51 protein-coding genes, 3 tRNA genes and 2 pseudogenes are annotated in these 55,839 nt (G+C 70.7%); 33 read left to right on the top strand and 23 right to left on the bottom strand.

Going from position 1 to position 55,839, the window contains the following annotated elements; all coding sequences use genetic code 11:
* Positions 1-565: pseudogene (locus tag UW392_RS50490) on the top strand (hypothetical protein); the annotation flags it as partial.
* Positions 566-574: 9 nt separating this feature from the next.
* Here the strand turns inward: UW392_RS50490 and UW392_RS50495 are convergent.
* Positions 575-1,171 carry a histidine phosphatase family protein gene (locus tag UW392_RS50495; RefSeq protein ID WP_320782162.1) on the bottom strand — a complete coding sequence of 199 codons (597 nt, stop codon included), beginning with the start codon at positions 1,169-1,171 and terminating at the stop codon, positions 575-577.
* Between the two features lie 201 nt (positions 1,172-1,372).
* On the opposite strand from UW392_RS50495, the gene UW392_RS50500 reads away from it, so the two are divergent.
* From UW392_RS50500 to UW392_RS50530, 7 genes are all read left to right on the top strand, one after another.
* Entirely contained in the window at positions 1,373-2,425 is a 1,053-nt protein-coding gene (locus tag UW392_RS50500) for a phosphatase PAP2 family protein (protein ID WP_320782163.1), read from the top strand.
* Complete coding sequence (locus UW392_RS50505) at positions 2,322-3,557, top strand: hypothetical protein (protein WP_414497541.1); 1,236 nt, start codon at positions 2,322-2,324, stop codon at positions 3,555-3,557. Before UW392_RS50500 ends, UW392_RS50505 begins: the two co-directional genes overlap by 104 nt.
* Entirely contained in the window at positions 3,548-5,143 is a 1,596-nt protein-coding gene (locus UW392_RS50510) for a hypothetical protein (protein ID WP_320782164.1), read from the top strand. Before UW392_RS50505 ends, UW392_RS50510 begins: the two co-directional genes overlap by 10 nt.
* A gap of 26 nt (positions 5,144-5,169) precedes the next feature.
* On the top strand, positions 5,170-6,534 hold the full coding sequence (locus tag UW392_RS50515; protein ID WP_320782317.1) for an AAA family ATPase: 1,365 nt from the start codon (positions 5,170-5,172) through the stop codon (positions 6,532-6,534).
* Between the two features lie 350 nt (positions 6,535-6,884).
* The gene (locus UW392_RS50520) at positions 6,885-7,271 is read left to right on the top strand and encodes a hypothetical protein (protein ID WP_320782165.1); all 387 of its coding nucleotides are present in this window, start codon (positions 6,885-6,887) and stop codon (positions 7,269-7,271) included.
* Positions 7,272-7,400: 129 nt separating this feature from the next.
* Positions 7,401-7,982 carry a bifunctional DNA primase/polymerase gene (locus UW392_RS50525; RefSeq protein ID WP_320782166.1) on the top strand — a complete coding sequence of 194 codons (582 nt, stop codon included), beginning with the start codon at positions 7,401-7,403 and terminating at the stop codon, positions 7,980-7,982.
* Positions 7,973-8,046 (top strand) — tRNA-Lys (locus UW392_RS50530). Before UW392_RS50525 ends, UW392_RS50530 begins: the two co-directional genes overlap by 10 nt.
* A gap of 99 nt (positions 8,047-8,145) precedes the next feature.
* Here the strand turns inward: UW392_RS50530 and UW392_RS50535 are convergent.
* Positions 8,146-9,474, bottom strand: a complete 1,329-nt coding sequence (locus UW392_RS50535) for a M6 family metalloprotease domain-containing protein (protein ID WP_414497542.1) — start codon at positions 9,472-9,474, stop codon at positions 8,146-8,148.
* A 310-nt stretch (positions 9,475-9,784) separates the two neighbouring features.
* On the opposite strand from UW392_RS50535, the gene UW392_RS50540 reads away from it, so the two are divergent.
* Positions 9,785-11,674 carry a putative bifunctional diguanylate cyclase/phosphodiesterase gene (locus UW392_RS50540; protein ID WP_320782167.1) on the top strand — a complete coding sequence of 630 codons (1,890 nt, stop codon included), beginning with the start codon at positions 9,785-9,787 and terminating at the stop codon, positions 11,672-11,674.
* A 13-nt stretch (positions 11,675-11,687) separates the two neighbouring features.
* Here UW392_RS50540 and UW392_RS50545 read toward each other — a convergent pair whose 3' ends face one another.
* From UW392_RS50545 to UW392_RS50555, 3 genes are all read right to left on the bottom strand, one after another.
* Complete coding sequence (locus UW392_RS50545; protein WP_320782168.1) at positions 11,688-12,788, bottom strand: LLM class flavin-dependent oxidoreductase; 1,101 nt, start codon at positions 12,786-12,788, stop codon at positions 11,688-11,690.
* A gap of 73 nt (positions 12,789-12,861) precedes the next feature.
* Positions 12,862-13,062, bottom strand: coding sequence for a DUF397 domain-containing protein (locus tag UW392_RS50550; RefSeq protein ID WP_320782169.1), 201 nt, complete (start codon positions 13,060-13,062; stop codon positions 12,862-12,864).
* An 8-nt stretch (positions 13,063-13,070) separates the two neighbouring features.
* Complete coding sequence (locus tag UW392_RS50555; RefSeq protein WP_320782170.1) at positions 13,071-13,922, bottom strand: helix-turn-helix transcriptional regulator; 852 nt, start codon at positions 13,920-13,922, stop codon at positions 13,071-13,073.
* Between the two features lie 79 nt (positions 13,923-14,001).
* On the opposite strand from UW392_RS50555, the pseudogene UW392_RS50560 reads away from it, so the two are divergent.
* Positions 14,002-14,334 (top strand): annotated as a pseudogene (locus tag UW392_RS50560) (ATP-binding protein); the annotation flags it as partial.
* Positions 14,335-14,581: 247 nt separating this feature from the next.
* Here the strand turns inward: UW392_RS50560 and UW392_RS50565 are convergent.
* The 3 genes from UW392_RS50565 to UW392_RS50575 form a co-directional block, all read right to left on the bottom strand.
* Positions 14,582-15,394: a hypothetical protein gene (locus UW392_RS50565; RefSeq protein ID WP_320782171.1), complete on the bottom strand. Its 813-nt coding sequence runs from the start codon at positions 15,392-15,394 to the stop codon at positions 14,582-14,584.
* Positions 15,395-15,693: 299 nt separating this feature from the next.
* Positions 15,694-16,425, bottom strand: a complete 732-nt coding sequence (locus UW392_RS50570) for a decarboxylase (protein WP_320782172.1) — start codon at positions 16,423-16,425, stop codon at positions 15,694-15,696.
* Positions 16,422-17,222, bottom strand: coding sequence for an aspartate/glutamate racemase family protein (locus tag UW392_RS50575; RefSeq protein ID WP_320782173.1), 801 nt, complete (start codon positions 17,220-17,222; stop codon positions 16,422-16,424). The genes UW392_RS50570 and UW392_RS50575 overlap by 4 nt, the downstream gene beginning before the upstream one ends.
* A 177-nt stretch (positions 17,223-17,399) precedes the next feature.
* Here UW392_RS50575 and UW392_RS50580 point away from each other — a divergent pair, with 177 nt between their 5' ends.
* Positions 17,400-18,383 (top strand): D-2-hydroxyacid dehydrogenase, encoded by a 984-nt coding sequence (locus UW392_RS50580; RefSeq protein WP_320782174.1) that lies wholly within the window; start codon positions 17,400-17,402, stop codon positions 18,381-18,383.
* 45 nt (positions 18,384-18,428) lie between these two features.
* Positions 18,429-19,922 carry an amidase gene (locus tag UW392_RS50585; protein WP_320782175.1) on the top strand — a complete coding sequence of 498 codons (1,494 nt, stop codon included), beginning with the start codon at positions 18,429-18,431 and terminating at the stop codon, positions 19,920-19,922.
* Here the strand turns inward: UW392_RS50585 and UW392_RS50590 are convergent.
* Positions 19,903-20,397, bottom strand: coding sequence for a DUF3830 family protein (locus UW392_RS50590; protein ID WP_320782176.1), 495 nt, complete (start codon positions 20,395-20,397; stop codon positions 19,903-19,905). The genes UW392_RS50585 and UW392_RS50590 overlap by 20 nt on opposite strands.
* 108 nt (positions 20,398-20,505) lie before the next feature.
* On the opposite strand from UW392_RS50590, the gene ehuB reads away from it, so the two are divergent.
* The 6 genes from ehuB to UW392_RS50620 all read left to right on the top strand — a co-directional run bounded on the left by ehuB (position 20,506) and on the right by UW392_RS50620 (position 24,589).
* Positions 20,506-21,435 carry an ectoine/hydroxyectoine ABC transporter substrate-binding protein EhuB gene (gene ehuB, locus UW392_RS50595; RefSeq protein WP_320782177.1) on the top strand — a complete coding sequence of 310 codons (930 nt, stop codon included), beginning with the start codon at positions 20,506-20,508 and terminating at the stop codon, positions 21,433-21,435.
* A complete protein-coding gene (ehuC, locus tag UW392_RS50600) occupies positions 21,432-22,133 on the top strand; it encodes an ectoine/hydroxyectoine ABC transporter permease subunit EhuC (RefSeq protein ID WP_320782178.1) in 702 nt (233 codons plus the stop codon). Before ehuB ends, ehuC begins: the two co-directional genes overlap by 4 nt.
* Complete coding sequence (ehuD, locus tag UW392_RS50605; RefSeq protein WP_320782179.1) at positions 22,130-22,780, top strand: ectoine/hydroxyectoine ABC transporter permease subunit EhuD; 651 nt, start codon at positions 22,130-22,132, stop codon at positions 22,778-22,780. Before ehuC ends, ehuD begins: the two co-directional genes overlap by 4 nt.
* Complete coding sequence (ehuA, locus tag UW392_RS50610; RefSeq protein ID WP_320782180.1) at positions 22,770-23,555, top strand: ectoine/hydroxyectoine ABC transporter ATP-binding protein EhuA; 786 nt, start codon at positions 22,770-22,772, stop codon at positions 23,553-23,555. Before ehuD ends, ehuA begins: the two co-directional genes overlap by 11 nt.
* A gap of 155 nt (positions 23,556-23,710) precedes the next feature.
* Positions 23,711-24,469: an IclR family transcriptional regulator gene (locus UW392_RS50615; RefSeq protein WP_320782181.1), complete on the top strand. Its 759-nt coding sequence runs from the start codon at positions 23,711-23,713 to the stop codon at positions 24,467-24,469.
* Between the two features lie 46 nt (positions 24,470-24,515).
* Positions 24,516-24,589, top strand: a tRNA-Lys gene (locus UW392_RS50620).
* 47 nt (positions 24,590-24,636) lie between these two features.
* Here UW392_RS50620 and UW392_RS50625 read toward each other — a convergent pair.
* From UW392_RS50625 to UW392_RS50635, 3 genes are all read right to left on the bottom strand, one after another.
* Positions 24,637-25,242 carry a lytic polysaccharide monooxygenase gene (locus UW392_RS50625; protein WP_320782182.1) on the bottom strand — a complete coding sequence of 202 codons (606 nt, stop codon included), beginning with the start codon at positions 25,240-25,242 and terminating at the stop codon, positions 24,637-24,639.
* A 72-nt stretch (positions 25,243-25,314) separates the two neighbouring features.
* The gene (locus tag UW392_RS50630) at positions 25,315-26,559 is read right to left on the bottom strand and encodes an SPFH domain-containing protein (RefSeq protein WP_320782183.1); all 1,245 of its coding nucleotides are present in this window, start codon (positions 26,557-26,559) and stop codon (positions 25,315-25,317) included.
* Between the two features lie 81 nt (positions 26,560-26,640).
* Entirely contained in the window at positions 26,641-27,927 is a 1,287-nt protein-coding gene (locus UW392_RS50635) for a peptidoglycan-binding protein (protein WP_320782184.1), read from the bottom strand.
* A gap of 185 nt (positions 27,928-28,112) precedes the next feature.
* Between UW392_RS50635 and UW392_RS50640 the strand changes: the two genes are divergently transcribed.
* The 3 genes from UW392_RS50640 (at position 28,113) to UW392_RS50650 (ending at position 32,502) form a co-directional block, all read left to right on the top strand.
* Positions 28,113-28,186: transfer RNA gene (locus UW392_RS50640), tRNA-Lys, on the top strand.
* Positions 28,187-28,525: 339 nt separating this feature from the next.
* Entirely contained in the window at positions 28,526-30,568 is a 2,043-nt protein-coding gene (locus UW392_RS50645) for a glycosyltransferase family 2 protein (protein ID WP_320782185.1), read from the top strand.
* Positions 30,565-32,502 (top strand): kelch motif-containing protein, encoded by a 1,938-nt coding sequence (locus tag UW392_RS50650; RefSeq protein WP_320782186.1) that lies wholly within the window; start codon positions 30,565-30,567, stop codon positions 32,500-32,502. The genes UW392_RS50645 and UW392_RS50650 overlap by 4 nt, the downstream gene beginning before the upstream one ends.
* A 37-nt stretch (positions 32,503-32,539) precedes the next feature.
* Here UW392_RS50650 and UW392_RS50655 read toward each other — a convergent pair whose 3' ends face one another.
* The 3 genes from UW392_RS50655 to UW392_RS50665 all read right to left on the bottom strand — a co-directional run bounded on the left by UW392_RS50655 (position 32,540) and on the right by UW392_RS50665 (position 35,171).
* Positions 32,540-33,565, bottom strand: coding sequence for a glycoside hydrolase family 6 protein (locus UW392_RS50655; RefSeq protein ID WP_320782187.1), 1,026 nt, complete (start codon positions 33,563-33,565; stop codon positions 32,540-32,542).
* A 307-nt stretch (positions 33,566-33,872) separates the two neighbouring features.
* Positions 33,873-34,544 carry a class F sortase gene (locus tag UW392_RS50660; RefSeq protein WP_320782188.1) on the bottom strand — a complete coding sequence of 224 codons (672 nt, stop codon included), beginning with the start codon at positions 34,542-34,544 and terminating at the stop codon, positions 33,873-33,875.
* Positions 34,545-34,547: 3 nt separating this feature from the next.
* A complete protein-coding gene (locus tag UW392_RS50665; protein ID WP_320782189.1) occupies positions 34,548-35,171 on the bottom strand; it encodes a hypothetical protein in 624 nt (207 codons plus the stop codon).
* A gap of 167 nt (positions 35,172-35,338) precedes the next feature.
* Between UW392_RS50665 and UW392_RS50670 the strand changes: the two genes are divergently transcribed.
* Complete coding sequence (locus UW392_RS50670; RefSeq protein WP_320782190.1) at positions 35,339-36,118, top strand: HAD-IIA family hydrolase; 780 nt, start codon at positions 35,339-35,341, stop codon at positions 36,116-36,118.
* Between the two features lie 89 nt (positions 36,119-36,207).
* Here the strand turns inward: UW392_RS50670 and UW392_RS50675 are convergent, their stop codons facing one another.
* Both UW392_RS50675 and UW392_RS50680 read right to left on the bottom strand, forming a co-directional pair.
* Positions 36,208-36,987, bottom strand: coding sequence for a hypothetical protein (locus UW392_RS50675; RefSeq protein WP_320782191.1), 780 nt, complete (start codon positions 36,985-36,987; stop codon positions 36,208-36,210).
* A 228-nt stretch (positions 36,988-37,215) separates the two neighbouring features.
* Positions 37,216-38,376 carry an ROK family transcriptional regulator gene (locus tag UW392_RS50680; RefSeq protein ID WP_320782319.1) on the bottom strand — a complete coding sequence of 387 codons (1,161 nt, stop codon included), beginning with the start codon at positions 38,374-38,376 and terminating at the stop codon, positions 37,216-37,218.
* 65 nt (positions 38,377-38,441) lie between these two features.
* On the opposite strand from UW392_RS50680, the gene UW392_RS50685 reads away from it, so the two are divergent.
* From UW392_RS50685 to UW392_RS50695, 3 genes are read left to right on the top strand one after another with little or no spacing between them, the layout of a single operon-like run.
* Positions 38,442-39,536 (top strand): Gfo/Idh/MocA family oxidoreductase, encoded by a 1,095-nt coding sequence (locus UW392_RS50685; protein WP_320782192.1) that lies wholly within the window; start codon positions 38,442-38,444, stop codon positions 39,534-39,536.
* On the top strand, positions 39,533-40,057 hold the full coding sequence (locus UW392_RS50690; protein ID WP_320782193.1) for a heme-degrading domain-containing protein: 525 nt from the start codon (positions 39,533-39,535) through the stop codon (positions 40,055-40,057). Before UW392_RS50685 ends, UW392_RS50690 begins: the two co-directional genes overlap by 4 nt.
* 48 nt (positions 40,058-40,105) lie before the next feature.
* Complete coding sequence (locus UW392_RS50695) at positions 40,106-40,987, top strand: LLM class F420-dependent oxidoreductase (protein WP_320782194.1); 882 nt, start codon at positions 40,106-40,108, stop codon at positions 40,985-40,987.
* Between the two features lie 89 nt (positions 40,988-41,076).
* Here UW392_RS50695 and UW392_RS50700 read toward each other — a convergent pair whose 3' ends face one another.
* The 3 genes from UW392_RS50700 to UW392_RS50710 form a co-directional block, all read right to left on the bottom strand.
* Positions 41,077-41,934, bottom strand: coding sequence for a fumarylacetoacetate hydrolase family protein (locus UW392_RS50700; protein ID WP_320782195.1), 858 nt, complete (start codon positions 41,932-41,934; stop codon positions 41,077-41,079).
* A 170-nt stretch (positions 41,935-42,104) separates the two neighbouring features.
* Entirely contained in the window at positions 42,105-42,791 is a 687-nt protein-coding gene (locus UW392_RS50705; protein ID WP_320782196.1) for a YidC/Oxa1 family membrane protein insertase, read from the bottom strand.
* A gap of 75 nt (positions 42,792-42,866) precedes the next feature.
* On the bottom strand, positions 42,867-43,169 hold the full coding sequence (locus UW392_RS50710) for a DUF6412 domain-containing protein (RefSeq protein ID WP_414497544.1): 303 nt from the start codon (positions 43,167-43,169) through the stop codon (positions 42,867-42,869).
* A 223-nt stretch (positions 43,170-43,392) separates the two neighbouring features.
* Here UW392_RS50710 and UW392_RS50715 point away from each other — a divergent pair, with 223 nt between their 5' ends.
* Positions 43,393-44,421 (top strand): SEC-C domain-containing protein, encoded by a 1,029-nt coding sequence (locus tag UW392_RS50715; RefSeq protein WP_320782197.1) that lies wholly within the window; start codon positions 43,393-43,395, stop codon positions 44,419-44,421.
* A gap of 36 nt (positions 44,422-44,457) precedes the next feature.
* Here UW392_RS50715 and UW392_RS50720 read toward each other — a convergent pair whose 3' ends face one another.
* Complete coding sequence (locus UW392_RS50720) at positions 44,458-45,309, bottom strand: helix-turn-helix transcriptional regulator (RefSeq protein WP_320782198.1); 852 nt, start codon at positions 45,307-45,309, stop codon at positions 44,458-44,460.
* A gap of 15 nt (positions 45,310-45,324) precedes the next feature.
* Positions 45,325-46,083 carry a DUF6879 family protein gene (locus tag UW392_RS50725; RefSeq protein WP_320782199.1) on the bottom strand — a complete coding sequence of 253 codons (759 nt, stop codon included), beginning with the start codon at positions 46,081-46,083 and terminating at the stop codon, positions 45,325-45,327.
* Between the two features lie 202 nt (positions 46,084-46,285).
* On the opposite strand from UW392_RS50725, the gene UW392_RS50730 reads away from it, so the two are divergent.
* The 7 genes from UW392_RS50730 (at position 46,286) to UW392_RS50760 (ending at position 54,614) form a co-directional block, all read left to right on the top strand.
* Positions 46,286-46,786 carry a hypothetical protein gene (locus UW392_RS50730; RefSeq protein WP_320782200.1) on the top strand — a complete coding sequence of 167 codons (501 nt, stop codon included), beginning with the start codon at positions 46,286-46,288 and terminating at the stop codon, positions 46,784-46,786.
* A 70-nt stretch (positions 46,787-46,856) separates the two neighbouring features.
* On the top strand, positions 46,857-47,513 hold the full coding sequence (locus UW392_RS50735; RefSeq protein ID WP_320782201.1) for a class I SAM-dependent methyltransferase: 657 nt from the start codon (positions 46,857-46,859) through the stop codon (positions 47,511-47,513).
* 240 nt (positions 47,514-47,753) lie between these two features.
* Positions 47,754-49,310, top strand: coding sequence for an ATP-binding protein (locus tag UW392_RS50740; protein WP_320782202.1), 1,557 nt, complete (start codon positions 47,754-47,756; stop codon positions 49,308-49,310).
* 105 nt (positions 49,311-49,415) lie between these two features.
* Positions 49,416-52,352: a Z1 domain-containing protein gene (locus UW392_RS50745; protein ID WP_320782321.1), complete on the top strand. Its 2,937-nt coding sequence runs from the start codon at positions 49,416-49,418 to the stop codon at positions 52,350-52,352.
* A gap of 9 nt (positions 52,353-52,361) precedes the next feature.
* A complete protein-coding gene (locus UW392_RS50750) occupies positions 52,362-53,327 on the top strand; it encodes a NaeI family type II restriction endonuclease (RefSeq protein ID WP_320782203.1) in 966 nt (321 codons plus the stop codon).
* A gap of 14 nt (positions 53,328-53,341) precedes the next feature.
* Positions 53,342-54,103 carry an NgoMIV family type II restriction endonuclease gene (locus UW392_RS50755; protein ID WP_320782204.1) on the top strand — a complete coding sequence of 254 codons (762 nt, stop codon included), beginning with the start codon at positions 53,342-53,344 and terminating at the stop codon, positions 54,101-54,103.
* Between the two features lie 13 nt (positions 54,104-54,116).
* The gene (locus tag UW392_RS50760) at positions 54,117-54,614 is read left to right on the top strand and encodes a very short patch repair endonuclease (protein WP_320782205.1); all 498 of its coding nucleotides are present in this window, start codon (positions 54,117-54,119) and stop codon (positions 54,612-54,614) included.
* Here UW392_RS50760 and UW392_RS50765 read toward each other — a convergent pair.
* Entirely contained in the window at positions 54,603-55,832 is a 1,230-nt protein-coding gene (locus UW392_RS50765) for a DNA (cytosine-5-)-methyltransferase (RefSeq protein WP_320782206.1), read from the bottom strand. The two genes, UW392_RS50760 and UW392_RS50765, sit on opposite strands and share 12 nt — an antisense overlap.
* Positions 55,833-55,839: the final 7 nt, after the last annotated feature.

The raw sequence follows: 55,839 nt of genomic DNA on the forward strand, positions 1-55,839 counted from the left end.
GGGCCGCCCGCGCGAGGCCGTCCGGGCCGCGCAGGCCGCGCAGCGCGCCGCGCGGCCGCTCGGTTCCGCGCGGCTGATGTCGCTGCTCGCGCTGCGCGAGGCGGGCGGCTGGGCGGGGCTGGCCGACCGCGTCGGCTGCGAACAGGCACTGGCCCGCGCGCAGGCCCTGTTCGAGCGGGGCCCGTGCGACGCCGACCCGGACTGGATGAGCTTCTACGGGGAGGGCGAACTGGAGGGACTGGAGGCGCAGTGCTGGTCCGCGCTGGGCGACTGGCCGCGCGCGGCCCGGCACGCACGCCGCGCGGTGGACCTCCAGGATCCGCACTTCGGCCGGAACATCGCCCTGTACACGGCGGAACTCGCCGACGACCTCGCCCGGGGCGGCCGTCCCGACGCCGCCGCGGCGGCCGGGCTGCGGGTGCTGGACCTGCTGGACGAGGTCGAGTCCACCCGCGTCCTGACGATGCTGGGCGGCACGGCCCGCGTTCTGCTCCCGCACCGCAGGGCGAGCGGGGTGTCGGCGTTCCTGCGGCGCCACGCGGCGCTCAGCCGCGCCCCGGCGTGAGGGGCCGGGTCAGCCCGCCAGGTGGCCGGTGTCGTTCCAGCTCTCGACGGCCGGCTCGCCGTAGGCCCAGCCGAGGACCGACAGGGAGGTCGGGTTGAGGCGGATGCGGGCCGCGAAGTCCAGGGGCAGGCCGAGCCACCGGGCGCCGATCGAGCGGAGGATGTGGCCGTGGGCGAAGACCAGCACGTCGCGGTCGGCCTCCCGGGCCCAGGCGACCACCTCGTCGGCGCGCGCGGTGACGTCCGCGACGCTCTCGCCCTCGGGGACCCCGTCCCGCCAGATCAGCCAGCCCGGCCGAGCCGCCTGTATCTCGGCCGGCTTCAGGCCCTCGTACGCCCCGTAGTCCCACTCCATCAGCGCGTCCCAGGTCTCGGCCCGGTCGCCGAAACCGGCCAGTTCGCACGTCTCACGCGCGCGCAGCAGCGGACTGGTGCGCACCTCGGCTCCGGCGACGCCGTCGAGCGGCGCGCGGTGCAGGCGCTCGCCGAGCAGTTTGGCGCCGCGCCGGCCCTCTTCCAGCAGCGGAATGTCCGTCCTGCCCGTGTGTCTGCCGGACAGCGACCACTCCGTCTGTCCGTGCCGGGCGAGCAGGATGCGCGGTGCCATGAAGGGGGCCTTTCCGGGTGCGTGCCGAGTGCGGTCCCTCCATCATCGCGTACGCCGCGCGGGGGCAACCCGGCGGGCGATCGCGGCGTCTATCAGGGCCGGGGGCGCTCCACCGCGCGAGGACGCGTACGCCGTAGAGTGACACGCCCGGCTCTCCCGGGTACCCGGGACGAACGCGACGCAGAAGGGGAGGCCGATCGGATGCCGCACGCCGACACACCGGGCACCGAGGCGGCCCCACGCCCTCGGCCGCGCTGGTGGACGGAGCTGCCGCTGATCGTCCTCGTCTACGCCTGCTACTCCGCGGGCCGGCTGCTGGTGCGGGGCGACGTCTCCGACGCCGTCGACCACGGCCTGGCCATCCTGCGCATCGAGAAGGCCCTCCACCTCAACGCCGAGCACCCCCTCAACCGTCTCTTCACCCATGAGCCCTGGCTGGGGGTGCCCGCCGACTTCTGGTACGCGTCGCTGCACTACCTGGTCACGCCCCTGGTGCTGGTGTGGCTGTTCCGGTCGCGGAGCGTGCACTACCGGGCGGCCCGGACCTGGCTGATGACGTCCACGTTCATCGGTCTGATCGGCTTCACCCTGCTGCCGACCTGCCCGCCGCGGCTGCTCGCCCCGGGCCACGGCTTCGTGGACACGATGGCCCACTACAGCTCGTACGGCTGGTGGGGCGGGGAGGCCAGCGCGCCGCGCGGGCTGGGCGGGATGACCAACCAGTACGCGGCGATGCCGAGTCTGCACGTCGGCTGGGCGCTGTGGTGCGGCTGGATCCTGTGGCGGCACGGCGGCACGCGCGCGACGAAGGCGGCCGGCGTGATCTACCCGCTGGTGACGACGATCGTGGTGATGGGCACCGCCAACCACTACTTCCTCGACGCGGTCGCGGGCGCGGCCGTGATGGCCGCCGGGCTGCTGCTGACCCCGTACGTGCTGCGGAACGCGGACCGGGCGCGGGCGGCGGTGTCGGTGCGGTTCGCCACGGTCCGGGCCGCGTCCCTCGCGCGGGGCGCCGGTGCCACGGGCGCTTCCGGTGGCGATGGGAGCGCTCCTGCGGTCGGCGGGATCACGCCGGTCGCCGGTGGCAGCGGCCCTGTGGTCAGTGGGAGTACCCCTGTTGTCAGTGGTGGGTGCGAGACTTCCGCGGGTGAGCGATTTCCACGCCAGCGCGACGAGCGGCCCCCGGCGGGAGCCGAACCGGACGCCGCCCCCGCGGACACGGGAGACGGCGCTCCGGCACCGGCTCGCTGAGCTGCGCGGCCCCGACGTCCCCCCGAAGGCCCTGGACGCCCGAGCCCTGGCCGCCCTCGCGGCCAACCCCGGGTGCAGACGGCGGGCGATCCTCGACGGCGCCGGGGTCGACAAGACCGGTCTGGCCGACGCGCTGGGCTCGCCGTCGGTCTTCGGCCAGTCCCAGTTCGCCTTCGTGCGGGGCAACGCCTTCGAGGCCCGGGTCAAGGGCGACGGCGGTGCCGAACTGCTGCGGCTGGTGCACGAGAAGCTCGACCGGCGTGCCGAGCCGCCCGGTGCGGCGCGGGTCCCGGACCTGACCGCGCCCGGCCCGCAGGGGCGCGCGGCCCGTACGGAGCTGGCGCTGCGGGAGGCGTCCGGCGCGGGGACGTGGACACTGCTGGACCACCCGATGCTCGCCCTGGACGTGGCCGGCTCCCCCGCGTTCCTTGAGCCCGACGCGGTGGTGGTGCACCCCGACGGGGACTGGACGGTCGTGGAGATCAAGTCCTTCCCGATGCTGGACGGCGCGGCCGACCCGGCGAAGGTCGGCGCCGCCGCCCGGCAGGCCGCGGTGTACGTGCTGGCGCTGGAGGAGGTCGCCGCGCGGCTGGACCCCGCCCCGCGCGTGCGCCACCGCGTGCTGCTCGTCTGCCCCAAGGACTTCTCCAACCTGCCCACCGCCTCCGCCGTCGACGTGCGCAAGCAGCGCGCGGTGACCGGTCGGCAGCTGGCCCGGCTCACCCGGATCGAGGAGATCGCCGACACCCTGCCCGAGGGCACCTGTTTCGCCCCGGACCGCCCGGCCGAGGAGCTGACCGCGGCGGTCGAGGCGGTGCCCGCGGCGTACGCGCCCGAGTGCCTGTCCGCGTGCGAGCTGGCGTTCCACTGCCGCGCCCGGTCCCGCGCGGCCGGTGCGGTGACCTCGCTCGGCCGCGCGGCCCGCGCGGAGCTGGGCGGGCTCGACACGGTCGACGACGTCCTCGCGGCGGCCCACGGGGAGGCCGGGGACCCGGACGACCCGGCGGTGGCGGCGCTGCGGCGGGCGGCCGTGCTGCGGGCGGAGGCCCTGGAGACCGCGGCGACCCGCGCGGGGATCACCCCGGGGACCGGTCCCGCGGGCGCGGAGGCGAGGGAGGCCGTGTGTCGCTGATCAGTACGCTCGCCCGGCTGGAGGCGGTCCGCAGTGACCGGGCCCAGCCCGCCGCCACCGTCCGCCACCGGCATCTGTCCGACCGGCCGCTGGTGCTCGTTCCGCTGGTCACGGCCGGTGAGGTGGGCGCGCCGCTCGGCGCGCTGGTCGGCACGGACCGGGACGACCCTCGGCTGCTGGTCGTCCCGCAGCCCCGCGACCGCGACCTGCGGTTCGCGTTCCTGGCGGAGCTGGCGGACGTGGTCCTGCCGTACATCGACGCCTGCGCGGAGGCCGTGGAGCCCGCCGAGCGCACGGAGACCGACCCGGAGACCGGCAAGCGGGTCAAGGTGGAGGTCGAGCTGTGCGCGGACGCCGCGCAGCTGATCGTGCCGAGCCGCGCGGGCGTCGACCTGGTCCGGCTGCTGGGCCGCTCGATGCGGTTCCGGCGTACGGCGGAGCAGGACCCGGAGGCGCCGCACCCCGCGCCCCCGCGCGTGCCGCTGCTCGGCCGCTGGCTGACGCACTACGGGGAGCGTGCCCGGGTCCCCGGCTCCGCGCTGCTGCTCGCCATGACCGAGCTGCTGGGCCGGCACTGGGCGACCGGGCAGTCCTCGCTGGAGGACCAGCACCTGGGGGCGCTGCTGGCGTGGATCGACCCTCCGGCGGGCGGATCGGGCGCCGAGGCGGCGCTCCGCGCGGAGCTGGACCGGGACGCGGACGGGCAGCTGCGGCACCCGCCCGCGGGCCCGGCGACCGACCCGGCGTTCGACAACCGGCTGCTGGCCCCGGCGATCGAGCGGTTCGACCGGGCCCGCACCGCGCTCGCCGCCGCCGAGGACGGCCTGGAGGCGGACGAGCGGTTCGGCGCGGTGGGCGCCGCCGCGCGGGAGGTCCGCGACCTGGTGCACAGCCGTACCCGGCCGACCTGGGATGCGGTGTGGCACGGCCTCGACCTGCTGCGGGCGCTGCCCGCCGGGGAGCGGGCCGAGGAGCGGTGGACCCGGGACCGCTGGTCGTTCACGGGGCACCGGGACCGGATCGTCTCCGGCGAGCCCCCGCAGCCGCGCCGCGACGACGCGGTCACCGCGGCGAACAAGCTGGCCACGCGCGAGCGCGAGCAGGCCCGCCTGGAGGCGCAGGAGGCGCTGGACGATCCGCTGGTGATGGCCGGGCGGCGGCTGGCCGGGGAGGCGTTCGCCGGGGAGGTCACGGACGTGGTCATGGCGTACGGCGAGGGCAAGCGGCCCGCGCCGAGGCCGCTGGTCACCGTCCGTACGGACGACCGGCCGCAGTTCGGGGAGCGCGCGAGGGTCCACCGGTCGCTGGGCGGCAGGCCGCAGGCGGCGGAGTTCGTCGAGCAGGTGGACGAGGGCGTGTTCGTGCTGCGGATCGTCGACAAGATGGGCCGGGGCAAGGAGCCGGAGGCGGGGTCCGTGCCGGAGAAGGGCGACCGGGTCTGCTTCACGCTGTTCGAGCACGAGCAGCGGGGCGGGGCGAAGCTGCCCGATCCGGAGCGGACGCCGTGGACCCACGGCGGTCCGCCCGGCGAGGAGGCCGCCGTGCCGGAGGCCGCCGATCCCGTGACCGAGGAGGACGTCCTGTGACCACCGAGGCCGTGAGCGACGGGGCGGTGGCCGGCGAGGCCGTACGGGCGGCCGGTGAGCGGGAGCCGTTCGATCCGGGGGCCGAGGCGGCCCGCGCCACCGACGCGATCCTCGCCGACACGCTGCACGGCGGCGAGCGCGGGGTGGTCGTGGACTCCCCGCCGGGCGCGGGCAAGTCCACCCTGGTGGTGCGGGCGGCGCTGGAGCTGGCGGCGGCGGGCCGGCCGCTGATGGTGGTCGCGCAGACCAACGCGCAGGTCGACGACCTCGTGCTGCGGCTCGCCGAGAAGAACCCCGAGCTGCCGGTGGGGCGGCTGCACAGCAGTGACACCGACCCGTACGACAAGGCGCTGGACGCGCTGGAGAACGTACGGAAGTCGGCGAAGGCCGCGGACCTCGCGGGGCAGGCGGTCGTACTGTCGACCGCCGCGAAGTGGGCGCACGTGAAGGTCGACGAGCCGTGGCGGCACGCGATCGTCGACGAGGCGTACCAGATGCGGTCGGACTCGCTGCTGGCGGTGGCCGGGCTGTTCGAGCGGGCGCTGTTCGTCGGGGACCCCGGGCAGCTGGACCCGTTCTCGATCGTGGGCGGCGAGCAGTGGGCGGGGCTGTCGTACGACCCGTCCGCGTCGGCCGTGACCACGCTGCTCGCGCACAATCCGGGGCTGCCGCAGCACCGGCTGCCGGTCTCGTGGCGGCTGCCGGCGTCGGCGGCGCCGCTGGTCTCGGACGCGTTCTATCCGTTCACGCCGTTCCGCAGCGGTACGGGCCATGGCGACCGGCGGCTCGCCTTCGCCGTGCCGTCGGACGGGTCGGGGCCCGACCGGGTGATCGACGAGGCCGCCGTGTCGGGCTGGGGGCTGCTGGAGCTGCCCGCGCGGCGCACGCCGCGCACCGACCCGGAGGCGGTGCGGGCGGTGGCGGCGGTCGTCCGCCGCCTTCTCGACCGTGAGGGTGCGGCCGTCTCCGAGCGGTCGCCCGATCCGGTGCCGCTGACCGCGGCGCGGGTCGCCGTCGGGACGGCGCACCGGGACCAGGCGGCGGCGGTGCGGGCCGCGCTGGCCGGTCTCGGTGTCACGGGGGTCACCGTGGACACGGCCAATCGGTTGCAGGGACGGGAGTACGACGTGACGGTCGTGCTGCATCCGCTGTCCGGCCGGCCCGACGCGACGGCGTTCCATCTGGAGACCGGGCGTCTGTGTGTGCTGGCGTCGCGGCATCGGCACGCGTGCGTGGTGGTCTGCCGGGCGGGGGTCGGGGATCTGCTGGACGACTATCCGTCCACGGAGCCGGTTCAGCTCGGCACGGCCGTGAAGTTTCCTGACGGGTGGGAGGCGAACCACGCGGTGTTGGCGCATCTTGCGCGGCATCGGGTGGGGTGGCGGCCGTGACGCCGGGGGCGGTGGAGTGCAGGGCGGGTCTTCGCTCGCGGGGCGGGTTCTCGGGCGGGTGCGGGTGCGTCGTGGCTTGTCTTGCGCCGTTCCCCGCGCCCCCTTCAGGGGCAGGGGTGCACCGTCTAGCGCGAGGTGCGGGTGCGTCGTGGCTTGTCGCGCCGTTCCCCGCGCCCCTTTCAGGGGCGGGGCGTGGCAGGGGTTCGAGTGTTGGTGCGTCGTGGCTTGTCGCGCTGTTTCCCGCGCCCTCTTCAGGGGCGTGGGGCGAGGCGGTCTTGCGGGGGGCGGGACAATGGACGGTGGCCCATTCCCCCCGACCGGGTCATGTGCGACGTACGAGGAGGCACGACATGGCGGAGCCAACGCCGCGTCACCACGAACCGCGGCTGCGCCCCGCGCCCCTGCTCTTCGAGCCCGCGGCGGCCGCCGCGGACCCCGAGCACTTCTTCGACCTGGAGTCGATCGACGACCCCCGCACCCTGCTGGACCGGGCCACGGAGCTGACCCAGGCGTTCCGCGCGGCGACCGACCGCGCGGTGGAGTTCCAGGCCATGGCGGCGGCGCAGCTCGCGGACCCGAGGAAGTTCGACCGGCTGACCGCGGCGGACATCGCCGAGCGGGCCGAGTGGACCGAGGACTACGCCAAGAAGATGGTGGAGTTCGGCCGGAGCCTGCTGCGCGGCGGTGAGAGCGGTGAGAACGGTGAGAACGGCCGGGGGCCGGTGGACTTGCTCTGACGCCGGGCTCGAACTGGCGATCGGCATATGCCAAGGGGGTGGGCCAAGATACCGTCCCGCCCCGGCCCGTGTCTCCGGTTCCCACAACCCAGGGAGACGCTCCGCTCACAGCGGGTAGACATGTGCGCCATGAGCAGCACTCCGCACGTCACGCATGTCACGTCGGCCGGCGCGGCCTGGCTGGCCTCCGCCGGCGCCTATCCGCGCAGCACGCTCGCCCTGTGGGAGGAGCGCCCCAAGGCCCCGGTGGTGCTGCCGTGCGGCCACGCCTTCGACGTGGTGAGCGCGCCGGGGATCTTCGGGCGCCGGATGCTGGACCGGATGTGGGGCGAGGGCCCGGGTTCGGGGCCGGTGGCGGAGTACCGGGGCCGCATTCTGCTGTTCACCGCGCCGGGCACCGCCCAGCGGCTGCCGTCGCTGCTGGAGTGGGAGGAGTGGGGCACGCGCGGCCGCGCCGACGGCCGTACGGGCGCCCTCCCGCCGCTGCTCTGCCACGGCACGGGCGACGCGGTGACCGTCCCGGCCCCGGCCGGCACCGACGGCCCGGCCTCCCGCTGGCTGGTCGCGCCGGACACCCGCCAGCCCTGGCTGCCGGGCCCCGAGATCCTGCTGTGGGCGGCGGTCCGGGCGGCGCGGGCGGCCGTGCGGATATCGATTTTTCCTCCCGCTGAACTGGATGCTAATGTCTACGACGTCAGCAGGCGCCGCTAGCTCAGTTGGTTAGAGCAGCTGACTCTTAATCAGCGGGTCCGGGGTTCGAGTCCCTGGCGGCGCACAGACAGTGAAAGGCCCCTCGCGCGAGCGAGGGGCCTTTCACGTGTCCGAACCCGCGTCCGTCGGACGTTCGCCGCGTGCCCGTCGGGCGGGGGCCGGGTCAGCCGGGGGTGATCTTCACCGTCCAGGCGCCCGACACCGTCCGGCCCTCCACCTCCACCCGTACGCCGTCCCCCGGCACCGTGAAGCTCTCGCCGAGTGCGACCGGCGCGTCGGCGAGCGGCGGATAGACCGAGTCGCCCCAGCACGCCTCGGTCCGGGGATGGGCGTCGACCACCTCGACCGGGCCTCCCCCGGACTCCGTCCTGGCGCGCACCCGGTACACCAGCACCCCCGCCCGGCAGGCGGCGACGTCGTTGCCGACCGGGCCGCGCGCCTCGAAGGCGAGGGCCTCACCGGACCCCGTACGGACGACGGCGAGCTTGGTGCCCCGGCCGAGACCGAAGGCCGGCGCGCCCGCCGCGCCCGTCATCGGCACCCCCGGCCCGGCGCCCAGCGGCTCCAGCGTGAGCCGGACCGGACCGGCGCCCCGGACGCAGGCCACCTGGCGCGGCTGGAGCCAGCCCAGCTTCCACTTGTGCCAGCCGAACAGGTCCGGCGCGAGCCCGAACTGGCTGCCCATGAGATCCCAGTCGCCGACGTGGGTGTCCCATTCGCCGGCGCCGTCGACGGGCCGCCGGTACAGGTCGGGCAGGTCGAAGACGTGGCCGGTCTCGTGGGCGAGGACCAGCCGGTCCGGCGGATGGTTCTCGAACACGGTGACGATCCGCCGGAGGTCGGTGCCGTCGGCCCGCAGCGGCGCCCGGAGGTTCACGACCTTGGTGGCGTCGGAGTCCACGCCGGGCGCGTCGGGGTCGGCGACCAGGTAGACGACGTCGTAGCGGGAGAAGTCCACGTGCCGGTCGGCGGCGGCGACGGCGTCGCGCAGGTAGGCGGCCCGGTGCTCGGGGCTCCAGTCGCGGCGTATGGCGTACTCCGTGGACGGCCGGGGCATGGCGGTCCAGTGCCGCAGCGGGTGCGGGCGGAGCGTGAACTTGCCGTAGGAGGCGCGCTGGAAGAAGCGGGTGGTGGCCGGGAAGTGGTCGGCGGCCAGCCGCCGGGGGGTGGCGCGGGGGCGGGAGTCGGGGAAGGAGAGGAAGACCATCACGGCGTCCAGCGCGCGGGACGGCTGGGGATAGGCGGCGTTCCAGGTGTCGAGGCCCTCGGAGTGGTGGGCGTCGGTGCGTTCCAGGGCGCAGGGGGCCGGTGAGAACGGTTCGGCGACCGAGGGGGCGGTGACCAGGGAGGTCGCGGCGAGCGCCGCCATGGTGGTGGCCACGGCGGCGGGCTTGCGCAGTCTGGAGCGGGCCCCGCCGCCCGGCCCGCCGGTGGCGCCGAGCGCCTTGAGTGCTCCACGGGGAAGTCGCCTCAGGGGAAGCGGGCGCGGCACAGGGACCTCCGGGGCGGTTCGTCGGACACCGCACCCAGCTTGTGCATGTTTGTCGTACTACGCCCTGTTCGCCTGCATCGGACGGGTGAGCCGTTCGCAGATTGGCGAAAGAGCCCCCCTCCGCCCCCTCACACAACGTCACAACTGGTCGGAGGTGTTTAGGACCCGGCCAAGTACGAGCAGAAACGATCTGTCAGGAGGGTCCGCGGAAGCCGGTAGCCGCCCCACGGCTGGAAGGGCCGGGAGCCACCCTCTATGATCGGCACACTTTCCTGCACGGACAGAGATCGAGGCACTGCGGGAGCTAGCGGTGAGCGGAACGTCCGAAGGGCCGGCGCCCGCGGCAGACCTCGACAGGTCGGCCGTCACAGAGAGTGACTTCGAGTCGGCGCTCAGTGGTGCGCGCGAGCGCCGCACCGAGCCCCCCACCTACCGTTCGGTCTTTACGGCGGCCCCGCTCGCCATGGCCGTCGTCGACCCCGACGGGACGGTCGTCAGCGCCAACGACACCCTCGGCGAGCTGCTCGGCACCACGCCACAGGCGCTGCTCGGGTGCGCGGCGGCGGACCTGGTGGACCTCGCCGCGGACACCCGGGCCTGGCGGGCCTACCGCGAGGTGCTGAGCGGCCGGCAGTCCCGGCTGCGCTGCACGCGGCGGCTGAAGCGCCCCGACGGGCAACTGCTGTGGGCGCAGGTCACGGTGGCCCCGCTGGCCGGGGACGCCCCCGGGCTGCTGCTGTCCGTCGCGGACATCAGCGCCCGGCACGAGCTCCAGGCGCGGCTGCGCCACCTGCAGATGCACGACCCGGTGACCCGGCTGCCCAACCGGGCGCTGTTCTTCGAGCGGCTCACCACCGCCCTGGAGCCGGAGTCCTACGAGGGCGGCACCGGCCGGATCGGGCTGTGCTACCTCGACCTGGACGGCTTCAAGGCCGTCAACGACACTCTGGGCCACCGCGTCGGCGACCGGCTGCTGGCGGCCGTCGCCGAGCGCCTGACGCACTGCGCCGAGGAGTCCTCCCGCTCCCGGGTCGGGACGCCGCTGGTGGCGCGGCTCGGCGGCGACGAGTTCGCGCTGCTGGTGGAGGACTCGACAGGCACCGATCAACTCGCCGACCTCGCCGAATCGGCGCTGACCGCGCTGCGCGAACCCGTCGACATCGCCGGACGGCTGCTTTCGGTCACCGCGTCGGTCGGCGTCGTGGAGCGGCACGCCGCCGGTACGACGCCGACCGCGCTGATGCAGGCCGCCGACACCACGCTGTACTGGGCCAAGGCCGACGGCAAGGCCCGCTGGACGCTCTTCGACCCCGAGCGCAACGCGCACCGCATGACCCGGCAGGCGCTGGCGTCCACGCTCCGCCCGGCGATCGAGCGCGGGGAGTTCGCCCTCGAATACCAGCCACTGGTGGGCATGGAGGACGGGCGGCTGCGGGGCGTCGAGGCGCTCATCCGCTGGAATCATCCTCAGTTCGGCGTACTGGCGCCGAATCGGTTCATCGCACTGGCGGAGGAGGACGGTTCGATCGTCCCGCTGGGCCGGTGGGTGCTGCGTACCGCCTGTGAGCAGGCCCGCAGCTGGCAGCTGGCGCACCCGGACGAGGAGCCGATCTTCGTCTCCGTCAATGTGGCGGTGCGTCAGGTGTGGGACTCCGACCTGGTCGCCGACGTGGCGCGGACGCTCGCCGAGACGGGCCTCGCGCCGGAGCTGCTGCAACTGGAGCTGACGGAGTCCGCGGTGATGGGCTCGGCGGGCCGGCCGCTCCAGGCACTCCAGGCCCTGAGCGACATGGGTGTGCAGATCGCCATCGACGACTTCGGGACGGGCTACTCCAACCTCGCCTACCTCAGCCGGCTGCCGGTGTCGGTGCTGAAGCTGGACGGGTCCTTCGTACGGGGGTTCCAGTACGAGGGCCGGGCCGCCGAGCGCGACGCGGCCGACGCGGAGGCCGCCTCGGCCAGCCCGGCCGACGAGGTCATCGTCGAGGCGATGGTGCAGCTCGCCCACCGGCTCGGGCTGAGCGTCACCGCGGAGTGCGTGGAGACGTCGGACCAGGCGAGGCGGTTGCGGCGGATCGGCTGCGACACCGGGCAGGGCTGGCTGTACTCCCGCCCGGTGTCACCGGACCGCATCTCCGAGCTGCTGGACGCGCCGGGCGGCCCGGAGACCGGGGTCCAGGCGGGCGTCGGCAAGCCGTAGAGGGGGTACGGGATCAGGTCGGCGTCGGCAGCCCGTAGGCGTCGGCGATCAGCTCGTAGGAGCGCAGCCGTACGTCGCCGCCGTGCGCGTTGGCGGTGATCATCAGCTCGTCGGCGCCGGTGCGCTTCTGGAGGTCGTCGAGGCCGGACCGGACGGCGTCCGGCGTGCCGTGGATGACGTTGGCGTTCCAGGAGTCGATGAAGTCCCGCTCCAGCTCGTTGAACGCGTACGCCTCCGCCTCCTCGGGCGTGGGGACGAGCCCCGGCCGCCCGGTGCGCAGCCGCACCATGTTCAGCGCGGCGGCCAGCACCTGGCGCCGCGCCTCCTTCTCATCGTCGGTGGCGAGCGCGGAGACGCCGATCAGGGCGTACGGCTCGTCGAGCACCTCGGAGGGGCGGAAGTTCTCCCGGTAGAGGTCGAGCGCCGGGACGGTGTTCTGCGCGGAGAAGTGGTGGGCGAAGGCGAACGGCAGGCCGAGGGTGGCGGCCAGGCGGGCGCTGAACCCGGAGGAGCCGAGCAGCCAGACCGGCGGCCGGTGCGGGGACTGGACGCCGCCCGGGGAGGTGGCCTGCACGGGGCCCGGGACCGCGTGGATCTTCGCGTACGGGTGTCCGTCGGGGAACTCGTCGTCCAGGAACCGGATCAGCTCGACGAGCTGCTGCGGGAAGTCGTCGGCGCCCTCGTGCAGCCGGTCGCTGCGGCGCAGGGCGGCGGCGGTCGCCCCGTCCGTGCCGGGCGCCCGCCCGAGCCCGAGGTCGACGCGGCCGGGGGCCATGGCCTCCAGCGTCCCGAACTGCTCGGCGATGACGAGCGGGGCGTGGTTGGGCAGCATGACGCCGCCCGAGCCGAGCCGGATGCGGTCTGTGTGGGCGGCGAGGTACGCCAGGATCACGGCGGGCGAGGAGGAGGCGACGCCGGGCATGGAGTGGTGCTCGGCGACCCAGTAGCGGTGGTAGCCCCGGCTCTCGGCGAGCCGCGCTATCTCCACGCCGGTGTTCAGGGCCTCGGTGGCGGTCCGGCCGGCGCCGACGGTGACCAGGTCCAGGACGGAGAGGGGAACGGGTGCGGTGCCGTGGGCGGTGCCCCGGATTTCCTCTACGGCGTCTGTGGACATGCGGCGGTGCCTCCTGCTCTGCGTTGGCGTCGGGTTTTGCTTCGCCCGATTTCCAACGGGAGGGGGAGGTCGGCTATTCCCTGGCCGGCTGCCGGGTCTCAAGGGAGTGGAGGAAGGCGGTGAACGAGGAGCCACGGAACGTGAGCGCGGCTCGGGCAGGGATCTTCGAGTCGCGGACGGCTATGTGAACGCCGAGGTCCGCTATCTCGACGCAGGCGTTGCCGTCACCGCCGCCGGAGTAGGACGACTTCTTCCAAGTGACCGACGTTGCCATAACGGGGCTCACAACTCCTTCGCCAGCTTGTGAATGAAGTCGATGGCACGCTCGGGACCGAGCGCCACCGCTTCCAGCCTACGGAAGAGTGCTCGATAGTGGTCCAGTTGGGCCTCGGCATTGACGAAGACAGTTCCGTTCGGTGCATCACGTACGACGGTGTCCAGCTTGGGTACGGAGCCCCCCGCGTACACCATGGCGCTCCCGGCCCCCGCGAAGTCCTCCACATCGAACGGGATGACCCGCACGGTGACGTGATCGGCGTCGGCGAGATCCAGGATGCGCATGAGTTGAGCCCTCATAGCGGCACGGCCGCCCACCCTGATCCGCAGGGCGGCTTCATGAATCACGACCTCGTACGGGATCGGGGCGGAACCTTCGATGATGCCCCTGCGCCGCATCCGGTGCTCGACCCTGCGCTCGACCTCGATCTCCGAGGACTGGTGCTTCACATAGGAGAAGAGGGCGCGGGCGTAGTCCTCAGTCTGGAGGAGCCCTGGGACATGCAGGAAATCCACGTCCCAGCGGAATTCGGCATAGTGCTCCAACTCCGAGAGGTCGAGGAAGGAGTGAGGCAGCAAGCCCCGGTACTCCTCCCACCAGCCACGCGCGCGATCCGTCGCCATCGCCACCAGCGCCGACACCAACTCCTGGTCCGGGCAGGCGTAATGGGCGGCAAGCCGCCGCAGCCTCTCTTCGCTCACGCCGGCGATGCCCGACTCGATCTGGCTCATCTGGACGGAGTTGACCCCGAGCAGACTCGCCGCCTCGGTCGCCTTGAGCCCAGCGGCGTCCCGCAACTTACGCAGCTCCGCCCCCAGCCGCTCCTGGCGCGCTGTCGGCTGTCGTCTGGGAGGCACGGCTTTCCCTTCACCTCGCTGGCGACCCGTTCGGGGTCAGATTACGCGACGGACTTGCTGAGTAATAAATCTATGCCATACCGTGCGGCTCGTGCTCACCCTGCACGGGCTGATCCGGCTCGTCGATGTCGCCGAGCTGCTCGCCGCCGAGCTGGTGGCCAATGCCGTACTGCACACCAAGGGACCCGCCGCCCTGCGGGTCCGCTGGTCGGCGGGCGGGGTGCTGCGGATCGGCGCCTGGGACGCCGACCCCTCGCCACCGGAGCACCCGGCGGCCGTCGCGGCGTACGGCGAGGGCGGACGGGGGCTGACCCTCGTACAGGCGTGCGCCGACGCGTGGGGGTGGCAGCCGCTGGCCCGGGACGGCGACCGGGGGAAGGTCGTGTGGTGCGAGCTGGGGCGTACGGCGTAAGAACTCCGACGCACTCGCCGACGGCTGCCTCGCCGCCCTACGGGAGTGACCGCCGGATGTGCGCGTCCGCGAAAGCTGCGATACGATCATCATGCGCTGGTCGACGGAGCAACTCCCGCACACCGGTGATGCGTTGGTCGTCTAAGGAAAGACGCCCCACTTCCTGTGGGGAAATGCAGGTGCAAGGCCTGCCCGGCGCTCCAGAGGAGAGAACCCCGGTACCGCTCGGTACCGGGGTTCTTCCGTGTCAGCCCAGCTTCGCGGCCTGGGCCTCGATGAGGGCCGTGGGGTGCTCGTAGGCCTCGCCCCGGGTGGCCGCGGCGATGTTGAAGGACGAGAAGCCCGCGAGGGTGGAGCCCTGGCGGAACACCGTCACCTTCGTCTCGACCGGCTCGCCGTCCACCTTCTCCTTCACCGTCCAGGCGACGGTGTCCTCGCCCGCCGTCACCTTGTCGGCGATGACCCCGGTGACCTGCGACTTGTCGTCGCCGTCCGTCAGGGCGAAGCCCTTGGCGCAGCTCTCCCCGGCGGCGCGGATCGCGTCGAGGGCCTTGGCCGCGCCGTCACCGTCGTAGGACCAGAGGGAGGTCATCGTCTTGGTGATGTCCAGGGAGTCGAGGGTCGCGTCCTCGGCCTCCTTCTCGGACATCTTCGCCAGCTCCTCCATCGACGGCATGCCCTTCTTCGCCGCCTCGGACTCCAGGGTGACCAGCCGCTGGATGCTCGCCGCGGGCTCGTCCACGGGCAGCGCCCGCAGCACCGAGGCGACCGGCTGGCACTCCGCCGTGCCGGCCTTGACCGTGCCGAGGTCGGCCACGTCGTCCTCGCTCGGCTCCTCGGCCGTCTCGCCCTTCAGGTCGGCCGTGGCGACGACGGCCTTCTCCAGCTCGGCCGCGGTCAGCGCCTTCGCGGCGGCAGCGGAGGAAGAAGCGGCGGCTGCGCTCTCCTTCCGCTCCGCGTGCGCCGCGTCGTCGTCACCGCCGCCGCACGCGGTGGCCAGCAGGGCGAGGGTGACCGCCGAGGCGGACAGGACGGTACGGCGTACAGCAGTGGCTCGCATGATGTTCTTTCTCGTTGCACGTGTCGATCGCGAGCAAGACCGTCATGAACCGTTCAAGGTTGTACGGGAGGTCGTACGGAAGGTGGCGCGGAGGTGAATGTGCGCTTCCCCGAAAGCTGCGATACGATCATCATGCGCTGGTCGACGGAGCAACTCCCGCACCCCGGCGATGCGTTGGTCGTCTAAGGAAAGACGCCCCACTTCCTGTGGGGAAATGCAGGTGCAAGGCCTGCCCGGCGCTCCGAAGAGAAGGGCCCCGGTACCGATCAGGTACCGGGGCCCTTCTCGCGTACGCGGGTCTACACCTGCACCAGCGGCTCCCGCGTGAACAGCGCGCCCAGCTCCGGCGCGTTCACCCGGCGGTCCGCCAGCCGCAGGCCCTCCCAGACGGTGACCTGGTTGGCGGTGAGAACCGGCTTGCCCAGCTCCTTCTCCAGGGCCGGGATGTGCGCGGCCGTGTGCAGGGCCGTGTCGGGGAGCAGGACCGCCTCCGCGTCCGGCTGGTCGGCCGCGCGGGCCAGCGCCAGCACGTCCGCCTCGCCCCAGGTGCCGACCTCGGCGGCCGTGACGATCCCCGAGCTGCGCACGGCGACGACCTCAAGGCCGGCCGCGGTCAGGAACTCCGCGAAGAGCCGGGCCACATCCTCCGGGTAGGTCGCGCCGACCGCGACCCGCCGCACCCCCAGCTCCCGCACCGCGTGGGCGAAGGCGAACGACGTCGAGGAGGCGGGGAGGCCCGCCGCCGTCGCCAGGGCGCGGACCTGCTCCTGCGCGCCGTCCCAGCCGTGCACGAAGCCGCCGCTGGTGCAGGCCCACACCACGGCCTCGGCGCCGGAGAGCCGCAGCTGCTCCACGCCCGCCGCGAGCCGCGCGGGCGCGCCCATCTCCAGCAGGGCGTCCACCCGGTGCGCGTCCTCGCCGATGTCGGTGTGCACCAGGTCCACCCGGATGTCGCTGCCCAGGAGCTGCTCGATGCGTGGGTAGTCGTCCTCGCCGGAGTGGCCCGGGTACAGGAATCCCAGTGCTGTCATGTCCACCCTTCCTGCTGCTGTTCCTCGTCCGGCACGAACCGCGCCGCGGGATCGACCAGTGCCTGGTACGGCCCCACGGCACGGGTACCCAATCGGCGCAGCGCCGCCCACATCGTCACTTGGTTGGCCGAGATCACCGGAATCCGCAGCTCGGCCTCCAGTTGCGGGATGACGTCGTAGGTGGCCAGGTTCGTGCAGGAGATGAAGAGCGCGTCGGCCGCGCCGGGCCGCCGGACCGCCTGGCGGGCCATGGCCGCCACGTCCCGGTAGGGGACCTTCCAGATGTGCCGGGTCAGACCCATGTAGGCGCAGCCGGTGACCGAGACGCCCGCCTCGGCGACGTACTCCTCCAGGGAGCGGGTGACGGACACGGTGTACGGGGTCACCAGCGCCACCCGGCGTGCGCCGAGGGAGGCCAGTGCCTCCAGGAGCGCGCCCGAGGTGGTGACGGACGGGGTGGCGCCGGCGCGGGTCATCGCCGCGCACATCGCGCGTTCGCCGGGGACGCCCCCGACGAAGCTGCCGGAGGCGCAGGCGTAGGCGACGACGTCGGGGGTGATGGCGTTCAGGGTCCGGGTGGCCTCTTGCAGGGTCTCGTGCTCACTGACGAGGCGGGCCAGGTCGAGACTGACCTCGACGGGCACGTACGGGGTCCGCGTCATGTGCAGCGAGACCTCGTCCGGTACCCAGCGCCACAGCTCGCGGTCGAGTGCGAAGTCGAAGGGAGCGACGACACCGACCCCGCGCTGCGGGGCCGGTCCGCCGAGAAGAGATCCGCCGAGAAAAGAGATGTCCATGCACGCACCGGCCTCACACCGAGGGACCTCCTCACACTGAGCGAGGAGAGGGCAACGCACCGTACGCACGGCCGTGTTGACGAAGGTAGGTTCCGGTGCGAGCGTGGTCAATCCGCCCGCGTCACCAGCAGGTCAACAGCTGGTTAATCCCCCGATGCACCGGAGAAGCACCTGCGTATGACCACACCCGTGACCCCTGCCGTGCCCGCTCCCGGCGCCCTCCCCCGGCTCCTCGTCCTCGACGCGGCGCCCCGGCCCCGGCTCGGGCGGCTGATCGGACGCGCGGAGGTCTCCTACGCGGATGCCGCGACGCTCGCGGACCGGCTGCCGGACGCCGACGTGCTGCTCGTGTGGGACTTCCACTCGGACGCCGTGCGCCGCGCCTGGCCCGGCGAGGGGCCCCGGCCGCGCTGGGTGCACACGGCGAGCGCGGGCGTCGACCACCTGCTCGGCCCCGAACTCGCCGCGTCCGACACGGTGGTGACCAACGCGCGCGGGGTGTTCGACGAGCCGATCGCCGAGTACGTCGCCGCCCTGGTCCTGGCGCTGGCCAAGGACCTGCCGAGGACGCTGGAGCTGCAACGCGAGCGGACCTGGCGGCACCGGGAGACACGGCGGGTGGCCGGCGGCCGGGCGGTCGTCGTCGGTACCGGGCCGATCGGCCGGGCCATCGCGCGCACCCTGAAGGCGCTCGGCGTCACCACCGCGCTGGTCGGCCGCGCCGCACGCTCCGGCGTGCACGGCCCGGAGGATCTCGACCGGCTGCTCTCACGCGCCGACTGGGTGGTGGCGGCGGCGCCGCTGACGGAGGCCACCCGTGGCATGTTCGACGCGCGGCGGTTCGGGGTGATGCAGCCCTCCGCCCACTTCGTGAACGTCGGCCGGGGTCCGCTGGTCGTCGAGGAGGCGCTCGCCGCCACGCTCAGGGCACGCGGCATCGCGGGCGCCGCCCTCGACGTCGTCGCGCACGAACCGCTGACCGCGGACAGTCCGCTCTGGGACCTGCCCGGTCTGATCGTCTCGCCGCACATGAGCGGTGACACGGTGGGCTGGCGGGACGAACTGGGCGCTCAGTTCGTCGAGTTGTTCGAGCGCTGGTCGGCGGGCGATCCGCTGCCGAACGTGGTCGACAAGACCCGGGGGTATGTACCGGGTCACTGATCGTCACCGATCTCATCGATCTCGCCGATCTCGCCGGGAGGGCGCATGACCGACCCCGACCTCACCCGACTGACCGCCGTCCGGCTCCTGGACGGCTACCGCGCGGGCGCGTTCAGCCCCGTGGAGGCGGTCCGCGCCGTACTGGAGCGGGCGGAGCGGATCCAGCCGGAGGTGAACGCGTTCGTCCGGTTCACCGCCGAGGAGGCGCTGTCGCGGGCGCGGGAGTCGGAGGCGCGGTGGCTGCGCGGGGAGCCGCGCGGCCGGCTCGACGGGGTGCCGGTGACGGTGAAGGACATCCTGCTGATGCGCGGCCACCCGACGCTGCGCGGTTCGCTGACCGTCTCCGAGCGGGGCTCGTGGGACGAGGACGCGCCCTCGGTGGCGCGGCTGCGCGAGCACGGCGCCGTCTTCGTCGGCAAGACGACGACACCCGAGTTCGGCTGGAAGGGCGTGACCGACTCGCCGCTGTCGGGCGTGACCCGCAATCCGTACGACCCCTCCCGGACCGCGGGCGGGTCCAGCGGCGGCGCGGCGGCGGCCGTGGCGATGGGCGCGGGACCGCTCGCGCTGGGCACGGACGGCGGCGGCAGCGTGCGCATCCCGGCCTCCTTCTGCGGGATCTTCGGGCTGAAACCGACGTACGGCAGGGTGCCGCTGTATCCGGCGAGCGCGTACGGGACGCTGGCGCACGTGGGGCCGATGACCCGGGACGCGGCGGACGCGGCGCTGATGCTGGACGTGATCGGGGTGCCGGACGCCCGGGACTGGTCGGGGCTCGGCCCGCCGCCGGTGACGTACAGCGAGGTGCTCGGCAAGGGGGTGCGGGGGCTGCGGGTGGCGTACTCCCCCGCGCTCGGCGGGCAGGTGGCGGTGCGGCCGGACGTGGCGGCGGCGGTCCGCGCGGCGGTGGCGCTCCTGGCGGGGCTGGGCGCCTACGTCACGGAGACCGACCCGGACTTCACCGACCCGGTGGACGCCTTCCAGACGCTGTGGTTCAGCGGGGCGGCGCGGGTCGTGGAGCACCTCGGGCCGCACCGGCGGGAGCTGCTGGACCCGGGGCTGCGGGAGATCTGCGGCCGGGGCGCGCGGTACTCGGCCCTCGACTACCTGGCCGCGGTGGACGTGCGGATGGAACTGGGCCGGCGGATGGGCCGCTTCCACGAGGCGTACGACCTGCTGCTGACGCCGACGGTGCCGGTGACGGCGTTCGAGGCGGGGAGCGAGGCGCCCAAGGGGTCGGGGCACCGGCGGTGGACGGGGTGGACGCCGTTCACCTATCCGTTCAACCTGACCCAGCAGCCGGCCGCCACGGTCCCGGTGGGCCGGGACGGCGACGGCCTGCCGGTCGGGCTGCAGATCGTGGCCGCCCGGCACCGCGACGACCTGGTGCTGCGCGCCGCACACGCGCTGTACGAGGCGGGCGCCGCCACCAAGGGCTCACCCGGTCCGCCCGGTCCGCCCGGTCTGCCCGGTCCGCACGGTCTGCCTGGTACGCCCGGTCCGCCCGGTCCGCCCGGTCTCACGCCCGGCGGAAGCTGAGCGTCTCTCCCTCCGCCCCGGTGCGCCACAGGTCGTTGCACGCCTCGGCCATGGCGTCCAGGCCCTCGGTCACCTGGCCCCAGACGATGCCCGGCACCCAGCCGACGTCGCCGTTGAGCAGCAGGTTGTTCCGCTCGTAGAAGAGGGCCAGGTCGACCAGGGTGGTGCCCGCGTCGACCCGGCGGTCGTAGCCGTACGCCTTGGTGCCCAGCTCGGCACCCGCGAAGGCGAAATAGCACAGATCGCCCGGAATGGGCGTCACGGTCGGATTCTCCAGCGGTGGCTCGGATGGAGCGAAGGGCGGGAACAGGGCATAGATCTCGTTCCGTGCGTACTTGGCGTGGTAGACGTCGCCGGCCAGGGGAAGCGCGTCCCAGACGGCCGCGCAGGTGATCGGGGCCCGGTCGTCGAGCAGGCGGGCGGTGCACTGGATCCCGCGCTTGACCAGCGAGACCTCGATGAAGCGATCAGTCATGCCCTCCATGGCAGTGGCCGCCGCCACCACGGTCAAGAGGGCCTCGCCGCGCGAGAGAGGCCGGAACTGGCCCGCATAACTTGTTCGACTTCGGGTAGCTGCGCGCCCATGGCTCCACCACACAGAACCCCGCTACGGGGACGATTCGACCGTAAGTCCGGGATATCCGGGCCCACTCGCCGGTCGCTGCTCGCGGGGGTCGCGGCGCTCGGCGCGGTCGGTGCCGTCGGATGCTCGCGGGTCGCCACCGCCTCGGACTCCGAGGGCGGCGACCTGCTCGACCGGCTCCGGGCGCAGGGAGTGGCGCGGCTCGGCATCGCCGGGGAGATCCCCTTCGGGTACATCGACACGGACGGTGAGCTGACCGGCGAGGCGCCGGAGCTGGCGAAGGTCATCTTCAAGCGGCTCGGCGTGGACAAGGTCCAGCCGGTGCCGACCGAGTTCGGCTCACTCATCCCGGGGCTGGCCTCGCAGCAGTTCGACGTCGTCGCGGCCGGGATGTACATCAACCCCGACCGCTGCGCGCAGGTCATCTTCTCCGACCCCGACTACCAGATGCTCGACTCCTTCATCGTCCGCAAGGGCAACCCGCTGGGGCTGAAGAGCTACGAGGACGTCGTCGAGAAGAAGGCCAAGTTCGCCACCGGCACCGGTTACGCGGAGATCGCCTACGCGGTGGAGGCCGGGTACAAGGAGGGCGACATCCTCATCGTCCCCGACCAGGTGGCCGGCCTGAACGCCGTCGAGGCCGGGCGCGTGGACGTCTTCGCGGGGACCGCGCTGACCACCCGCGAGGTGGTGAAGAAGTCCTCCAAGGCGGAGGTGACCGAGGCGTTCAAGCCGATCGTCGACGGCGAACCGCACGTCGACGGCGGCGGTTTCTGCTTCCGGCCCACCGAGACCAACCTGCGCGACGCCTTCAACGAGGAGCTGCACAAGCTCAAGGACAGCGGTGAACTCCTCCGCATCCTCAAGCCCTTCGGCTTCACCGAGGACGAGATGACGGATCTGACCGCGAAGGAGCTCTGCGGCGGATGACCTCGGGACTGTGGGAACTGGTACTCAAGGGCGTCTGGGTCACGGTCCAGCTGCTCGTCTGCTCGGCGCTGCTGGCCACGGCCGTCTCCTTCGTGGTCGGCGTCGCGCGCACCCACCGGCTGTGGATCGTCCGCTTCCTGGCGGGCTTCTACACCGAGGTGTTCCGCGGGACCTCGGCGCTGGTGATGATCTTCTGGGTCTTCTTCGTGCTGCCCCCGGCCTTCGGCTGGCAGCTGGTCCCGCTGTGGGCGGGCACCCTCGCGCTCGGCCTCACCTACGGGGCGTACGGCTCGGAGATCGTGCGCGGCGGCCTCGGCGCCGTCGACCCGGCGCAGCAGGAGGGCGGCATCGCGCTCAGCTTCACGCCCTGGCAGCGGATGCGGCTGATCCTGCTGCCGCAGGCCGTGCCGGAGATGATCCCGCCCTTCTCCAACCTGCTGATCGAGTTGCTCAAGGGCACCGCCCTGGTCTCGATCATGGGCATGGGTGACCTGGCGTTCAGCGGCAACCTGGTGCGCCTCGCGCTCCAGGAGAGCGCGGAGATCTACACGTACATCCTGCTGATCTACTTCGTGATCGCGTTCCTGCTCACCCGGGTGATGCGCGGCCTGGAGAAGCAGCTGAAGGCCGGCCTGGGCAAGGCGCCCGCGCGCGGCGCCAAGGCGCCCGAGCCCGCGAGCGTAGGAGGTCTCCGGTGAACTGGGACTGGAACGCGGTGTCGGACTTCATGCCGCACTTCTGGGACGGACTGCTGGTCACCCTGCAGATCCTGGTCCTGGGCTCGGTGATCTCCTTCGTCCTGGGCCTCGTGTGGGCGCTGCTGATGCGGGTGGACTCCCGCTGGGTGACCTGGCCGGTCGGCGTGGTCACGGAGTTCGTCCGCAACACCCCGCTGCTGGTGCAGCTCTTCTTCCTCTTCTACGTGCTGCCCGAGTGGGGCGTGACCGCCTCGGCGATGACCACCGGTGTCATCGGCATCGGCCTGCACTACTCGACGTACACGATGCAGGTCTACCGGGCCGGCATCGAGGCGGTGCCCGTCGGCCAGTGGGAGGCCGCGACGGCGCTGAACCTGCCCCTGCGCAGGACCTGGACCGCGGTGATCCTGCCGCAGGCGGTCCGCCGGGTGGTGCCCGCCCTCGGCAACTACGTGATCTCCATGCTGAAGGACACCCCGATGCTGATGGCGATCACGGTGCTGGAGATGCTCGGCGAGGCGCGTCTGTTCTCGCAGGAGACCTTCCGCTTCACCGAACCCCTGACGGTGATCGGCATCGCCTTCATCGTCATCTCCTACCTGGCCTCCCTTGCCCTGCGAGCCCTGGAGCGACGCCTTGCCCACTGACACCCTCCCCCAGCCCGAGAAGAGTCCCGAGAAGCCGACGGGCGAGCTGATACGCCTTGAGGGGATCACCAAGCGGTTCGGGACCAACACCGTCCTCGACCACCTCGACTTCTCCGTCGACGCCGGCAAGCACGTCACGCTGATCGGTCCGTCCGGGTCCGGCAAGACGACGATCCTGCGGCTGCTGATGACGCTGCTCAAGCCCGACGAGGGCACCATCACCGTGGCCGGGCAGCAGCTCTTCCCGGCGCCGGAGAAGCAGGTCCGCGAGGTCCGCAAGAAGATCGGGATGGTGTTCCAGCAGTTCAACCTGTTCCCGAACATGTCGGTGCTGCGCAACATCATGGAGGCGCCGGTCACCGTCCTCGGCCTGTCCAAGGACGAGGCCGAGGCGCGCGCCCGGGAACTCCTCGACCTGGTGGGCCTCGCCGACAAGTGCGACGCCCGGCCCACCCAGCTCTCCGGCGGGCAGCAGCAGCGGGTGGCGATCGCCCGCGCGCTGGCGATGCGGCCGCAGGTGCTGCTCCTCGACGAGGTGACGTCCGCGCTCGACCCCGAGCTGGTCGCGGGCGTCCTCGACGTACTGCGGGACATCGCGCGCTCCACGGACATCACCATGCTCTGCGTGACCCACGAGATGAACTTCGCGCGGGACATCTCCGACCAGGTCCTGATGTTCGACCACGGCCGGGTCATCGAGGCCGGCTCCCCGGAGAAGATCTTCAGCGAGCCGGAGCACGACCGGACGAGGGAGTTCCTCAGCGCGGTGCTGTGACCCTCCCGTTCCGGCCTGTTCCGGACAGGCCCCGGCGTCGGCCGCCGGGGCCTGATCTCGTCCACGAGCACTTCTTTCCGGCCGTCCGGCCGCTATCGTGGAGGGGATTTCGCCATCCGGCCACGGCCACCGAGCGAGCGCAGGGGGAGACCACCGTGGCGCTGCAGCACCAGCCGACCGCGCCGCACCGCTCCGCCCAGGACGCCCTGCGCGTACTGGAGACGGTGGCGCGGCACTCCACCGGGATCACCGACACCGAACTGGCCCGCCGCACCGGCCTCGGCCGCACCCGCCTGACCGCCCTGCTGCGGATGCTGTGCCGCGAGTCCTACGTCGAGCAGACCGCCGACGGCGCCTACGTCACCGGTGTCACCCTCGCCAGGCTGGGATCGGCGCACGGCCGTGCCGAGGCGGTGCGGGACAGCGTCCAGCGCGCGCTCGACCGGCTGCGGGACGCGCTCGGCGCGGCCGTGTACATGAGCCGGTACGTCGACGGTGAGGTGCGCGTCACGCAGTACGCGGACGGCCCGCTCGCGCCCAAGGTCAACGAGTGGGTGGACTTCCGCTCCTCCGCGCACGCCACCGCGATCGGCAAGAGCCTGCTGACGCAGCTGGACACGGCCGGGCGGCGGGACCACCTCGCCCGGCACCGGATGGCCCGTCTCACGTCGCGGACCATCACCAGCGACCGGGTGCTGCTGTCGCGGCTGGAGGCGCAGGGGGCGGCGGGTCCCGTGCTGGATCTCCAGGAGTACGCGGTGGGGACGGTGTGTGCGGCGGTGCCGGTGTCCGCGGGGGCCGCGGTGGGGTGTCTGGCCCTGTCCTTGCCGGTGGAGGACGCGTACCGGTTGCGGCGGGCCGCGGAGTCCTTGAGCCGGGAGACGGCGCCGGTCGTGCTGTCCATGACCATCTGAGCCTGGTTCGGAGCACACCGGTGGACCAGGTATTATTTTCTCGCACGCGCCGCTAGCTCAGTTGGTTAGAGCAGCTGACTCTTAATCAGCGGGTCCGGGGTTCGAGTCCCTGGCGGCGCACCTCACGGAAGGGCTCCTCGCTTCGGGCGAGGAGCCCTTCCGCTTGCTCAGAAGGTGACGTCCGAGCACGCGTAGAACGCGTTGGCCGTGTCCGCGACCGTCCAGACCGCGACGATCACGTGGTGCCCGCTCAGCCCGGTCGGCAGCGCTCCGCTGTGGGAGAGCGTGGCCGGGGGCTGCTTCCCGCCGTAGGGCACGGTCAGGAAGGGCGTCAGGTTGAGGTCGGAGCGGGCCAGGTTGTGGTTCTGGTTCCAGCCCGCCTTGGTGACGTAGTACTTGAAGTCGCTGGTGGAGTGCATCGCGGTGAACTGCCAGCGGAAGGTGTAGTTCTGCCCGCCGGTGACCTTGGTGGTGGGCCAGGCGCCCCCGCCGGGGGTCTTCGGCGCGTCGAGCTGGGCGAACCGCGTGTTGTTCGCGGAACAGATCTGGCCGTCCGCCGCGCCGCTCGCCGGGAAGCCCTTCGGGCCCTCGACGCTCTGCGGCTCCCACTGGATCGAGCCGCAGTTGCTGACGGACCCGTTCTGGCAGAGCTTCTGCCGGCTGACGGGGAGATCGGTGTAGCCGTGGCCGCTGGCGCCACCGGAGGAGAGCACGAGGGCGCCGGTGGTCGCCAGACCCACGGCACCGGCATACATCTTGGCCTTTTTGCGCATACTGCCGCTCCTGAGACGTGGGGGACTAGCAGTGAGCCGTGCAGGTCTAGACCAAGTCTCAGATTATTGCCGCTAGTTGAACATGTCCATACCAATCGAAGAACCGGCTGCGGGACCGGCACAGAACGCCACCGTCAGGTCCTTCACCAGCGCCTTGCGCTCGTAGTCGTCCAGGTCGACCAGGCCGCGCGTGGTCAGCCGGGTCACCGTGTCCTCCACCGAGTCCACGACCGAGGTGAGCAGGCTCGCCCGCCGGTCGGCGTCGAGCGCGGCGATCCGCCTGCGGTGCATCGCGGCGGCCACCTCGGGGGCGTACTCCACTCGGACGGGCCGTACGGAGAACACCTCCAGGCCGATCGCGGCCGCGTCCGCCGCCACCAGCCGGGTCAGCGCCTCACCGGCGGTGTCGGCCGACGACCACGCGGTGCCGGCCGACGACCGCGAGGTATCGGCCGACGACCGCGAGGTGCCGGGCGGCTCCACCGGCACCCGGACCAGCGCCGCCTCGACGCACTCGCGCAGATACGCCTCGTGGTCCTCGACGCCGAGCGTGGCCCGCGCGGTGTCGCGCACCCGCCACACCACCAGCGTCACCGCCCTCAGCGCGACGCCGTTGCCGTCGGCCGCGGGCATCGGCTCGCCGCGCCAGTGCCGCAGCCGGACGTCGACCCGGCGGCGCAGCAGCAGCGGGTTGACCCACAGCAGGCCGGTGCGCCGGACGGTCCCCCGGTAGCGTCCGAAGAGGTTCAGGACCCAGGCGCGGCCGGTCCGGCCCCGGGCCAGTCCGCCGAAGCCGAACATGCCGAGCGCCCCGGCGCCCGCGTACGCCGCCCACTGCGCGGGCCCCAGGACGGCACCCCCGTACGCGGGCAGCCGCAGCGCCTCCAGGAGCAGGGGCGGCAGGACCCCCGCCCACCAGGACGTGACCGCGCAGCCGGCCGCGCCGCAGGCGCCGGCGAGGACGCCCGCCGCGCCGGGCAGGACCCGGGCCGGCCGTTCGGCCAGCTCGGGGTCGACCTGCGGGACGGGGCGCGGCCGGGCCGCGGCGGGACGGCGGAGCCTCGGCTGCTCCCCCGTGCCCTGCCGGCGGGCGACGATCGCGGGGCGCAGCGGCACCGGCGCCGGTTCGGGGTCGTCGCGGAAGAGCAGGTGGACGGGGATCTCGGTGGTGGCCTCGTTCTGGATGAGCCGGACCGGACGGGTCAGGCCCTCCGGGAGACCGCCCGCCGGGAGGCCGCCCGCCGGGGACCCTCCCGCCGGGGACCCTCCCGGCGGGTCGGGGGTCGGGGACGTGGTCGTCTCGGACGTCGTACTCATGCGTGCTCCAGCCTCCGCGCCAGACGCGTCATGAAAGGGGGAGAAGGGGGAGAAGGGGGGCGGTCAGGTGAGGGGGGGCGGTCAGGTGAAGAGGCGGCGCCAGGTCTCCGGGCCCGGGAAGCCGTCCGCCGCGCCGCCCCGCCAGCCCTGCGCGCGCTGGAACGCCTCCACCGCGCGCCGGTCCGCCTCGCCCCAGCGCGGACCGGGACCAGAGGTGTAGAACCGGCCGTACCCCTTGGCGACGAGCCGCTTCCCGAGCCGGGTGACGTGGTCGCCGACGGCACCCGGGCGGAACCCGGCCCGCCCCGGATAGCCCGGCACGCCGTGCGAGGCGGCTGCCGTGCCCTTGCCCGGCGGGATCTCCTTGCCCTTGCCGCTGACCAGCAGGGACCAGGTGCGCGGGCCGGGCAGGCCGTCGGCGGCGGCGCCCCGCCAGCCCTGCGCGCGCTGGAACGCCTCGACCGCCCTGCGGTCCGCCTCGCCCCAGCGCGGACCGGGACCGGAGGTGTAGAAGCGGGCGCCGCCACGCTCGACGAGGAGCCGGCCGAGCCGGGCGACGTGGCCGTTGTTCGCGCCGGGCCCGAAGGACGAGGCCCCCGGGTAGGCGGCCGGGACGGCGGCCGGTGCCCCGCCGGCCACTCCCGCCACGACGCCCTTGTAGCGGTAGGGAAGGTATTTGGAGGAGTTGTTCCAGTAGGCGTAGGGGGTGTCCTTGCGGCGGGTGTTCGGCGGGGTCTGCTCGTAGGCCGTGTAGGCGTTGCGGGTCTGGTCCGTCCAGCCGCCGAAGATCACCACGTGCGAGCCCTTCTCGGGGTCGGCCTGATTGTGGAAGAGCAGAATGTCGCCGGGCTGGAGTTCGTCCTTGGTGATGCGGTCGGAGAACTTTCCGAGGCTGCCGGTCCATTCGTTGGCGGGCAGTCCCCAGGCCATCGAGACATATCCCGAGCAGTCCTGCCGGTAACCGTCGCTCCAGTAGGCGGTCATGCTGTAAGGGACTTTCTCGGCGACCCATTTCTTGGCCCGTTCGATGATCTCCGTACGGGTCGTCTCGGGCAGGGGGGCGCCGGCCGTCGGGGCGGCCGGAGAGCCGCCGGGGCCGTGCAGCGGCGCCTGCGGTCCTTGGGGGGTGACACGCTCCTCATCTGCGGGAACGCCGGGCCGCACGGGTGCGTGGGCGGCGGCGGGCAGGGCCGCCGCGACGCACGCGGCGGAGGCGGTGGCCACGACGGCGAAAGCGCGCCGGGCGGCCCTGCGGTCGATGGCGGTGCGGCCGGCCGCGGAATACGGCGGGACGCGGCTCGGATGCCGACAGCCGGGGCAGTCGCAGTCGCTCGCCGGGTCGATCTCCTCGAATACCGGCGTCTCCATGCGATTCCTCTCACACTCCAGCTGGGATGGTGCGCTGCGGTACACGAGCGTCAGTTTGGCAACGGTCAGGGGGGCGCGCATGTTGACGGTCCGAATGATGTAAGGGCGACACGGGGCGGCACCCGGCATCCAGCGGGTGGTCGGAAGCACCCCGTGGGGTCGGGTAAGGTTGGTGATGTCAGCAGGCGCCGCTAGCTCAGTTGGTTAGAGCAGCTGACTCTTAATCAGCGGGTCCGGGGTTCGAGTCCCTGGCGGCGCACCGACAACCGAAGGCCCCTCGCCTCACGCGAGGGGCCTTCGGCGTTCCAGGGGAGCGCGTGTATACGGGCTGTCTTGCGATCATGCCGAACGCCGTAGAACCCTGGTCGTGCCAAGGGGGGCAAGGAACCGGTTGCCGGTACTGCGGGATGAGGGGCCCGTCGGTACCCGGATGCCGAGGGGGCATCATGCAACCGGAAGGGCGCCGTTCCATGTCTATAGGGTGTGGATGATGTGGGGACGGTGATCCGCCACTGATACGCCTGTGACGGTCGCGGGGAACCGCCAGCGGGCGCTGTACCGACGAAACACGCGTGACCTGCGTGTGGGGGGATGACTCATGACGCCGACAGGCGCCGGACCGGATTTCGATCCGTCTGAGACCACCCAGCTGAGGGTGCCTGCACATCGGATGAGCACGACCGGCACGTTCCGCCGGATAAAGAGAACGCTGCCCAGATACGACTACGAGCACTACAGCCGGCTGGCCGGCCCCCTCACCCAGCCCGACCCGGACAAACCGTACAGAGTGCGCTACCGCTCGCTGCTCTCGCAGGAGCCGCACCGCATACGCGTGGCGCTGATGCTGGCCGCGGCGCCCCTGCTCTCCATAGTCCTGCTGGTCTGGCTGCTCCAGCCCACCCACTGGACCGAGCGGGACTACGTCGCCTTCGACTGGCTGCCCGCGCTCGACATCGTCATGCTCGTCTCGATCGGTCTGATCGAGCTGTTCCGCTGCCTCAACGTGCTCTCCAACGCGCACGCCACGCTGGTCGCCCGCGACCCCGTCCCGGTGGTGCCCGAGACCGGCACCCGGGTCGCCTTCCTCACCTCCTTCGTGCCCGGCAAGGAGCCGCTGGAGATGGTGACGAAGACGCTGGAGGCGGCCGTGAAGATACGCCACCGCGGCCTGATGCACGTCTGGCTCCTCGACGAGGGCGACGACCCCGACGTCAAGGCGGTCTGCGAGCGGCTCGGCGTGCACCACTTCTCCCGCAAGGGCGTCGCCAAGTGGAACCAGGCCAAGGGCCCGCACCGCGCCAAGACCAAGCACGGCAACTACAACGCCTGGCTGGAGGCGCACGGCGACGACTACGACTACTTCGCCTCCGTCGACACCGACCACGTGCCGCTGCCGAACTACCTGGAGCGGATGCTCGGCTTCTTCCGCGACCCGGACGTCGGCTTCGTCATCGGTCCGCAGGTCTACGGCAACTACGACAACCCCGTCACCAAGGCCGCCGAGTCCCAGCAGTTCCTCTTCCACGCGCTCATCCAGCGGGCCGGCAACCGCTACGGCTCGCCGATGTTCGTGGGCACCTCCAACGCGGTGCGGATCAAGGCGCTGAAGCAGATCGGCGGCCTGTACGACTCGATCACCGAGGACATGGCGACCGGGTTCGAGATCCACCGCCACAAGAACCCGGCGACGGGACGCAAGTGGCGCTCGGTCTACACCCCGGACGTCCTCGCGGTCGGCGAGGGCCCCAACGCCTGGACGGACTTCTTCACCCAGCAGATGCGCTGGTCCCGAGGGACGTACGAGACGATCCTCAAGCAGTACTGGAAGGGCTGGTACTCGCTGCCGCCGAGCAAGCTCTTCAACTACACGATGATGATCATCTTCTATCCGATGTCGGCCCTGAACTGGATACTGGCCGCCCTGAGCTGCATGCTCTTCCTCGGCGCGGGCGCCTCGGGCGTGAACATCGACCCGGTGGTCTGGCTGATGCTCTACGGCAACGCCTCCGCACTCCAGATCGGCCTCTACGTCTGGAACCGCCGCCACAACATCTCGCCGCACGAGCCCGAGGGCTCCGGCGGTGTCGCGGGCATGGTCATGTCGGCCCTGTCGGCGCCGCTGTACGCCAAGGCGCTGATCGACTCCATGCTGCGCCGCAAGAGCAAGTTCGTGGTCACGCCCAAGGGCGACTCGGCCAGCCCGGACACGCTGTTCGGCACCTTCCGCTACCACTGGTACTTCATCGTCATCTTCGGCACGTCGATCGCCGTCGGCTTCGTCTACGGCCACTCCCACCCCGCGATGATCATCTGGGCGACGTTCGCGCTGCTGATCACCGCGTCGCCGATGTTCGCGTGGCGGTACATGCTGCGGAAGGCGAAGAAGGCGGGCGGGACGGGCGGGGCGCACGCGGCGACGGCGGACACGCCGGACGCGTCGGCCCCCGCGCCGGCACCGGCTCCCCCGGCGCCCTCGCCCGTCCCGGCCGCCGAGCCGCGCGACGCGGTGCCCGCGCAGAGCCACGCCCCGCAGGGCCACGCCCCGCAGCAGCGCCCGAGCTGGGCGGGGAACGGTGGCGACGACCAGACCATGCAGATCGCCCTCGGAGGACTGGGCGGACTTGGGGGACGTAAGGAATGAAGCACCAGGCCGGCCGCCGTCGTGCCCGTAGATTCGCGATAGGCACGGTGGTGGTACTCGCGCTGGCCGGGATGAACGGGCCGTGGCTGTACCGCTTCGGCACCGAGAAATACCACCAGTACAAGATCAACCAGCCGGAGTACAAGGCCGCGAACGGCCGCTGGGAGGTCATCGACTTCCCCGACGAGTACAAACAGAACACCATCCACGCGGCGCTGCTGCGCACCGGCAAGGTGCTCCTCGTCGCCGGGTCGGGCAACAACCAGGACAACTTCGACGCGAAGAAGTTCGACACCCGGATCTGGGACCCGGTCAAGGGCACGATCAAGAAGATCGACACCCCGACGGACCTGTTCTGTACCGGCCACACCCAGCTCGCCGACGGCAATCTGCTGATCGCGGGCGGCACCAAGCGGTACGAGAAGCTCCAGGGCGACGTCACCAAGGCCGGCGGCCTGATGGTGGTGCACAACGAGAACCCGGACAAGCCGATCACCCTGCCCGCCGGCACCGTGTTCAAGGGCAAGGAGAACGGCAAGACGTTCGTCTCCAAGGACCCCGTGCTGGTGCCGCGTGCCGAGAAGGTCTTCGACAAGGAGACCGGCGCCTTCCTGCGCAACGACCCGGGGCTGGGCCGGATCTACGTCGAGGCGCAGAAGAGCGGTGCGAAGTACGAGACGGGCACCCAGGACAACTACACCGTCCAGGGCCTGAAGGGCGACGACGCGAAGAACACGTACGGCATCGCGGAGAAACTCGCCCTGGACAAGAAGGACTTCCAGGGCATCCGGGACGCCTACGAGTTCGACCCGGTCGCCGAGAAGTACATCAAGGTCGACCCGATGCACGAGGCCCGCTGGTACCCGACGCTCACCACGCTCAGCGACGGCAAGGTCCTCAGCGTCTCCGGCCTCGACGACATCGGGCAGCTCGTCCCCGGCAAGAACGAGGTCTACGACCCGGACACCAGGAAGTGGACGTACACGGAGGGCACCCGGCAGTTCCCGACCTACCCGGCGCTGTTCCTGATGCAGAACGGCAAGGTCTTCTACTCGGGTTCCAACGCCGGGTACGGGCCCGACGACGTCGGCCGCGACCCGGGTGTATGGGACGTCGACACCAACAAGTTCACCAAGGTCGGCGGGCTCAGCGACGCGAACATGATGGAGACGTCCGGCACGGTGCTGCTGCCGCCCGCGCAGGACGAGAAGTACATGGTGATCGGCGGGGGCGGGGTCGGCGAGTCCCAGCTGTCGAGCGAGAAGACGCGGATCGTCGATCTCAAGGACGACGACCCCGAGTTCACGGACGGGCCGTCACTGGAGAAGGGCACGCGGTACCCGCAGGCGTCCGTGCTGCCCGACGACAGCGTGCTGATCTCCGGCGGCTCCGAGGACTACCGGGGGCGCGGCGACTCCAACATCCTCCAGGCGCGGCTGTACGACGCGGAGACCGGCGAGATGGAACGGGTCGCCGACCCGCTGGTGGGCCGGAACTACCACTCCGGGTCCATCCTGCTGCCCGACGGGCGGGTCATGTTCTTCGGCTCGGACTCGCTGTACGCCGACAAGGCCAACACCAAGCCGGGCGAGTTCGAGCAGCGGATCGAGATCTACACGCCGCCCTATCTGTACGGGGACGAGCGGCCCGATCTCTCGGGCGGGCCCCAGACCATCTCCCGGGGGGAGTCGGGGACGTTCACGTCGAAGGCGGCGGCTTCGGTGAAGAAGGTGCGGTTGATCCGGCCCAGCGCCGCGACGCATGTCACTGACGTGGATCAGCGGTCCATCGCCCTCGACTTCAAGGTCGACGGGGACAAGGTGACGGTCACTGTTCCCGAGAACAAGAACCTCGTTCAGGCCGGGTGGTACATGCTGTTCGTGACCGATGGGGACGGGGTGCCCAGTAAGGCGCAGTGGGTGCGGGTTCCCTGACGAGGTCTACGGGGTGCGGGGGGGGTGCGGGGGGGGATCAGCCTGCGGCCAGTTTCAGGGCGTAGTCGGACCACCATTGGCCTGCCTTCGGGCCGCCCTTGCATTCGCCGTCCGACTCTCCGGGGCGTTTGACCCAGAGGTAGGCGTCGACCAGAGGGTCGTCCGTGCGGGTCGTGGGGGTCTCGCCGAGGGCCCGGCCCGGGGGGTTGCACCAGCGTTCGGACTCGTCGCCCTCGGTGTAGGGGCCGTTGCCGTTGCGGCTGGTGTCTATGACGAAGTGCTTGTTCCCCACCTTCGCGGAGAGCCGCTTGCCGTAGGCGATGGAGTCCTCGGTGGAGTAGAAGTTGGAGACGTTGACCGAGAAGCCGTCGGCGCGGTCCACGCCCGCCCAGGTGAGGGGTTCGTGGATCTGGTCGGGGTCGCCCCAGCCCGCGTTGCCCGCGTCCAGGTAGACCTTGGTGTTCTTCAGCGCCTTCAGCTTGTCGACGGCGCCGCCGAGGAGGTCGTAGCGCTCCTCGTGGAACTCCTCCGGGGTGCAGCCGTCCACCAGGTGCAGGACCGCGTCCGGTTCGAGGATCACCGTGGCGGAGCGGTCGCCGATGCCCTTGGCGACGCTGTCCACGAAGGCGCGGTAGGCGTCGCCGTCGGCGGCGCCGCCCTGGGAGTACTGGCCGCAGTCGCGGTGCGGGATGTTGTAGAGGACGAGCAGCGCGGTGCGGCCGGCCTTGTCCGCGGCCTCGGTGAAGCCGCGGGCCTGTTCCTCGGGGTTCTCCGGGTTGATCCACTCCGCGGTCGGCTGCTCGGCGATGCGGCGGACCTTGGCGGCCTCGCCGTCCTGGCCGGCCTCCTCCAACTCGGCGACCTGCCGGGCGGCGGTGCCGTCCGGGTTGACCCAGAACGGGTCGGCCTCCTTGGGCTGCTGCGTGATGCCGGCCCCGGCGTCCTTGTCCCCGTCTCCCCCGTCGTCCGCAGACGAACACCCCGCGACCAGCAGTGCCGCCCCCAGCACCACCGCGGACGCGCGCGTCACGGCGAAAGTCCCGGCCCCCCTGCTGCCGTACATCCAACCCCCCTTGGGCGCACTGTTCCAGGGGTCAATCCTGACATACGGCTGTGGCGCTCACGAGGGCTCCGGGGACGTCGCCCGCAACCTGGGAACCGACCCCTAGGCCGACGCGCCCGCCCGTTCTAAGGTGGTGCGGACGGCCCGTGCTCCCGGCCGGGTCTCCCATCGCGACCTCCCGCGCAGCCGCCGGGTTACTCCCGCAGCCCGTGCGCGCGGTCGAGGACCAGCCCGGCCGGCGGCATCGGGGGAGTGGGCCGCCGGCCGGGCAGGGCCCGCGTCCGGCCGACGGACACCGGGCAGGTGTTCAGGAACCGGTTCCGGTCAGGTAGGCGGAGACCACGACGTTCGCCGTGTAGCTGTCGCTCACGCGGTCGTAGGTGCCGCCGCAGGTGATCAGCCGCAGTTCGGCGCGTCCGGGGCGGTGCTGGCCGTAGGCCCGCCGGGCGTCGAAGCCCTCGCGGGGCAGGACGGCCACGTCGTCCACGGTGAACTCGGCGACCTCGGAGTCGGTGCGGAGCACCCGGATCGTCTCGCCGGGCTTGAGGGTGCTGAGCCGGTAGAAGACGGCGGGCCGGGTCTCGGTGTCGACGTGGCCGACCATCAGCGCGGTGCCGGCCGTGCCGGGGGCGGTGCCGGCGGTCCACCAGCCGACGGTGCCGGGCCGGTCGAAGGGCGGCGGTTCGAGCGCGCCCGCGGCGTCGAGGCCGCGGCCGACCACCGGGGCGCGGACGCCGAGTCCGGGGATGTCGAGGCGCCGCGGCGGCGCCGCGTCGCCGAGCGGGGTGTGCGCGGGTGGGAGGGAGAGGTCCGGGGGCCGGCCGGCCGCCGCCATGTCGCCGGTGGCCGGCCCGGATATCCCGTTGTCGGTGGCCTCGCGGCCCCAGAGCCACAGCCCGAGGAGCAGCACCGCCCAGGCGATGCCGGTCACCAGGCGGCCGGGGGCGGAGTGCTCCTGGTCCTGGTCCTGGTCGGGCATGGGTCAGTCCGTTCCGCGGCTCCGGCGTGCGCTGCGCAGCGCCACGGCCACGGCGGCGACGCCGGCGAGGACGAGTCCGGTGACGGCGTGGGCCGTGCCCGGTCCCTCCGAGCGCGCGTCGTCGCCGGAGCCGGGGGCCTGGCCGGCGTCGCCGGGGTCGGAGGCTGCCAGCCGGGCCGCGCCGCCGCCGCCCGCGTCGACGGGGGCGACCGGTGAGGCGGCGGCCGTGGGCCGGTCCGCCGGGCGGTCGCCGGGCCGGGCGCGGTCGACGACGGTGAGGCGGCTCTCACGTTCCCGGTCGCCGCAGCGGACCTTCACGGCGTAGGCGCCGGCCTCGACCGAGGTCCGTACCCGGCCGGAGCCGACGAGCGCGCCGTCACTGCTGGCCAGGGAGAGCCGCGCGTCGGACTCGAACGCCGCCGAGACGACCACGGCCGTCTTCTCGGTGCAGTCGGGCACGCGGAGGGTGACGTCGGTGCCCGGCGCGGGCTTCGCCGGGGTCACCGAGACCCCGGCGGTGTCCCCGGTGATCCCGGTGATCCCGGTCTCCGCCGCGTGTGCCGCCGCCGGGACGAGCACCGCGCAGAACGCGCTCCCGGCACAGAGAGTGGCTTTCAGTGAGCCCATCGTGTACCTCCAGTCACTCTGGAGATTCCCCCGCCGGTCCCCCACCCGCATCCGGTGCGGGCACGTGGCTGCTCCGAACGGGGGACGAGGGCCCCGGACGGGTTTCGTGCTTAGCATGGTCGTCGCATGCTCGTTCGCAGGTCCACGCACGGCAGGAGTCCGCCCGCATGACAGAGCGCAAGCCCATCGAATCGTGGCTCACCGACATGGACGGGGTCCTGATGCACGAGGGCGTGCCGGTGCCCGGCGCGGACGCCTTCATCAAGAAGCTGCGGGAGTCCGGGCGGCCGTTCCTGGTCCTCACCAACAACTCGATCTACACGGCGCGGGACCTGCACGCGCGGCTGAACCGCATCGGCCTTGAGGTGCCGGTCGAGAACATCTGGACCTCCGCGCTGGCCACGGCGAAGTTCCTGGACACCCAGGCTCCCGGCGGCACCGCCTACGTCATCGGCGAGGCGGGGCTGACCACCGCCCTGCACGAGGCGGGGTACGTCATGACCGACACCGACCCCGACTTCGTGGTCCTCGGCGAGACGCGGACGTACTCGTTCGAGGCGCTGACCAAGGCGATCCGGCTGATCAACGACGGCGCCCGGTTCATCGCGACCAACCCCGACAACACCGGTCCGTCGCCGGAGGGCGCGCTGCCCGCGACGGGGTCGGTCGCCGCGCTGATCACGAAGGCGACGGGCAAGGACCCGTACTTCGTCGGCAAGCCGAACCCGCTGATGATGCGGACCGGGCTGAACGTCATCGGGGCGCACTCCGAGACCAGCGCGATGATCGGCGACCGGATGGACACCGACGTGCTGGCCGGTCTGGAGGCCGGGATGGAGACGTTCCTCGTCCTGACGGGGCTGACGACGAAGGACGACATCCGCCGGTACCCGTTCCGGCCGACGCAGGTCGTGAACTCGATCGCGGACCTGGTGGACCTGGTCTAGCCCGGTCTGGACCGGTCTGGACCGGTCTGGATCGGTCTGGACCGAACTGGCCGGTCTGGCCGGTCTGGCCGGTCTGCCCCCGGTCCGGTTCAGCCGCGCCGGCGGGTCAGTGCGACGGCCGTGCTTCCGGCCGCGACCAGCAGCGCGGCGAGCGCCAGGACGGCGTACGTACGGCGCTGACCGGTACCGGCGAGTTCGCGGTCCGACCCGGGGACCGAGGGGGAGGCGGAGGGCGCCGGGGACAGTGACGCGGCCGCGGTGGTCCTCGCGGACGGGCCGTCGGCCGTGATGCCGAACCGGTAGTCCTGCGACTGTCCGATCCACTCGCCGTCGCCCTCGCGGCGCTGGACGACGGCGGCGGCCGCGGTGACGTCGCCGGACCCGGTGTCCGCGGTGAAGGCCAGCCGCAGCTCGACGCTCACCGTCTGCCCGGCCGGCACGGTGAACCCGGGGAAGCCGCCGTGGTCCTCGTCGCCGTCGTCGCCGTTGCCGTCGTCGGCCAGGACGCCGATCAGCTCGTCGGCGTCCGTCTCCTCGAAGCGGACGGGGTGCCGCCGGCCGTCGCCGTCCCGGAACTCCAGGCGGGGCTGGGCGGGTTCCAGCGCGCGAGCCTGGTCGACGAGGACGACGACGGGGTGGATGCCGGAGCAGGTGCGGTCGGTGGTGTTGGTGAGGTCCAGGTACCAGGTGCCGTGACCGCCGCCCGCGGCGTAGGCACCGGGGCCGCCGTGGACCCGGGTGGTCAGCGGGAAGGTGTGGTCCTCGGGGGCGGTGCAGGCGGGGAGGGGGGCGGGTTCGTGGGGCCGTCGGGCTTCCTGGGCCGGGGAGGCGGCCGCCGGTCCGGTGAGGAGGAGGGCGGCTGCCGCCACCAGGCAGGGTGACACGGGTGCACACAGTCGCATGAACACATGAGCGTTCCGGATGCGCGCGGAGGGGTGGAGCCACTCCGTCGCCCCCTTCGAACGGGGGTACAGCGGGCGGCCGGTCGGCGCAGCGGCCCGTCTCCATGACTTTTGGCGTCATGTCGGGGCGTCACGCCGGGGTGTCATGCCTGGGCGTCACGCCGGGGTGTCGCGCCGGGGCGTCATGCCTGGGCGTCACGTCGGGGCGTCCCCTCGCCCGAACAGCGGGGCGAGTACGAGGTGGGCCGCGCCCTCCGCGATCGCCCGCTCCCCGCCCGGCGCCACCCGTACCGGTACGGCGCCGTCGCGTCCGCCCTCGCGCCGGGCCCGCGCGTCCAGCACCGCGCCGACCCCGGCGACGAACGCGTCCGGAGCGCTCGCCACCGTACGGCCGCCGAGGAGAACGAGGTCGATGTCGAGGAGTCCGGCGAGGTTGGCGGCGCCGGTGCCGAGGACCCGGGCCGCCTCGGCGAGGTCGCCGCGGGCCACAGCGGCCAGGCAGAGCGCCTCGACGCAGCCGCGCGAGCCGCAGGGGCAGGGCTCCCCGTCGAGCTGGACGACCTGGTGTCCGAACTCGCCGGCGCCCGTCCGGGCCCCCCGGTGCACCTTGCCGTCGAAGACGAGCCCGGCGCCCAGCCCCGTACCGAGGTGCAGGTACGCGAAGGAGCGCCCCTCGCCACCCCCGCCGCCCCCTCCACCCCCGCCGCCCTCTCCGCCCTCTCCGCCCTCTCCGCCCTCTTCGGTGGCGCCCGCGCCCGCGACCGCGAGGGCGAGCGCCGCCGCGTTGGTGTCCTTGTCGACGACGACCGGCACGCCGAGCCGCCGCGCCAGCGCGTCCCGCAACGGGAAGCCGTCCCACTCCGGGAACCCGGTGACCCGGTGCAGCACGCCCCGGGTGTGATCGAGGGGCCCGGGAAGCGCCACGCCGACCCCGATCTCCGGGCCCGGCGCGAGGGCCGTCACCTCGCGGGCCACGCCCGCCACCACCGCGTCGGAGCCCGCGCCCAGGTCCAGCGGGACCCGCCGCTCCCCCGCCACCGCGCCGGTGAGGTCGACGAGGACGGTGCGGAGTTCGTCGCGGTCCAGGTGGACACCGACCGCGTACCCGGCACCGGGCACCAGCCGCAGCACCGTGCGCGGCTTGCCGCCGGTGGAGGCCCGGCGCCCGGCCTCGGCGGCGAGGCCGTCCGCCCGCAGCCGTGCCGTGATCTTGCTGACCGCCTGCGGGGTCAGCCCCGTCCGCTCGGCGAGCTCCAGCCGGCTGATGCCCTCCGTCCCGGCCGCCCGCAGCAGGTCGAGCACCGCCGCGGCGCTGCGACCGCGCGGCGCGAACTGTCCGCCGCCCTGGCCGTTCATCCTGTTCACGCCCCCATTCTCCCTCCTGCTTGCACTTTGGCAACACGGTTGCCAAAGTGGGCCGTATGACTGGTACTGGTACCCCTCCCGGCAGCCCTGGCAGCCCCCTCCGTGTCGGCCTCGTCGGCTACGGCCTCGCGGGCTCCGTCTTCCACGCCCCGCTGATCGCCGCCACCGAGGGACTCGTCCTGGACTCGGTGGCCACGTCCAGCCCGGAGCGGCAGGAGCAGGCCCGCGCCGAGTTCCCGGACGTCCGTTTCGCCGCGCGCCCCGACGAGCTGTTCGAGCGCGCCGACGAACTGGACCTGATCGTCCTCGCCTCCCCCAACAAGACCCACGTGCCGCTGGCGACCGAGGCGCTCAAGGCGGGTCTGCCGGTCGTCGTGGACAAGCCGCTGGCGGGCACCGCGGCCGAGGCCCGCGACCTGGCGACGCTGGCCGAGGAGCGCGGCCTGTTCCTCTCCGTCTTCCAGAACCGCCGCTGGGACAACGACTTCCTCACCCTGCGCAAGCTCATCGCCGAGGGCGCGCTGGGCGACGTGTGGCGGTTCGAGTCGCGGTTCGAGCGGTGGCGGCCGCAGCCGAAGGGCGGCTGGCGGGAGTCCGGCGATCCGGCAGAGATCGGAGGTCTCCTCTACGACCTCGGCAGTCACGTCGTCGACCAGGCCCTGGTCCTCTTCGGTCCCGTCACCCAGGTCTACGCGGAGTCGGTCGTCCGGCGCACGGGCGCGGAGGCCGACGACGACACGTTCCTGGCGCTGACGCACGCGAACGGCGTCCGTTCCCACCTCTACGTCTCCGCCACCGCCGCGCAGCTCGGCCCCCGCTTCCGGGTGCTCGGCTCGCGGGCCGGCTACGTCAAGTACGGCCTCGATCCGCAGGAGGCGGCGCTGCGCGAGGGCAAGCGGCCCGGACGCGGCTGGGGCGAGGAGGACGCGTCGCTGTACGGCCGTGTCGGCGCCGGGGAGTCCCCGCTGACCGGCGGCGGACGCGTCGAGCCGACGCTGCCGGGCGACTACCCCGCCTACTACGCGGCCGTCGCCGAGGCCCTGCTGCGCGGCGGCCCGAACCCGGTCGGCGCCCGGGAGGCCGCCGCCGCCCTGGACGTACTGGAGGCGGCCCGGCGTTCGGCCCGCGAGGGAACGGCGGTGGCACTGTGACCCGCCCCGACCGTCCCCTCACCCCGAAGTCGGCCCCCGACCCGACTCCCACCCTGGGGGAGCTGGAGGCGCAGGAAAGCCACCTCGTCTTCCCCCGTTTCACCCACGACGACGCCTGGGCGCTGGGCTCGCTCCTGGTGGAGCTGGCCCGGGAGCGCCAGGCGCCGGTGGCGATCGACATCCACCGGGCGGGCCAGCAGCTCTTCCACGCGGCGCTGCCGGGTTCGGTGCCGGACAACGACGCCTGGATCGCCCGTAAGCGCCGGGTGGTGGAGCGGTACGGCTCGGCGTCGTACCTGGTGGGAGCCCGGTTCCGGGCGAAGGGCTCGACCTTCGAGGACTCCTCCCGCCTCGACCCCGACACCTACGCGGCGCACGGCGGGTCCTTCCCGATCACCGTCGAGGGCGTGGGCGTGATCGGCGCGGTGACGGTCTCCGGTCTGCCGCAGCTCCAGGATCACCGCCTGGTGGTGGAGGCGCTGGAGCGGTTTCTGGGGAAGGGAAAGGGAAAGGAGCAGTGATCACACCCGCGTGACCACGGCACACCACCGGAGGGATCGGGACCACCGATGAACGACACGACGGCTGCCCTGAAGGAATCGCTGAAGGAATCGGTCGGACGCCACGGCATCTGGAACACGGCCCTGCGGGCCGAGGACGAGGAGGGGCGCGGCGCACGCGCCGAGGCCGCGGCGGAGCTGGAGGAACTCGGTTTCGGCGCCCTGTGGCTGGGCGGCAACAGCGACGCCCGGCACGCCGCCCCGCTGATCGAGGCGACGTCGCACATCGTCGTCGGCACCAGCATCCAGAGCATCTGGGAGCACCCGGTGGCCGAGACCTCCGCGCGCTTCGCCGAGCTGGAGGTGGCCCACCCCGGCCGCTTCCTGCTCGGTCTGGGCGTCAGCCACGGCCCCATGGTGAAGGGGTACGACCGCCCGTACTCGACGATGGTGGAGTACGTCGACGGCCTCGACGGCGCCGGGCTGCCGGCGCACCGCCGGGTCCTGGCCGCGCTGGGCCCGAAGATGCTGGAGCTGTCCCGGGACCGGGCCGCGGGCGCGATCCCGTACCTGGTCACGCCCGAGCACACGGCGAAGGCCCGGTCGGTCCTCGGGGACGGTCCGCTCCTCGCCCCGGAGTTCAAGGTGGTCCTCGACGCCGACCCGGCGCGGGCGCGCGCGACGGCCCGCGCGTACCTCTCGGGCTACCTGAAGCTGCCGAACTACACCAGGAACTTCCTGCGGCTGGGCTTCAGCGACGAGGACGTCACGGGTGGCGGCAGCGACCGCCTGATCGACGCGGTCTTCGCGTGGGGCGACGAGGAGACGGTCCGCCGCCGTGTCGAGGAGTTCCACGAGGCGGGCGCGGACCATGTGGCCCTCCAGCTGGTCCAGGAGAACACCCCGCTGCCGAGGGAGGGCTGGCGCCGCCTCGCGTCCCTACTGGCGTGAGCGGAACGCCCCGGTAAGGGGCGCGGGGAACTGCGCGACAAGCCACGACGCCGCCGCAGCCACACAAGTACCCGCGCCCCGCGGATCGCCTAGGCGTCCTTCAGCTCCTGCCGCTGCCGCCCCAGCCCCTCGATCTCCAGCTCGACGACGTCCCCGGCCCGCAGATACGGCTTCGGCTCGGTCTGCCCCATGGCCACCCCCGCCGGCGTCCCGGTGTTGATGACGTCACCGGGATAGAGCGTCATGAACTGACTGACGTACCGCACGACTTCGGCGACCGGGAAGATCTGCTCCGCGGTCGTCCCGTCCTGCTTCAGCTCCCCGTTGACCCACAGCCGCAGCCGCAGGTCCTGCGGGTCCGCCACCTCGTCGGCGGTCACGAGCCACGGCCCGAGCGGGTTGAACGTCTCGCAGTTCTTCCCCTTGTCCCAGGTCCCGCCGCGCTCGATCTGGAACTCCCGCTCGGAGACGTCGTGCGCGACGGCATACCCGGCGACGTACCCGAGCGCGGCCTCCGCGGACTCCAGGTAGCGGGCGGTCCGCCCGATGACGATCGCCAGCTCCACCTCCCAGTCGGTCTTGGTGGAGCCGCGCGGCACGAGCACGGTGTCGTACGGCCCGACGACGGTGTCCGCCGCCTTGAAGAAGACGACGGGCTCGGCGGGCGGCTCGGCCCCGGTCTCCCGGGCGTGGTCGTGGTAGTTCAGCCCGATGCACACGACCTTGCCGATCCGGCCGACCGGCGGCCCGATCCGCAGCCCCGTGGCGTCCAGGACGGGCAGCTCCCCGGCGTCGGCGGCGGCCCGTATCCGGGCGAGCGCCGCCTCGTCGGCCAGGAGCGACCCGTCGATGTCCGGCACCACGCCCGACAGGTCGCGCAGGGTCCCGTCGGTGTCGAGCAGCGCGGGCCGCTCCGCCCCGGTCGTACCGACTCGCAGCAGCTTCATGTTCCCTCTCCCTCGCTCGCGGGCAGCCCGTCCGACGGCGCGGACCCGGGTGCGGCGGGCCTCGTCACCCATCGGAGGACTGGTCGATCCTCCAAGGTCGCGTTCGGGTACGCAATACCCGGTTCACGTACTGGACCGCAGGCGGTTCTCGGTCGGGGGAATCGGGCGGTTCACCGGTACAGGACGGCCCGTTCGACGACCCCCCAGGCGGTGCTGGTGGCGATGTAGAGCGCGGCGGCGAGCGGGACGACGGCCACGGTGACGAGGGTGAAGAAGGAGAGGAAGGGCAGGCCCTTGGCCAGCACCCCCGGCGTCTGCGCCGGCAGCTCCCGCTGTGCGGCTGCGGCGCGCCGCCAGGAGAACGTGGCGACGGCCGCGACGCACGCGAACAGCGCCACGTAGACGAGTCCGGCCCCGCCGAAGAGTCCGCCGTCCGCGAGGGCGTCGGCCCACCGCCCGCCGAGCGGCGCGTCGAACAGCCGGTGCGCCAGCAGCCCGTTGGGCTGTCCGCCCACGGAGGAGCTGGAGAAGAGGTGGTAGAGGAGGAAGAAGGCGGGGAGCTGGCAGAGGCCGGGCAGCAGGCCGGAGAGCGGCGACACCCGCTCCGCGCGGTGCAGTTCCAGCACCGCGCGCTGGAACCTCTCGGGGTCGCGCGCGTGGCGACGCCGCAGCTCCGCGATGCGCGGCCGCAGCGCCTCTCGCGCTTTCTGCCCCCGGACGGCGGCGCGGGAGAAGGGATGCACGAGGAACCGTACGAGTGCGGTGATCAGAACGATGGCGGCGGCCGCGGCGCCGGCGCCGAACAGCGGCTGGAGCAGGCCGGCGAGGCCGTCGACCAGCGAGGCGAGAGTGGACATGGTGAGGGAACCCTCCGGGGGTCTCGTCGTACCGGGTGAGGTGGATACGGCGGGACGACGACCGGCGGGGACGCGTCAGTGGGAGATGTGCCCCAGCTCGGTGGCCGTCGGGAGGGCGTGTCCGGGCGCTCGGGGCCGGCGGCGGCCCGCGGCGTCGGGGTCGCGTTGCGGCAGGAAGGCGGTACGCCGGTCCCGGTCGCGGATGGCCGTACGGACCCGGGTGGGCGGCACGAGGGGCACGGAACGCGCGGCGACGAGGGCACACAGGGCGGTCGCGGCGAGCGCGACGGCGACGGCGGAGGCGGCGGCGGTGACGGAGAGGATCCCGTCGCCGAAGGGGGCGTAGGTCGCGAAGAAGACGGTCAGCACGGCGACGATCCGGAGCCAGGACCACTCGCGTGCCCACTCGCGTGCCCACTCGGGTGCGCGCCCGTGTGCACACCCGTGTGCCCACTCGCGTGTCACCACGAGCCCCCTCCCCGTCGTCCCTGTCGCTTCCGCCCTCCCGCCTTTTATACCGGACCCTCGCCGTTCCCCTCGGTCAGGGGAAGGGCCCACCGGCTTCTCACCTTCGTCAGCGGGCGGCAGTACGGTGTCCCCCATGCGCCCCGACACGCCTGCCGAGAACGTCGACCACACCGCCGAAGCGGCACGCCTGGAGCGGACCGCCGGCCTGTACCCCGAGGACGCCGAAGCCCTGCTGCTGCGGGCCGCGGCCCATCTGGAGCTGGCCGGGGACCGCCCCGCCGCGACCAAGCTCTACGACCGCCTGCTCGCCTCCGGCGGGACCCTGGAGAACCCGTCCCTGGTCCGCGCCCTCAAGGCGTCCAACCTCTGGGAGTACGGCCACGAGGCCGAGGCCCGCGCCATCATCGACGGCGTCCGCGCGGCGTCCCCGGCCGATCCGGCCCCTTGGATCATCGTCGCGGAGGCCCTGGAGTCCCACGACGAGCTGGAGGCGGCCCACGAGACGTTCACGCAGGCCGCGCGGATGCTGCTGGCCGACGCGCCGGAGCCGCCGCGCCCCACCCACCCCCTCCTCTTCGGCCGCCACCGCGTCCGCCGCATGCTGGGCCTGGACCACGACGACTGGGACACCCTGGCGGACACCCTGCACTCCATGCCGGTCACCCTGGACGAACTCCACGACCCCAAGCGGGTCTGGTCCCTCGGCTCCGACAACCCGGCCGAACTGGAGGCGGAGATCTCCCGCCTCCGCGCGGAACTGGGCGCGTACCGCGAGGCGCTGTCCCGCCCGTTCCCGGTGGCGATGCTGCACTGGCCGTCGGAAGAGCTGACAGAACTCCTGTCGGTGTACCCGTCCCTCTCATCTGAGTACCCGTCCTACGAGCGGCACCTGGCCTCGATAGAGGAGTCCCTGCGCGAACTGGAGTCCTCGGGCACCCGCAACCTGGGCGTGGTCCAGGGCACGGTCCCGTCCTACGAGGCCTTCGCAGCCTCCGAGGGCACGACCCCCGACGACCCGTCACTCCTCCCCCAGTACGCGACGACGCTGGGCGCGCGGGGCCGAGCGGTCAGCTGGCCGCCGCAGCGGGGGGCGGGGTGTTGGTGTGGGTCGGGGCGGGTTTATGGGGAGTGTCATGGGGTGGCCTCGACGCCTGAACGGTGACCTTTCGAGTCGGTGCCTGCGAGGAGCACGTCCGCTTCAGCGAGAACTCACGTGCCGTCGCGCCTCACTGATCACGTCATGTGCGTCGACACCGTAAACGGCGGACTCACGAAGCGTTCTCCAAGTCCTCCGGTACGTGTCGACGCTCGCCTCGTCGTCGATCCACAACTCCGCATGCCAGTTCTCGACGATCACTTGTCGGTCGTCATAGATCCAGAAAGCGGTGGCCGCAGGAATCTTGAGCGTGCCGGACAGCGGAATGATCCCCAGTTCGACCGTATCCAGGCCGATGGCTCCCGAGAGGCGATCGAGTTGGGCTGCGAGCACCGACGGCGGACAGACCAAGGAGCGGAGGGCGGCTTCCCACATGATGAGGTGGAAGCGCTTCGAGGAGTTGTACAGCGCTTCCTGCCGCTTCATGCGGGACCGCACCGCTTCCTCGGTATCACGCGGCGATCGCTGCAGTTCGGCATAGCGCGTGAAGATCGACCGGGCGTAGTCCGGAGTCTGAAGGATCCCGAAGATCGTGGACGACTCCCAGCCGTGGAAGACCGAGGCATCGGCGTGAGCGCTCAGGTGGGTGTCTTGAACCGCCTTGTGCCCCGAGGCCAGCTGTCGCCGCCATGACCGGATGTGCGACTCGAAACCGCGAAGGCGTGCGACCAGTTCGTCGTACGCCTCCGACTGGCCAGTCCCCTCCGCCCACTTGTGCAGGTCGTCGGGCGTCGGCGTCTGTTTGCCGTTCTCCAGCCTGCTGACCTTGGACTTGTTCCACCCGTACTGCCCGGCGAGCTCGGCACCGCTGAGCCTGCCCCCGGGGGCGGAGAGCCGGAGTTCACGCAGCCGCACACCAAGTGCTTCTCGTGCCTGCTGGTAGTCCGTACTCACCGGTACACACCTGCCTTACTCCTCCCCGACGGTCAGCCGGGCCGCGAACTTCTCGTAGGGCGCGGCATGATGCAGCGCCGCGTCACGCACCATGACGTACCGAAGCACCGCAGCGGGCTCCGTGATCAACTCGACGCTGATCAGGTGATCAGTGTCGTCGAAGTTCAGCAGCGCGACCAGCCGTGAATCGAAGATCCAGAAATCATCGGCGGGCAGACTGAGACGGCTGGCATCCCGTCGCCACAGATTGTGGATTGTCTCTCCCACGGCGCTGTTACGGCGGGCGTTGTCAAGCAGGTAGAGCTGGCCGCTCGTAGGCGGCTCGTCGACTACGCGTACACGCTCGAACCGCTTTCCGAGAGCCACCTGCTCACGCCGTTCCTCGCACCATTGCGCGTCGGCTCCGGCCCAGTCGACGAGCTCGCCACGCATGAACTGGGCGTAGGTATCGGTGAGCTCGTCCGATGCGTAGCGGCGGCGCGTCTCCAGTCGCCAGGCGGTGTGCTGGAACTGCGTGAATAGCTGGTCGAATTCGTCCAGCCCGATGAGGTCAGGCTCCCGGACCACCTCCTTCGGGCCGAAGTCGACCAGCAACTCACGGGGCACCACGATGGGCACCTCACCCTCGTCCAGGTGACGAAGTTGTGCGATGTCGCCCGGGTCGGTGAGTGCGGGGCCGTGGATGATGACCTCGCCCGTGTCGAGGTCATCATGAATGGACGGGCACCCGTTCACGCCGCTGCCCGTGCCGGTGAAACGCAGTCGTCGGGTCATGATCGTGTCCTTCCTGCGAAGCGTGGCTTTCCAAGCTTCCCCTCGATCGACACCCGGTGCGCCTGTCTCGCTACACCCCCACAAGCAACCTCGCGCAACCTCTTCACCGAGCTGTGCAACTCCTCGCAACTCCTCTGGTGGCCCGTCGGGACTGACTCCTACGGTCGCGTCAGCGCTGGAACACACCACGAAGGAGCAGCACATGACCGTCACACTCGAGCGACCCGCGAGCCTCTGCACCCGGGACCCGCAGGCACTTCTCAACGACGTCCAGCCGCACATCCAGCACCTGACGATCAACGTGCTGGACAGCGGAATGACCATCTGGGACCGCGAGGTCGCCTTGCTGCTGCGCGATCACTCCATGGTCCGCGACATGGCCGAACGCATCCTCGGCAACGCCGTCATGTACACCATCGGCTGCATGGAGCACCCGGAGGTCCACCTGGGCGTCGGCAAACTTGTCGACATCGGCGTGCACCAGCTCATCCTCGACACGCCAGTGTGGTGGGCTCTGTGCGGCGTGTACAACGAGGGCCGCTACAAGCACCACGCCCCGTTCATTGAGCGCCGCCGCGACGGCCTGTGCCTGCGCACGGGGGACTTCCTGAAGTCCATCGGCTTCGATGTCGACGAGGAGCTATGGGCCATCGACGGCGCGGATTGCTCGCCCTGCGACAACAAGGTCCCCGACAGCCACTGAACCGCCCTACCCTGGCCCCTGTCCTCGATGCCCGAAGGACGGGGGCCGGCTCCTGCATGAAGGACGTACCTTGCCCGCACAGCACGACATCGCCGCCGAGACGGAACTGTGGGACGCCTACGCCGCTTCCGCCTTCAAGGACGACGCGGAGCCCGGCTTCTGCTGGACCCAGTACGCCGGTCACGGCCCCGGCCCAGAACTGCTCGGTGACCCACGCTCCGTCCTGGAGATCGGCTGCGGTACTGGCCGCGCCCTGGCCCATCTCGCGCAGCGGGGCATCACCGCCCGGGGCGTCGACCTGTCACCGCTGATGGTCGAGAAGGCCACGGCCAGGTGGGCCGACACCGGCGCGGAGATCGCGCGCGCCGAGGTCCTCGACTACTTGACCGACCACTCGGAGACGTACAACGCCGTCTACTCAATCTTCGGCGCGGCCTGGTTCACCAATCCCGGCCGCCTCTTCCCCCTCGTCCGCCAACGACTCACTCCCGGCGGCACCTTCGTCTTCTCGCAACCGCCCGCCATCCCGGGCGCGTACGGGCCACAGGGCATGTACAAAGGCGGCTTCGCGGGCAAGGCGATGTTCACGTATCGCTACAGCTACCGGCCGGCGGTGTGGGAGCGGCTGCTCACCCGGGCGGGCTTCGCGGAGGCCGAGGCGCGGGTGATCGAGGCGCCTCAAGCTGGGCACATCGGGACGTTGGTGGTGCGGGCGGTAGCTTCGTGATCAATCGGCAGGCGACAGTTCAGACACCGCGCGGTCTTTGATCGCACGTCATCGAGTCAGGTGCAGACTGCTTCTGACCCTTCCGAGGACCCGCCTCCTGCAGACATAGAGGACTTATCTGTTCACCTCAGATAACAGGCGCCACTATGTCCCACCTTTGCAGTACCGTCACACTTATTGACTGTTCTGATGGGGCGCCCAGCAACGGCCTGCCCTGACCTGTGTGCACGCGAGGAAACCATGCCCTACCAGCCCGGTTCCGTCTGGCAGTACGACGTCCCCACGACTGGCAGCGCCCACCTGCCCCCAGACGCCGGGTACGGGAAGGCACTGACGAATCAGGGCTATGGCTTCGAGGTGGCCGTTGCCGACCTCATCGACAACTCGATCGACGCCCAGGCTGACACGGTTGTTGTGCACTTCCTGCGCGACGCTGACCGCATCCTGACTCTGCTGGTCATCGACAACGGCCATGGTATGGACGACGCCCGGCTCGATGCCGCCATGACTGTGGGTCGGCGCAGGGACTACGGGGATACGGCGCTCGGCATGTACGGGACGGGCCTCAAAGCCGCATCACTGTCCCACGCCTCTTCACTGACGGTCGTCAGCCGCACGAAGCGCAGCCGTGCAGCGGGGCGCCGCCTCACAGCAGAGGGCATAGAAGACGGATTCCGCTGCGACACCGTAGATCCCCTTTACGCTCAGGATCTGGTGGACCGCTACGACGGAATCATCGAGTGGCACGGCTCAGTCATCCGCTGGGACCAGGTCCGCGCCTTCGAGACAGTGGCTCGCGGTCAGAGTGACCAGTACTTGTCCAAAGCGATCGCTCGTCTGGAAACTCACCTTGGCCTCTATCTGCACCGATTCCTGCAGCGCGGGCTCAAGATTGACATTGCCGTCTGGGACGTCAGCGCCGGGGAGGGCGTGCTCGGTGAGGAGGTGGACCACATCGCCGTGGAGCCACTGGACCCGTTCGGCTACAAGGTGCCGGGGAGGGCGGAATACCCGCGCCAGTTCGTTGCCCCTGTTGAAGGGGCCGGGGACGTCACCCTGAGCGCTCACATCTGGCCTGCGAAGTCGAAACAGGCCGGATTTCGGCAGATCGGCGCCCTGGCCGAGCGACAGGGCTTCTACTTCTACCGCAATGACCGCCTCGTCCAAGCTGGCGGATGGAACGGCTTGCGCAACCCAGAAGCCCACTTGGCTCTCGCCCGCGTCGCCGTCGACCTGCCATCCCACGAGAACGGTGTCTTCAGTCTCGATGTGAAGAAGGAACACATCACCGTCACCCCGGCTTTCACGCTAGGTGTCGAGAAGGCAGTGGACTCTTGCGGAGCCAGCGACTTCCACACGTACCTCAGCGACGCAGAGAGCGCCTACAGAGACGGCTCCAAGCGCACAGAGATCGTCCGTCGGCAGGTCACCCCTCCAGGCAAGGGACTGGATCCGAAAATCAAGCGTGTCATCAAAGAGGAGCTTCCTGAGAAGCCAGGCGAAGAACCGATCGCCCTCAACTGGGCTTCTCTGCCCGGTGATCGCTTCTTCGAACTGGACCGGGACAACAACTCCATCTTGCTCAATCGCGACTTCCGGGACGATTTCAATGACGGGCGGCGTGGCGGCGCCAACGATGCCCCAGTGACGAAGACACTGCTCTACCTGTTGCTAGAGGACTGCTTCGGTCTAGGCCGGTGGGAACGGACGCGTCAGGACCGCGTGGATTACTGGAACACCATTCTTCTTGCGGCCGCACAAGCCCATCGCGAGAGGCGCGATCGAGCCGCCTCCTGACGCATCACTCCCCTCTCATCATCGAAGCTCAATGACTGAGGACTTTTCGTGACCAGCAACCAAACTGAAGTGCTTCTGGAAGTGCATTCCTCTGCACTAGCCGGCATGGCTCATATGCCCCGCCACTTCGAGCGTTGGGCTGCACTAGCGGCAGATGAGTACCATCCCGATGCTGACCTAAGTGAAGAGTATTTCCGTGAACTTCTTGCGAGCGGACACGAAGCACTCGTCTCCCTTTGGAGTCGGCACCTCACCGCGTGGGACTTCGCCGAGGAATCGCAGTGGTCCGCTCATACTCAGGCCAGGACGGACGAACGGCGTACCGTCATCTATGGACGCCTCCGCTTTGGCAGCGACCTGTGCAAAGCCCTGGACGTTGCAGTGCCCGTGGCCAAGGTACCTGGCGCCACAGTGATCACCCGTGACTTCACGCCCTGGTACACACGGGAGCGCGCGGCCGCGCGCTCCTACTATTGGGAGTCCTATGAACAGAAGCTGCGCGACAAGGGCTGGTCAGACGCAGCGGTCGCCAGCCTTGACGAAGCCAGCCGCGCCGTCGTCGAGCGTTTGAACGACCCTGAGCAGCCGACCGCCCGACAGGCGAAGGGCTTGGTCGTCGGTTACGTGCAATCCGGCAAGACAGCCAACTTCACAGGCGTCGCAGCGAAGGCGCTCGATGCTGGCTACCGACTGGTCATCGTCCTTGGCGGCACCCTCAACCTGCTGCGCGCCCAGACGCAGCGCCGCCTGGACATGGAACTGATTGGCCAGGAAAACATCCTCCGGGGAGCTGATCCGTCGGACATCGACTCGCTCGTGGGGGTGGACTACGTGGGCGACGATGATGACTGGCCGCGGTTCGTACGGCACGGCGGCCGGCCGTCAGTGCTCGGAGCCTTCGACATTGAGCGTCTGACTACTCGCGACAACGACTACAAAAGTCTGGCCCAAGGCATCAGGGCCCTGGAGTTCGAGAAGCGCGACCCGACCCGCCCACTGTGCGATCCGGCGAACCTCCACCATGCTGCGGCCAGAGTACTCGTCGTCAAGAAGAACAAATCTGTACTGACGAAGCTCGTCAAGGACCTGAAGCAGATCCACGGCATCCTGGGTGAACTCCCAGCTCTCATTATCGACGACGAGTCGGACCAGGCTTCAGTCAATACAACGGACCCCAAGAAATGGGATCGCGGCAGCGTGGAGCGCACCGCCATCAACGGACTGATCTCACAACTCCTGAGCCTCCTGCCGCGGGCCCAGTACGTCGGATACACGGCGACTCCCTTCGCCAACGTGTTTGTCGACCCCGGAGATGCAGAGGACATCTTCCCCAGCGATTTCTTGATCTCCCTTCCTCGCCCAACCGGCTACATGGGGGTCCAGGAGTTCCACGACTTGAACTCCTCCGTGCCAGCGCATGAGCGTACGCACGCCAACTCCCAGGAGAAGGCTCACGTTCGCGGAATCTACGATTCGACCGGCGACCGCCTGCAAGAAGCGATGGACGCGTTTGTGCTGTCCGGTGCGCTGAAACTGTTCCGGGCGGATCACGGTGTACCCGACGGGCCCTTCCGCCACCACACAATGCTGGCTCATGCATCCGTACGAAAGGACGATCACGCGGATCTCGCCTTGCGCATCAACTCGATGTGGCATGAAGCGGGGTACAACTCAACAGCCGGGCATAACCGGCTTGCTGAGCTGTGGGCCGCAGATTTCGCTCCGGTGGCACATGCGCGTGCGGCAGAACTGCCAGCGCCCGACTCCTACGCACAACTTCGTCCGTACGTGAACCGTGCCCGGCAGCTGATCGGTTCCGGAGGACAGCCCGTCATCGTCGTCAACGGGGACACCGACCGCTACTTCGATCAGCTTGACCTGGACTTTGACCGGACGCCACACGTCTGGAAGATCCTGGTGGGCGGAACAAAGCTCTCTCGCGGCTTCACCGTGGAGGGCTTGACGGTCACCTACTACCGACGCACCACGCAGCAGGCGGACACGCTGATGCAGATGGGCCGGTGGTTCGGTTTCCGGCCGGGGTACCAGGACCTCGTACGCCTCTACATTGGACGCGAGGAGCCGTTCGGGCGGGACAGAACGGCTGATCTCTACGAAGCCTTCGAGGCGATCTGCCGGGATGAGGAGACATTCCGCGAACAGTTGGCCCAGTACGCCGTCATGGTCGACGGCGAGCCCCAAGTGACACCGATGCAAGTACCCCCACTGGTGGCACAGCACCTGCCGTGGGTGAGGCCGTCGGCGCGCAACAAGATGTTCAACGCCGAGCTCGTGGAGATAAGGTCGCCAGGCCGCCCGATCGAACCTGCGTCGTACCCCCTCAGCGGTGCGGCGTTGACGCGGAACACCGAGCGCTGGCGACCCGTACTGGCCAGGCTGGGAGCGGACTCCACCGTCTTCTCCAACCCCCCGGACGAGTCGAGCTCACTTGCCCGCAGCTTTGAAGCACTGACGGGCAGAATCTCGCACCAGGACCTCGTAGCCGTACTGGCGCAGTTGGAGTGGGAGCGCCCTGGCCACTTCGATCCCCACCTGATGTACCTGCGTCAGCTTGACGGGACCCTTGCCACAGTCAATGACTGGCTCCTAGTATCACCGCGCCTCACATCGAACCAACGGATCCAGGCCAGCGTCGCCGGCTCCGTCCCCCTGTCCCTCGTCCGACGGACCAGGCAGACAGGGAAGACATCATTCGGACGCATCGCCAGTGTTGAGCACCGAGCGGCTGCACAACGGCTGATCAATGTAGCCGCCGCACCTGAGAACGGCTCTCGCAAGGCAGACAGCGAGATCGGAAGGTCAACGGGTGTCGCACTGCTGTACCCAGTGATCGAGGGTGACAACCGCGTCGACGTCCTGAACGCTGTACGTGGCGGCGGGGCCGACCCGTCGAAGGTGGTGCTGGCCTTTACTCTCATTCCCCCGGTGTCGGCTGTCGACGCAGACCGCCGCCTGGTCCGGTTCCGCGCACGTGACTCCCGGCACGGGGATGACGCTACTATCCCAGTCGCTGCATCATAGGGGGACGTAATGCTGCCTTTTGACATCCGCGCTGCACAGAACATCACAGTTTCTGCGGAACTGGAGAACGACACCGAGCTGCACCGGGTACACGCGGCGCTGATCCGTATGGATCCCGCAGGGGAGCGGTTCGCTGCGGTGCTTCGGAACACTATTGATCAGTTACTCAATGGTGAAGTGACAGGGCGCTATGACTGGAAGACCCTCTATAAGACCGAACGCACTCACGCCGGCACACTGGTTGAAATCAACCTGCAACGCGAGTTCATTTTTGACGACGGCGCAGTGATGGACTACCGCATCGACGGCATCGAGGTGGATTGCAAGTACTCCCAAAAATTTGGCGGATGGATGATCCCCCCGGAATCCATGGGACATCTATGCCTTCTCGTCTGGGCTGACGACTATTCCAGCTGCTGGAGCGCTGGCCTCTTTCGCGTGCGGAGCGACTGGCTGAATAGGGGCACCAACCGTGATGCCAAGCTGACCTTGAAGGCCGCATACCGGGAAGATAAGGTGCGCTGGATTTGGCGTAACGCGCCACTTCCCGAGAACGTACTGCTGCATATGAGCCCGCAGGACCGGGATGCGGTCTTCGCCTTGACATCGGGCCAGCAGCGCCTGAACGAACTGTTCCGCCGCGTACAGGGCCGCCCCATAGCCCGGAACGTCGTGAGGACCGTAGCCCAGCAGAAGGACTACATGAAGAGGGTGCGCGGAAACGGTGGCTCCAGGTCAGCGCTGAAGCCGGAAGGCATTCTGATCATGGGTGACTACGACAGTCACCGTGATGTCGCGCGGCAACTCCGGCTTCAACCGCCTCGTGAAGGCGAGTTCATCAGCCAGCGCGTCGCCAGGCGGCAGCATCGGCATGGCGATGCTCCGTGCGCGGTGCTCGACGGACAGGCCTGGGTCAAAGCCACTGCCGAAGACGATCCCGATGAGGCACCGTCACTACCCTCACATAAACGTTAGCGAAGACAGCACTCATGAGCGCATCCTTTGCAACCCAGGTTCTGGGCTGGCGAAAGCTCAAGAACTCCGAGAAGTTCGTACCCAACAGCGCCGACAGCGACAGCCGCGTATCGACGGAACTAGCACGCATAATTCTCGAAAAGCTCGGAGTTCCCCACAACCAGATTATCGAAGGCGCCCCAGATAATATGGGACCAGAGTTGGAAAGGAAGGTGAAAGACAATTTGTCAGAGTCACTTAACCTAGCCGACCCTTCTCGCCTGTGGCACGTCGAGCGCCATCAGAAGATCTCCGGGTTCCTCCAGTATGCCCACCTGGGAAAAGTGAAAGAGATCGTGGAGGAATATCCTGTTCTCAGTGCCGATCTAGGCGTTGACTACCTGATCGACCCTGATGTGACAATCGGCGTCGAGCAGTCAGCAGACAGTTTTTCTGTGGGTCACCCGTTCCTTCATGCCGCAGTTTCATGTAAGTGGACGATCCGTTCGGACCGGGTACAAAACGTCCGGCACGAGTTCCTCCAGATGATCCGGCACCGCCGCGGGCGGCTGCCTCACTTGGTAACGGTGACCGCCGAGCCGGTCCCCTCCAGGATCGCTGCGATCGCCAGGGGTACCGGAGAAGTGGACGCCGTTTACCACGTAGCCTTCCATGCATTGCAGGAGGCTGTGGATGCCGTAGGCAGCACTCAACAACGGCGAGACCTGGGAGAGTGCATCTCGCAAGGACGTCTGCGTCCGTACGAAGATCTCGTTCCTACTCTGATTACTTGGTGAGAGTCAGGCTCCTATGAGTACGCCCTCTGACCCCCCGCCCGAGAACAGCAGCGACTGGTCGCCGCCAGAGGGATCATGGGCATCATCCGCGGCACGCCGCCGGAACATGCAAGCGATCCGGAGCCGGGACACCAAACCGGAGCGACTCATCCGCAGGCTTGTACATGCGCGAGGTTTGCGCTACAGAGTCGCTGCGAAGCCTCTGCCAGACCTTCGCCGGACCGCTGACATGGTGTTCCGGCCGGTGAAGGTGGCCGTTTTCATCGACGGCTGTTACTGGCACGGTTGCCCAGAGCACTATGTACCGCCGAAGACAAACGCCGGGTACTGGTCCGGCAAGGTAGCCCGCAACATGGCCCGCGACCGGGACACCGACCAGCGCCTCAGAGAGGCAGGCTGGACGGTGCTCCGGTTCTGGGAACACGAGCCATCAGAGGATTGTGCGGAGCGAATCACTGCGGAGGTCGAGGTGCGCCGACGGCACCCAGGAGTGAGCACGTCAGGAAACTGACCTGCCGCTCTCCTGATCACGCTCACGGGCCGCCCTGAGGACGTCGATGATGGACTTGCCTACTGCTGCGGCCACTGGCGGCGGGAATGCGTTGCCAACCTGCCGGTACTGCGCCGTCTTCTGGCCTGCAAAGTCCCATTCTGGTGGAAAACCCTGAATTATGGCGGCTTGCCGGACTGTGAGCATGGGCCCGTCTGCACCGAAGAGGTCACGGTCCTCCGACTTCTTCACGGCGCATGCCTCGATGTCATTGGCTACACCCATGCCCGAGATACCGAGCTGCTTCCAGGCGGCCTTGGCGCGGCTGGGCCCGAGGTCTGCGCCACCATGCTTCTTGGAACCACCGACCAAGGTGGGCGCGATACCGCCGCCCTTGCCTTTCAGCTCAGCATCCCGCTCGCGCGCCTTGGTGATCCAGCGCTCATAACTCCTGCGCGCCCGCTCTGCATGCGGTCCCTCGAAGTAGCGCTCGTAGCGTTCCTTCATAGACGCTTCGAGGCGTTCGGCGACACTGACGGGCTCTTCGTGCGTGGGCGTGGGCCACTCGTACTTGAGGTCCGCGAGCACGTCGTCCCTGAAGGCGACCAAGATGGCCCGGGGCCGCAGCTGCGGCACACCGAAATCGCTGGCGTCCAGCACGTCCCACCGGCAGACGGTGTACCCGAGGCCCTCTTCACGCAGAACCTGTCCATCATCTGCGCGGTAGGTGCCCCCCTCCAGTCTGGCCTTGATCCAGTCTCGGTAGTCCGAGAACTTCGGGTCCATGATTCCCCGTACGTTCTCGATCATCACGGCCCGGGGCCTCAAAGTGTCAACCAGCTCCAGCATGCGAGGGAAGAGGTCTCGCTCGTCAGCTTTGCCCAGTTGCTTGCCGGCATGCGAGAACGGAGGGCAGGGGACTCCGCCCGCCAGAAGATCCAACTCACTCGATCTGAGGAGCTCCGCACCCTTTTTCATGTCCCGGAACGGGTCGAAATCCTTGACGTCACCTTCCAGGACATCGCAGCGCTCCCTCTCCCAGGCCCATACCTCATGGCCCTCAATGTTGAGTCTGAGCGTTTCAGCCGCGTGCTGGTCGATCTCTACCAAGGCCAGGTGGCCGAAACCTGCCTGATGCAGCCCGATAGCCTGACCACCTGCGCCAGCGCAGATTTCAATTGACGTGAACGTGGGCTCCCTGCGGGCACCGGTTTCCGTCGACTCACTTGTGCGGGTCATGCCCCCT

It is taken from the genome of Streptomyces sp. CRN 30 (assembly GCF_034105845.1).

Coding starts and splice junctions, on each gene's coding strand:
- UW392_RS50495 (WP_320782162.1), bottom strand. CDS start 1,171: ATGGCACCGCGCATCCTGCTCGCCCGGCACGGACAGACGGAGTGGTCG.
- UW392_RS50500 (WP_320782163.1), top strand. CDS start 1,373: ATGCCGCACGCCGACACACCGGGCACCGAGGCGGCCCCACGCCCTCGG.
- UW392_RS50520 (WP_320782165.1), top strand. CDS start 6,885: ATGGCGGAGCCAACGCCGCGTCACCACGAACCGCGGCTGCGCCCCGCG.
- UW392_RS50525 (WP_320782166.1), top strand. CDS start 7,401: ATGAGCAGCACTCCGCACGTCACGCATGTCACGTCGGCCGGCGCGGCC.
- UW392_RS50545 (WP_320782168.1), bottom strand. CDS start 12,788: ATGTCCACAGACGCCGTAGAGGAAATCCGGGGCACCGCCCACGGCACC.
- UW392_RS50550 (WP_320782169.1), bottom strand. CDS start 13,062: ATGGCAACGTCGGTCACTTGGAAGAAGTCGTCCTACTCCGGCGGCGGT.
- UW392_RS50565 (WP_320782171.1), bottom strand. CDS start 15,394: ATGCGAGCCACTGCTGTACGCCGTACCGTCCTGTCCGCCTCGGCGGTC.
- UW392_RS50570 (WP_320782172.1), bottom strand. CDS start 16,425: ATGACAGCACTGGGATTCCTGTACCCGGGCCACTCCGGCGAGGACGAC.
- UW392_RS50575 (WP_320782173.1), bottom strand. CDS start 17,222: ATGGACATCTCTTTTCTCGGCGGATCTCTTCTCGGCGGACCGGCCCCG.
- UW392_RS50580 (WP_320782174.1), top strand. CDS start 17,400: ATGACCACACCCGTGACCCCTGCCGTGCCCGCTCCCGGCGCCCTCCCC.
- UW392_RS50585 (WP_320782175.1), top strand. CDS start 18,429: ATGACCGACCCCGACCTCACCCGACTGACCGCCGTCCGGCTCCTGGAC.
- UW392_RS50590 (WP_320782176.1), bottom strand. CDS start 20,397: ATGACTGATCGCTTCATCGAGGTCTCGCTGGTCAAGCGCGGGATCCAG.
- ehuB (WP_320782177.1), top strand. CDS start 20,506: ATGGCTCCACCACACAGAACCCCGCTACGGGGACGATTCGACCGTAAG.
- ehuC (WP_320782178.1), top strand. CDS start 21,432: ATGACCTCGGGACTGTGGGAACTGGTACTCAAGGGCGTCTGGGTCACG.
- UW392_RS50625 (WP_320782182.1), bottom strand. CDS start 25,242: ATGCGCAAAAAGGCCAAGATGTATGCCGGTGCCGTGGGTCTGGCGACC.
- UW392_RS50630 (WP_320782183.1), bottom strand. CDS start 26,559: ATGAGTACGACGTCCGAGACGACCACGTCCCCGACCCCCGACCCGCCG.
- UW392_RS50635 (WP_320782184.1), bottom strand. CDS start 27,927: ATGGAGACGCCGGTATTCGAGGAGATCGACCCGGCGAGCGACTGCGAC.
- UW392_RS50645 (WP_320782185.1), top strand. CDS start 28,526: ATGACGCCGACAGGCGCCGGACCGGATTTCGATCCGTCTGAGACCACC.
- UW392_RS50650 (WP_320782186.1), top strand. CDS start 30,565: ATGAAGCACCAGGCCGGCCGCCGTCGTGCCCGTAGATTCGCGATAGGC.
- UW392_RS50655 (WP_320782187.1), bottom strand. CDS start 33,565: ATGTACGGCAGCAGGGGGGCCGGGACTTTCGCCGTGACGCGCGCGTCC.
- UW392_RS50660 (WP_320782188.1), bottom strand. CDS start 34,544: ATGCCCGACCAGGACCAGGACCAGGAGCACTCCGCCCCCGGCCGCCTG.
- UW392_RS50665 (WP_320782189.1), bottom strand. CDS start 35,171: ATGGGCTCACTGAAAGCCACTCTCTGTGCCGGGAGCGCGTTCTGCGCG.
- UW392_RS50670 (WP_320782190.1), top strand. CDS start 35,339: ATGACAGAGCGCAAGCCCATCGAATCGTGGCTCACCGACATGGACGGG.
- UW392_RS50680 (WP_320782319.1), bottom strand. CDS start 38,376: ATGAACGGCCAGGGCGGCGGACAGTTCGCGCCGCGCGGTCGCAGCGCC.
- UW392_RS50685 (WP_320782192.1), top strand. CDS start 38,442: ATGACTGGTACTGGTACCCCTCCCGGCAGCCCTGGCAGCCCCCTCCGT.
- UW392_RS50695 (WP_320782194.1), top strand. CDS start 40,106: ATGAACGACACGACGGCTGCCCTGAAGGAATCGCTGAAGGAATCGGTC.
- UW392_RS50700 (WP_320782195.1), bottom strand. CDS start 41,934: ATGAAGCTGCTGCGAGTCGGTACGACCGGGGCGGAGCGGCCCGCGCTG.
- UW392_RS50705 (WP_320782196.1), bottom strand. CDS start 42,791: ATGTCCACTCTCGCCTCGCTGGTCGACGGCCTCGCCGGCCTGCTCCAG.
- UW392_RS50715 (WP_320782197.1), top strand. CDS start 43,393: ATGCGCCCCGACACGCCTGCCGAGAACGTCGACCACACCGCCGAAGCG.
- UW392_RS50725 (WP_320782199.1), bottom strand. CDS start 46,083: ATGACCCGACGACTGCGTTTCACCGGCACGGGCAGCGGCGTGAACGGG.
- UW392_RS50730 (WP_320782200.1), top strand. CDS start 46,286: ATGACCGTCACACTCGAGCGACCCGCGAGCCTCTGCACCCGGGACCCG.
- UW392_RS50740 (WP_320782202.1), top strand. CDS start 47,754: ATGCCCTACCAGCCCGGTTCCGTCTGGCAGTACGACGTCCCCACGACT.
- UW392_RS50745 (WP_320782321.1), top strand. CDS start 49,416: ATGGCTCATATGCCCCGCCACTTCGAGCGTTGGGCTGCACTAGCGGCA.
- UW392_RS50750 (WP_320782203.1), top strand. CDS start 52,362: ATGCTGCCTTTTGACATCCGCGCTGCACAGAACATCACAGTTTCTGCG.
- UW392_RS50755 (WP_320782204.1), top strand. CDS start 53,342: ATGAGCGCATCCTTTGCAACCCAGGTTCTGGGCTGGCGAAAGCTCAAG.
- UW392_RS50760 (WP_320782205.1), top strand. CDS start 54,117: ATGAGTACGCCCTCTGACCCCCCGCCCGAGAACAGCAGCGACTGGTCG.
- UW392_RS50765 (WP_320782206.1), bottom strand. CDS start 55,832: ATGACCCGCACAAGTGAGTCGACGGAAACCGGTGCCCGCAGGGAGCCC.